This is a genomic window from Tritonibacter horizontis (genome assembly GCF_001518015.1).
Lineage (GTDB): Bacteria > Pseudomonadota > Alphaproteobacteria > Rhodobacterales > Rhodobacteraceae > Epibacterium > Epibacterium horizontis.
The window spans coordinates 1-56,007 of the sequence record NZ_LPUY01000060.1 but is presented as its reverse complement, the minus strand read 5'-3'; the positions used below and the strand labels follow the sequence as shown (position 1 = coordinate 56,007).

General features: G+C 59.4%; 54 protein-coding genes and 7 pseudogenes (1 of these 61 only partly in view). 34 read left to right on the top strand and 27 right to left on the bottom strand.

Features of this window, described 5'->3' with window-relative positions:
• Nucleotides 1-449, bottom strand: partial view of a CaiB/BaiF CoA transferase family protein gene (locus TRIHO_RS10125; RefSeq protein WP_068242736.1) — the beginning only. 718 nt of this gene lie to the left of the window's left edge; 449 of the gene's 1,167 nt are visible here — the first part of the coding sequence; its start codon is at nucleotides 447-449; the stop codon falls past the left edge of the window.
• Nucleotides 446-1,612 carry a CaiB/BaiF CoA transferase family protein gene (locus tag TRIHO_RS10120; protein WP_068242732.1) on the bottom strand — a complete coding sequence of 389 codons (1,167 nt, stop codon included), beginning with the start codon at nucleotides 1,610-1,612 and terminating at the stop codon, nucleotides 446-448. The genes TRIHO_RS10125 and TRIHO_RS10120 overlap by 4 nt, the downstream gene beginning before the upstream one ends.
• A gap of 96 nt (nucleotides 1,613-1,708) precedes the next feature.
• On the opposite strand from TRIHO_RS10120, the gene TRIHO_RS10115 reads away from it, so the two are divergent.
• The 10 genes from TRIHO_RS10115 (at nucleotide 1,709) to TRIHO_RS10070 (ending at nucleotide 10,827) form a co-directional block, all read left to right on the top strand.
• Complete coding sequence (locus TRIHO_RS10115) at nucleotides 1,709-2,092, top strand: Zn-ribbon domain-containing OB-fold protein (RefSeq protein ID WP_047998064.1); 384 nt, start codon at nucleotides 1,709-1,711, stop codon at nucleotides 2,090-2,092.
• A gap of 3 nt (nucleotides 2,093-2,095) precedes the next feature.
• Entirely contained in the window at nucleotides 2,096-3,247 is a 1,152-nt protein-coding gene (locus TRIHO_RS10110; RefSeq protein ID WP_068242729.1) for a thiolase, read from the top strand.
• A 23-nt stretch (nucleotides 3,248-3,270) separates the two neighbouring features.
• The gene (locus TRIHO_RS10105; RefSeq protein WP_207498667.1) at nucleotides 3,271-4,128 is read left to right on the top strand and encodes a MaoC/PaaZ C-terminal domain-containing protein; all 858 of its coding nucleotides are present in this window, start codon (nucleotides 3,271-3,273) and stop codon (nucleotides 4,126-4,128) included.
• Between the two features lie 10 nt (nucleotides 4,129-4,138).
• Complete coding sequence (locus TRIHO_RS10100) at nucleotides 4,139-5,275, top strand: CaiB/BaiF CoA transferase family protein (RefSeq protein WP_068242726.1); 1,137 nt, start codon at nucleotides 4,139-4,141, stop codon at nucleotides 5,273-5,275.
• A gap of 66 nt (nucleotides 5,276-5,341) precedes the next feature.
• Complete coding sequence (locus TRIHO_RS10095; RefSeq protein ID WP_068242723.1) at nucleotides 5,342-6,061, top strand: transglutaminase-like domain-containing protein; 720 nt, start codon at nucleotides 5,342-5,344, stop codon at nucleotides 6,059-6,061.
• Nucleotides 6,058-6,507, top strand: coding sequence for a MaoC family dehydratase (locus tag TRIHO_RS10090; protein ID WP_068242720.1), 450 nt, complete (start codon nucleotides 6,058-6,060; stop codon nucleotides 6,505-6,507). The genes TRIHO_RS10095 and TRIHO_RS10090 overlap by 4 nt, the downstream gene beginning before the upstream one ends.
• Before the next feature lies 1 nt (nucleotide 6,508).
• Nucleotides 6,509-7,618, top strand: a complete 1,110-nt coding sequence (locus TRIHO_RS10085) for an acyl-CoA dehydrogenase family protein (protein ID WP_232367763.1) — start codon at nucleotides 6,509-6,511, stop codon at nucleotides 7,616-7,618.
• Nucleotides 7,615-8,766, top strand: a complete 1,152-nt coding sequence (locus TRIHO_RS10080; RefSeq protein WP_068242714.1) for an acyl-CoA dehydrogenase family protein — start codon at nucleotides 7,615-7,617, stop codon at nucleotides 8,764-8,766. Before TRIHO_RS10085 ends, TRIHO_RS10080 begins: the two co-directional genes overlap by 4 nt.
• 27 nt (nucleotides 8,767-8,793) lie before the next feature.
• Nucleotides 8,794-9,603 (top strand): enoyl-CoA hydratase/isomerase family protein, encoded by an 810-nt coding sequence (locus TRIHO_RS10075; protein WP_068242711.1) that lies wholly within the window; start codon nucleotides 8,794-8,796, stop codon nucleotides 9,601-9,603.
• Nucleotides 9,604-9,630: 27 nt separating this feature from the next.
• A complete protein-coding gene (locus TRIHO_RS10070; protein ID WP_232367762.1) occupies nucleotides 9,631-10,827 on the top strand; it encodes a phenylacetate--CoA ligase family protein in 1,197 nt (398 codons plus the stop codon).
• Nucleotides 10,828-10,886: 59 nt separating this feature from the next.
• On the opposite strand, the gene TRIHO_RS10065 is transcribed toward TRIHO_RS10070, so the two are convergent.
• Complete coding sequence (locus TRIHO_RS10065) at nucleotides 10,887-11,498, bottom strand: recombinase family protein (RefSeq protein WP_068242705.1); 612 nt, start codon at nucleotides 11,496-11,498, stop codon at nucleotides 10,887-10,889.
• Nucleotides 11,499-11,618: 120 nt separating this feature from the next.
• On the opposite strand from TRIHO_RS10065, the pseudogene TRIHO_RS10060 reads away from it, so the two are divergent.
• The 4 genes and pseudogenes from TRIHO_RS10060 to TRIHO_RS23260 all read left to right on the top strand — a co-directional run.
• A pseudogene (locus tag TRIHO_RS10060) lies at nucleotides 11,619-12,236 on the top strand (DUF4158 domain-containing protein); the annotation flags it as partial.
• A 6-nt stretch (nucleotides 12,237-12,242) separates the two neighbouring features.
• Nucleotides 12,243-12,518, top strand: coding sequence for a Tn3 family transposase (locus tag TRIHO_RS24455; protein WP_232367768.1), 276 nt, complete (start codon nucleotides 12,243-12,245; stop codon nucleotides 12,516-12,518).
• A 120-nt stretch (nucleotides 12,519-12,638) separates the two neighbouring features.
• Nucleotides 12,639-12,857: pseudogene (locus tag TRIHO_RS10055) on the top strand (transposase); the annotation flags it as partial.
• A gap of 82 nt (nucleotides 12,858-12,939) precedes the next feature.
• A protein-coding gene (locus tag TRIHO_RS23260) for an IS630 family transposase (protein ID WP_106406180.1) occupies nucleotides 12,940-13,898 on the top strand; the annotation gives its coding sequence in 2 pieces (ribosomal slippage) (nucleotides 12,940-13,281 and nucleotides 13,284-13,898; 957 coding nt in all).
• Here the strand turns inward: TRIHO_RS23260 and TRIHO_RS24180 are convergent.
• The 19 genes and pseudogenes from TRIHO_RS24180 to TRIHO_RS23250 form a co-directional block, all read right to left on the bottom strand.
• Complete coding sequence (locus TRIHO_RS24180; RefSeq protein WP_232367761.1) at nucleotides 13,895-14,353, bottom strand: transposase; 459 nt, start codon at nucleotides 14,351-14,353, stop codon at nucleotides 13,895-13,897. The genes TRIHO_RS23260 and TRIHO_RS24180 overlap by 4 nt on opposite strands.
• A gap of 88 nt (nucleotides 14,354-14,441) precedes the next feature.
• Nucleotides 14,442-15,992, bottom strand: coding sequence for an IS66 family transposase (tnpC, locus tag TRIHO_RS10040; RefSeq protein ID WP_068242690.1), 1,551 nt, complete (start codon nucleotides 15,990-15,992; stop codon nucleotides 14,442-14,444).
• A gap of 54 nt (nucleotides 15,993-16,046) precedes the next feature.
• Entirely contained in the window at nucleotides 16,047-16,400 is a 354-nt protein-coding gene (gene tnpB / locus TRIHO_RS10035; RefSeq protein ID WP_068242687.1) for an IS66 family insertion sequence element accessory protein TnpB, read from the bottom strand.
• The gene (locus TRIHO_RS10030; protein WP_082705099.1) at nucleotides 16,394-16,651 is read right to left on the bottom strand and encodes a transposase; all 258 of its coding nucleotides are present in this window, start codon (nucleotides 16,649-16,651) and stop codon (nucleotides 16,394-16,396) included. The genes tnpB and TRIHO_RS10030 overlap by 7 nt, the downstream gene beginning before the upstream one ends.
• 328 nt (nucleotides 16,652-16,979) lie before the next feature.
• Nucleotides 16,980-17,906 carry an electron transfer flavoprotein subunit alpha/FixB family protein gene (locus TRIHO_RS10025; RefSeq protein ID WP_068242685.1) on the bottom strand — a complete coding sequence of 309 codons (927 nt, stop codon included), beginning with the start codon at nucleotides 17,904-17,906 and terminating at the stop codon, nucleotides 16,980-16,982.
• The gene (locus TRIHO_RS10020) at nucleotides 17,906-18,664 is read right to left on the bottom strand and encodes an electron transfer flavoprotein subunit beta/FixA family protein (RefSeq protein ID WP_068242682.1); all 759 of its coding nucleotides are present in this window, start codon (nucleotides 18,662-18,664) and stop codon (nucleotides 17,906-17,908) included. Before TRIHO_RS10020 ends, TRIHO_RS10025 begins: the two co-directional genes overlap by 1 nt.
• Before the next feature lie 40 nt (nucleotides 18,665-18,704).
• A complete protein-coding gene (locus tag TRIHO_RS10015) occupies nucleotides 18,705-19,487 on the bottom strand; it encodes an enoyl-CoA hydratase/isomerase family protein (protein WP_068242680.1) in 783 nt (260 codons plus the stop codon).
• Nucleotides 19,488-19,498: 11 nt separating this feature from the next.
• Nucleotides 19,499-20,275 carry an enoyl-CoA hydratase/isomerase family protein gene (locus tag TRIHO_RS10010; RefSeq protein WP_068242677.1) on the bottom strand — a complete coding sequence of 259 codons (777 nt, stop codon included), beginning with the start codon at nucleotides 20,273-20,275 and terminating at the stop codon, nucleotides 19,499-19,501.
• A gap of 90 nt (nucleotides 20,276-20,365) precedes the next feature.
• A complete protein-coding gene (locus TRIHO_RS10005) occupies nucleotides 20,366-21,757 on the bottom strand; it encodes an ABC transporter substrate-binding protein (protein ID WP_232367760.1) in 1,392 nt (463 codons plus the stop codon).
• Nucleotides 21,715-22,953: an ABC transporter substrate-binding protein gene (locus TRIHO_RS10000; RefSeq protein ID WP_332307216.1), complete on the bottom strand. Its 1,239-nt coding sequence runs from the start codon at nucleotides 22,951-22,953 to the stop codon at nucleotides 21,715-21,717. Before TRIHO_RS10000 ends, TRIHO_RS10005 begins: the two co-directional genes overlap by 43 nt.
• Nucleotides 22,954-22,986: 33 nt before the next feature.
• Nucleotides 22,987-23,799, bottom strand: coding sequence for an ABC transporter ATP-binding protein (locus tag TRIHO_RS09995; RefSeq protein WP_068242674.1), 813 nt, complete (start codon nucleotides 23,797-23,799; stop codon nucleotides 22,987-22,989).
• Nucleotides 23,800-23,810: 11 nt separating this feature from the next.
• The gene (locus TRIHO_RS09990; protein WP_068242671.1) at nucleotides 23,811-24,884 is read right to left on the bottom strand and encodes a branched-chain amino acid ABC transporter permease; all 1,074 of its coding nucleotides are present in this window, start codon (nucleotides 24,882-24,884) and stop codon (nucleotides 23,811-23,813) included.
• A 3-nt stretch (nucleotides 24,885-24,887) separates the two neighbouring features.
• A complete protein-coding gene (locus tag TRIHO_RS09985) occupies nucleotides 24,888-25,775 on the bottom strand; it encodes a branched-chain amino acid ABC transporter permease (protein WP_068242668.1) in 888 nt (295 codons plus the stop codon).
• On the bottom strand, nucleotides 25,776-27,674 hold the full coding sequence (locus tag TRIHO_RS09980) for an AMP-dependent synthetase/ligase (protein ID WP_232367759.1): 1,899 nt from the start codon (nucleotides 27,672-27,674) through the stop codon (nucleotides 25,776-25,778).
• 13 nt (nucleotides 27,675-27,687) lie between these two features.
• Nucleotides 27,688-28,494 carry an ABC transporter ATP-binding protein gene (locus tag TRIHO_RS09975; protein ID WP_068242663.1) on the bottom strand — a complete coding sequence of 269 codons (807 nt, stop codon included), beginning with the start codon at nucleotides 28,492-28,494 and terminating at the stop codon, nucleotides 27,688-27,690.
• A gap of 38 nt (nucleotides 28,495-28,532) precedes the next feature.
• A complete protein-coding gene (locus TRIHO_RS09970) occupies nucleotides 28,533-29,387 on the bottom strand; it encodes an SDR family oxidoreductase (RefSeq protein WP_068242658.1) in 855 nt (284 codons plus the stop codon).
• Between the two features lie 106 nt (nucleotides 29,388-29,493).
• Nucleotides 29,494-30,660 (bottom strand): acyl-CoA dehydrogenase family protein, encoded by a 1,167-nt coding sequence (locus tag TRIHO_RS09965; protein ID WP_068242655.1) that lies wholly within the window; start codon nucleotides 30,658-30,660, stop codon nucleotides 29,494-29,496.
• On the bottom strand, nucleotides 30,660-31,868 hold the full coding sequence (locus tag TRIHO_RS09960; protein WP_068242652.1) for a CaiB/BaiF CoA transferase family protein: 1,209 nt from the start codon (nucleotides 31,866-31,868) through the stop codon (nucleotides 30,660-30,662). The genes TRIHO_RS09965 and TRIHO_RS09960 overlap by 1 nt, the downstream gene beginning before the upstream one ends.
• Nucleotides 31,869-32,006: 138 nt before the next feature.
• Nucleotides 32,007-32,264: pseudogene (locus tag TRIHO_RS23250) on the bottom strand (ISKra4 family transposase); the annotation flags it as partial.
• A 232-nt stretch (nucleotides 32,265-32,496) separates the two neighbouring features.
• Between TRIHO_RS23250 and TRIHO_RS09955 the strand changes: the two are divergent.
• The 3 pseudogenes from TRIHO_RS09955 to TRIHO_RS23245 form a co-directional block, all read left to right on the top strand.
• Nucleotides 32,497-33,350: pseudogene (locus TRIHO_RS09955) on the top strand (IS256 family transposase); the annotation flags it as partial.
• Nucleotides 33,351-33,503: 153 nt separating this feature from the next.
• Nucleotides 33,504-33,800, top strand: a pseudogene (locus TRIHO_RS09950) (transposase domain-containing protein); the annotation flags it as partial.
• Between the two features lie 90 nt (nucleotides 33,801-33,890).
• A pseudogene (locus tag TRIHO_RS23245) lies at nucleotides 33,891-34,190 on the top strand (IS256 family transposase); the annotation flags it as partial.
• Nucleotides 34,191-34,234: 44 nt separating this feature from the next.
• On the opposite strand, the gene TRIHO_RS09940 reads toward TRIHO_RS23245, so the two are convergent.
• Nucleotides 34,235-34,918, bottom strand: coding sequence for an IS6 family transposase (locus TRIHO_RS09940; RefSeq protein ID WP_068242643.1), 684 nt, complete (start codon nucleotides 34,916-34,918; stop codon nucleotides 34,235-34,237).
• A gap of 73 nt (nucleotides 34,919-34,991) precedes the next feature.
• Nucleotides 34,992-35,360: pseudogene (locus tag TRIHO_RS09935) on the bottom strand (DUF1403 family protein); the annotation flags it as partial.
• Nucleotides 35,361-35,485: 125 nt separating this feature from the next.
• Here TRIHO_RS09935 and TRIHO_RS09930 point away from each other — a divergent pair.
• Nucleotides 35,486-36,583, top strand: a complete 1,098-nt coding sequence (locus TRIHO_RS09930; protein WP_106406179.1) for a tyrosine-type recombinase/integrase — start codon at nucleotides 35,486-35,488, stop codon at nucleotides 36,581-36,583.
• Here TRIHO_RS09930 and TRIHO_RS09925 read toward each other — a convergent pair.
• Entirely contained in the window at nucleotides 36,578-36,913 is a 336-nt protein-coding gene (locus TRIHO_RS09925) for a type II toxin-antitoxin system RelE/ParE family toxin (protein WP_068242637.1), read from the bottom strand. The two genes, TRIHO_RS09930 and TRIHO_RS09925, sit on opposite strands and share 6 nt — an antisense overlap.
• Entirely contained in the window at nucleotides 36,910-37,167 is a 258-nt protein-coding gene (locus TRIHO_RS09920; protein ID WP_068242634.1) for a type II toxin-antitoxin system ParD family antitoxin, read from the bottom strand. Before TRIHO_RS09920 ends, TRIHO_RS09925 begins: the two co-directional genes overlap by 4 nt.
• 159 nt (nucleotides 37,168-37,326) lie before the next feature.
• On the opposite strand from TRIHO_RS09920, the gene TRIHO_RS09915 reads away from it, so the two are divergent.
• The 8 genes from TRIHO_RS09915 (at nucleotide 37,327) to TRIHO_RS09885 (ending at nucleotide 49,187) form a co-directional block, all read left to right on the top strand.
• Nucleotides 37,327-38,208, top strand: a complete 882-nt coding sequence (locus tag TRIHO_RS09915) for a recombinase family protein (protein ID WP_068242631.1) — start codon at nucleotides 37,327-37,329, stop codon at nucleotides 38,206-38,208.
• 282 nt (nucleotides 38,209-38,490) lie between these two features.
• A complete protein-coding gene (gene repA, locus TRIHO_RS09910; protein WP_068242629.1) occupies nucleotides 38,491-39,678 on the top strand; it encodes a plasmid partitioning protein RepA in 1,188 nt (395 codons plus the stop codon).
• On the top strand, nucleotides 39,678-40,748 hold the full coding sequence (repB, locus tag TRIHO_RS09905; RefSeq protein ID WP_068242626.1) for a plasmid partitioning protein RepB: 1,071 nt from the start codon (nucleotides 39,678-39,680) through the stop codon (nucleotides 40,746-40,748). The genes repA and repB overlap by 1 nt, the downstream gene beginning before the upstream one ends.
• Nucleotides 40,749-40,903: 155 nt before the next feature.
• Nucleotides 40,904-41,953, top strand: a complete 1,050-nt coding sequence (locus TRIHO_RS09900) for a helix-turn-helix domain-containing protein (protein ID WP_068242624.1) — start codon at nucleotides 40,904-40,906, stop codon at nucleotides 41,951-41,953.
• 178 nt (nucleotides 41,954-42,131) lie between these two features.
• Nucleotides 42,132-44,315 carry a ParB/RepB/Spo0J family partition protein gene (locus TRIHO_RS09895; protein ID WP_068242622.1) on the top strand — a complete coding sequence of 728 codons (2,184 nt, stop codon included), beginning with the start codon at nucleotides 42,132-42,134 and terminating at the stop codon, nucleotides 44,313-44,315.
• A 100-nt stretch (nucleotides 44,316-44,415) separates the two neighbouring features.
• Nucleotides 44,416-44,889 (top strand): hypothetical protein, encoded by a 474-nt coding sequence (locus tag TRIHO_RS09890; protein WP_068242620.1) that lies wholly within the window; start codon nucleotides 44,416-44,418, stop codon nucleotides 44,887-44,889.
• A 386-nt stretch (nucleotides 44,890-45,275) separates the two neighbouring features.
• Nucleotides 45,276-45,440, top strand: a complete 165-nt coding sequence (locus TRIHO_RS23870; RefSeq protein WP_165595903.1) for a hypothetical protein — start codon at nucleotides 45,276-45,278, stop codon at nucleotides 45,438-45,440.
• Nucleotides 45,441-45,836: 396 nt separating this feature from the next.
• A complete protein-coding gene (locus TRIHO_RS09885; protein WP_068242617.1) occupies nucleotides 45,837-49,187 on the top strand; it encodes a DEAD/DEAH box helicase in 3,351 nt (1,116 codons plus the stop codon).
• A 215-nt stretch (nucleotides 49,188-49,402) separates the two neighbouring features.
• Here TRIHO_RS09885 and TRIHO_RS09880 read toward each other — a convergent pair whose 3' ends face one another.
• The gene (locus TRIHO_RS09880; RefSeq protein WP_068242615.1) at nucleotides 49,403-49,723 is read right to left on the bottom strand and encodes an H-NS histone family protein; all 321 of its coding nucleotides are present in this window, start codon (nucleotides 49,721-49,723) and stop codon (nucleotides 49,403-49,405) included.
• 424 nt (nucleotides 49,724-50,147) lie between these two features.
• Here TRIHO_RS09880 and TRIHO_RS09875 point away from each other — a divergent pair, with 424 nt between their 5' ends.
• The 8 genes from TRIHO_RS09875 to TRIHO_RS24420 all read left to right on the top strand — a co-directional run.
• Nucleotides 50,148-50,552 (top strand): single-stranded DNA-binding protein, encoded by a 405-nt coding sequence (locus TRIHO_RS09875; protein WP_068242612.1) that lies wholly within the window; start codon nucleotides 50,148-50,150, stop codon nucleotides 50,550-50,552.
• A gap of 240 nt (nucleotides 50,553-50,792) precedes the next feature.
• Nucleotides 50,793-51,548 (top strand): DUF5131 family protein, encoded by a 756-nt coding sequence (locus TRIHO_RS09870; protein ID WP_068242608.1) that lies wholly within the window; start codon nucleotides 50,793-50,795, stop codon nucleotides 51,546-51,548.
• 12 nt (nucleotides 51,549-51,560) lie between these two features.
• Nucleotides 51,561-52,700, top strand: a complete 1,140-nt coding sequence (tcmP, locus tag TRIHO_RS09865) for a three-Cys-motif partner protein TcmP (protein ID WP_068242605.1) — start codon at nucleotides 51,561-51,563, stop codon at nucleotides 52,698-52,700.
• A gap of 173 nt (nucleotides 52,701-52,873) precedes the next feature.
• Nucleotides 52,874-54,073: a hypothetical protein gene (locus TRIHO_RS09860; protein ID WP_068242602.1), complete on the top strand. Its 1,200-nt coding sequence runs from the start codon at nucleotides 52,874-52,876 to the stop codon at nucleotides 54,071-54,073.
• A gap of 125 nt (nucleotides 54,074-54,198) precedes the next feature.
• Nucleotides 54,199-54,639 (top strand): JAB domain-containing protein, encoded by a 441-nt coding sequence (locus TRIHO_RS09855; protein WP_068242599.1) that lies wholly within the window; start codon nucleotides 54,199-54,201, stop codon nucleotides 54,637-54,639.
• A gap of 109 nt (nucleotides 54,640-54,748) precedes the next feature.
• On the top strand, nucleotides 54,749-55,267 hold the full coding sequence (locus tag TRIHO_RS09850; protein ID WP_068242596.1) for a DNA repair protein RadC: 519 nt from the start codon (nucleotides 54,749-54,751) through the stop codon (nucleotides 55,265-55,267).
• 102 nt (nucleotides 55,268-55,369) lie between these two features.
• Entirely contained in the window at nucleotides 55,370-55,861 is a 492-nt protein-coding gene (locus TRIHO_RS09845) for a DUF6878 family protein (protein WP_068242594.1), read from the top strand.
• Between the two features lie 10 nt (nucleotides 55,862-55,871).
• Nucleotides 55,872-56,007, top strand: a 136-nt coding sequence (locus TRIHO_RS24420; protein ID WP_408646185.1) for a DUF6915 family protein, incomplete at its 3' end; no start/stop codon positions are given.

Below are 56,007 nucleotides of genomic sequence, written 5' to 3'. Positions count from 1 at the left end.
ACCGACTGGACGGAATCGTCAAACGCGGGCTTGGCGGCATAGGGCCCGTCCTGCCCGAACCCAGTGACAGATACCGTGATCAGGTTTGGGTTTTCGTGGCGCAGGGTTTGGGGATCAAGCGACAGGCGCGCAAGCGCCGCGGGCCGGATGCTTGAAATCATTACATCGGCATCGGAGAGCAGTTTGCGCAGCCGGTCGCGGCCGGATTGCGTTTTCAGGTCGAGCACAACGCTGCGCTTGTTGCGGTTGGTCGCCAGAAAGGCGGCCCCCATCAGCTTGTTGCGGGACGGCTGGACCTGGCGCAAAAGATCTCCCTCGGGGCCTTCCACCTTGATCACATCGGCCCCCAGATCGCCCAGCATTTGCGTGGCCAAAGGACCGAAAACCACAGAAGTAAGATCGACAATCTTCACGCCATCAAGGATCGCGGGTTTCTGCGCAGCGGTCATTTATGCGTGTATCCTGTTCTATGACGAGGGTCGAACTCGGCGCGGATGGCTTTGCCGTCCGCGTCAAAAGCAGGGCAAGGGCCAAGTGTCGTCTCTCCGGCGCTGCGCCGGATCGGGGGCGCAGGGACGTTGATTTCGCCAGAGGGCGTGCTGATGACGGACCGGTCGAGCTGGGGGTGGTCGGACAGGGAGGCCACGTCGTTGACTGCCGCGAATGCAATGCCCGCAGCATCGAGCCTCTTCAGCATCTCGACGCGGTCATGCGAGGCGAACACGGTCTTGATGAGCGCTTCGAGCGCGGGCTTGTTGTCAATTCGCGCCGTGTTGTCATGAAACCGGGGGTCGGCTGCCAGAGTTGCATCGCCCAGTATGTGTTCACAGAACCGTTGCCATTCGCCGCTGTGCTGCACGGTAATGACGACAAGCTGACCGTCCTTGCACTCATAGGCGCCGTAGGGGCAGATCACCGTGTGGTTCAGACCGACGCGGGGCGTCGGTTTGCCAAGATAGTCGTGATAGAGCAGCGGAACCGACATCCAGTCGGCCATCACGTCGAACATGGCCACCGAAACGCCGCTACCTTTGCCGGTGCGCTCACGCCCGATCAGCGCTTCGCAGATCCCGGCATGGGCTGTCATGCCCGTGGCGATGTCGCAGACCGACACGCCAACCCGCCCCGGCCCGTCCGGCGTGCCGGTCACCGATGCCAGGCCGCTTTCGCATTGCACCAGAAGGTCATAGGCCTTGGCGTTGCGCATCGGGCCGTCTTCGCCGTATCCGGTGATGTCGCAAGTCACGAGACGCGGGAACCTCTCTCGCAGACTCGCGGAATCCAGACCCAGCTTTGCCAGGGCGCCCGGCAAAAGATTTTGAATGAACACATCCGCGTTTTCCAGCATTTTCAGCAGGATATCGCGATCTTCTGCTGCTTTGATATCCAGTGCGACCGATTCCTTGCCCCGGTTTAGCCATGTAAAATAGGCGCCTTCGCCGTTGGCGGCAGTATCATAGGCGCGCGCGAAATCGCCCACGCCCTTGCGTTCGACCTTGATCACCCGCGCACCGGCATCGGCAAGCCGCGAAGAGCAAAAGGGCGCCGCCACCGCCTGTTCGAGCGCGATGACGAGCTTGCCGGAAAGGGGGGCTGAACTTGAATCTGACATGGCGTTCTCTCAAGTGAACCTATGGGATTGACAAAATCTAACAGCTGTTAGAAATATTATCAATACGATTAACCAGGAATGGACCATTTGAGGAGAATGCCGGTGCCGGACGCCACAGGACCAGACCAGATATTCCAACGCGCGCTGACAAACGGGGAGATCATGCTGCCCAGGTGCGATGATTGCGGAGCCTATCATTTCTTTCCAAGGGTCCTGTGTCCGCACTGCCATGGGACCGCGATCTCTTGGCATCCCGCCAGCGGCAAGGGCCGGGTCCACACCACCACTGTCGTGCGTCAGAAGCCCGAGCGCGGCGGCGACTATAACGTGTGCGTGGTGGAACTGGAGGAAGGCGTTCGTATGATGAGCCGGGTCGAGGGCATTGCCCCCGGTGACATTGTCATCGACATGGCCGTGACCGCCTTCGTGGGCGGGGCCGAGGGCCAACCGGCCGTGTTGTTCAAACCGGCGGAGGTATAGGCCATGACCACCAAACTTCGGGGAAAATCCGCCATTGTGGGAACCGGGCACGCGGGTTTCGGCGAGGCGCATGGGCTGACGGCCTATGATGTCATGGCGCAATCCGCGCTTGCGGCACTTGGCGATGCGGGGCTGAAGCTGTCCGATGTGGACGGTCTGCTCTGCACCATGATGGAAGACAGCATGCCTGCCCTTATGGCGGCCGAATATCTGGGCATTCAGCCCAGGTTCATCGACGGCACCATGACGGGCGGGTCGTCCTTCGTGAATTACCTGACCTCCGCCACAATGGCGCTGGAGGCTGGCCTGTGTGATGTGGCGCTGATTGTTTATGGCTCCAACCAGCGCACCGCGTCGGGCAGGCTGGTGACGGCCTCGCGCCCGCCCGCCTATGAGGCGCCCTATAATCCGCGATATCCGATTTCCGCCTATGCGATGGCGGCGGCACGGCACATGCATGAATTTGGCACCACCCGCGAACAGCTGGCCGATGTGGCCGTGGCCGCGCGGGCCTGGGCGCAGCACAACCCCGAGGCATTCGAGCGCGGCCCGCTCAGCCGCGCGGATGTTTTGGGCGCGCGTATGGTGGGCGATCCGTTGACTGTGCGCGATTGTTGTCTTGTCACCGATGGCGGCGGGGCGATCGTGATGGTTCGCGCCGACCGTGCCAGGGACTTCCCTAAGGCCCCGGTTTACGTTTTGGGCAGCGCGGCGGAAAGCTCGCACCGGCAAATATCGCAGATGAAGGATTTCACCGTGACCGCCGCCCGCGAGTCGGGCGCACGCGCCTTTGCCGCGGCGGGCGTGTCGCCTTCGGACATTCAGGCGGTCGAGCTTTACGATGCGTTCACTATCAATACGATCCTATTTCTGGAAGATCTCGGCTTTTGTGCCAAGGGCGAGGGCGGTGCCTTTGTCGAGGGCGGGCGCATCGCGCCGGGCGGGGTCTTGCCGGTGAATACCAATGGCGGGGGTTTGTCCTGTGTGCATCCCGGCATGTATGGCATTTTCACCGTGATCGAGGCGGCGCGGCAGATCCGTGGTGATGCTCCCGGCATTCAGTTGAAGGATGTCGACCTGGCGCTGGCGCATGGGAACGGCGGTGTGCTGTCCAGTCAGGTCACGGCAATCTTGGGTTCGCAAAACACGCTCTGACAGCGATCGACGGAGGAAAGATCATGCCATTGGATTTGGACGCGCTATCAAACTGGGACTTCGAAGAGATCGAGCAGACGCTGACCGAGCGGGATACGATCCTTTATGCGCTCGGCCTCGGGTTCGGCGAGGATCCGACCGACAGGAAAGAGTTGGCCTTCGTCTATGAAGATGGGCTGAGGGCCGTTCCTTCGATGGCGGTCACGATGGGGTATCCGGGCTTCTGGCTGCGCAACCCCAAGACCGGCGTGAACTGGCAGAAGGTGCTGCATGGTGAACAATGGCTAGACATCTACAAGCCGCTGCCGGTGAAGGGCAACATCATCGGCCGCAGCCGGATCGACTTTATTTCCGACAAGGGCGAGGGCAAGGGTGCCGTCATCTACCAGAGTCGCGAAATCATTGACGCGGAAACCGGCGACAAGCTGGCTCGCGTGGCGATGTCGGCCTTCTGCCGCGGCGATGGCGGGTTCGGTGGCGAAAACAGGCCCGGCCCGGCCCCGACGGCTTTGCCCGACCGCGCGCCCGATCATGTCTGCGATATCGAAACACTGCCGCGCCAGGCGCTGGTTTACCGCCTGAGCGGTGACATGAACCCGCTTCATGCCGACCCGGATGTGGCGCGTTCGGTCGGGTTCGACCGCCCGATCCTGCACGGCCTTGCGACCTATGGTCTGGCGGCGCGGGCGATCCTCAAATCGCTGCTCGATTATGACGCCGCCCGGCTTGTCGGGCTGGACGTGCGGTTTTCCGCCCCGGTCTATCCCGGCGAGACCGTGCGGTTTGAGATCTGGGAAGAGGGTGGCGAGGCCCGGTTCCGCGCTTCGATCCCGGCCCGCGACGTGGTGGTTCTAAACAACGGGGCTGCGCGTTTCGCGTGAGGGAGGGACGATGACACAGCCGCTCAAGGACATCCTGGTGCTGGATTTCAGTACCCTTCTTCCCGGCCCGATGGCCACGCTCATGTTATCCGAAGCCGGGGCCGAGGTTATCAAGTTCGAGCGTCCGGGCACGGGTGAGGACGCACGCCTGACCGCGCCGAAAATAGACGGGGAGAGCATTGGCTTCGCTGTTTTGAATCACGGCAAGCGGTCGGTGGCAATCGACCTCAAGTCAAAGGGCGCAATGAATGTTCTGCGCCCTTTGCTTGAAAAGGCCGATGTTCTGGTAGAGCAATTTCGCCCCGGAGTGATGGACCGGCTCGGTCTGGGATACGAGGCCGTGCGCGAGATCAATCCCGGTCTCATCTATTGTTCGATCACCGGCTATGGACAGACCGGCCCGAAGGCTTCGACTGCCGGGCATGATCTCAATTATGTGGGCGATTCGGGGATTCTGTCACTGAGCCGTGGTCCGGATGCCCAGCCAACCATACCCTTCGGGCTGGTCGCTGATATCGGGGGCGGAACCTATCCGGCGGTGGTGAATATCCTGCTGGCCCTGATTGCGCGGCAGGCAAGTGGTCAGGGGACGCATCTGGATATCGCCATGTCCGAGGGGGCGTTTGCCTTTGCCTACTGGGCCCATGCCGAAGCTGTGATCGCCGGGCAGAACATCGAGAGCGGCCACAGCCGCCTGACAGGCGGTCTGGCCCGGTATCGGCTGTATACGGCTGCGGATGGACGTCAGATTGCCGTTGGCGCGTTGGAAGAAAAGTTCTGGCAGTCGTTCTGCGATGTCATCGGCCTGCCGCAGGAGCTTCGTGATGACTGGTCCGACCCCAATGCCAGTGTTGCGGAAGTGACGCGCCGTCTGGGCGACCAGCCCTCGACCCATTGGGAGTCTTTGCTGGCCGCGGCGGACTGTTGTTGTTCCGTCGTGAAAACGCCCGCCGAAGCTGCGGCCGATCCGCATTTCATCGCACGCGGCGTATTCGAGCGAAAGCTGAACATTTCCGGTCGGGAGGTACCGGCGCTGCCGCTGCCAATTGCTCCGGAATTCCGATCTGCGGCAGGTTCGGCCGGACGTGCTGCGGCCTTGGGGGAAGATAATACCCGCTTTGCCCAGAACTTGCGAAAGACAGAATAAATCTCATTGACCCGCAGGTTTCCGGATTGTAATCTAACACTTGTTAGAAAAAGATGGAGAGGTCCATTGGCCCAACCCCACGACGACCTGCCGGCGGAGGCCGAGCGCTATGTCATGCCGTCGCACTTTGTTGAAAGCGACAGCCTCGAAGTGCAGGGCTTCGTCACATCGGCTTTGCGCAATCTTCCTGTGGGCGCGACCAAACGAGACAAGGCGATCCGCTTGTTCGAGGCGGTTCGCGACGACATCCGTTACGACCCGTATTGTTTTGCGCTGGATGAAGATTCCTATCGTGCCAGCCGGATCGCCGGGGTGAAGGCAGCGTACTGCGTCCCCAAGGCAATCCTGCTTGCGGCCTGTCTGCGCGCCGTCGGTATCCCCGCCGCTTTGGGGTTCGCAGATGTGCGCAACCACCTGAATACACCCAAGCTGCAGGAGCTGATGGGGACCGATCTCTTTATCTATCACGGCTACGTTCAACTGTGGCTGGGTGGTGAACCTTACAAGGTAACACCCGCTTTCAACACAGAGATGTGTGAAAGATTCGGGGTCAAGCCTCTGGTCTTTGACGGCTATCATGACGCTCTTTTCCACGAGTTCGACGAACAGGACCAGCGCCACATGGAGTATGTGAACGACCGGGGTCTTTATGTCGATGCGCCGATAGGTGAGTTCCTGAAGGCCTTCACGGAAACTTATCCGAAACTGGAGGAGTTCAACCGCGTTCGGATTTCCAGAGATTCGAGCGGGTATGATTCCGCTTTTGCAGCGGAGCCGGCGACGTGAAGTATTTGGAAGATTTCGCACCTGGCCAGGTGTTTCACTTTCGCAGCGCCCCGATGAGCGCACAGTCCATAAAGGCGTTTGCCCAGGAGTGGGACCCGCAACGGCTGCACACCGACGAAGACTATGCGACCGCGATACATGGCAGCCTGATCGCCTCGGGATTTCAGACCGTGCTTGAGGTGTTCAAACCTGTCGTGACGGATTTGATGACCGGCATGGCGAACATAGGCGGTATGGGCTTTGACAATCTGCGCTGGCTGCTGCCTGTCCGCCCGGATGAACCCCTCGATATCGAAATGACGATCAACTCGGTCACGCCGTCCAAAAGCAAGCCCGACCGAGGTGTTTTGCACTATACGCTCAGCGCCAGGAACCCCAAGGGCGAGGTCGTTCTTTCGGCTGACGTCCCATTGATGATGAAGCGAAAACGAAATGACACAGACTGATATGCTTTCCAGCGACCAGGAAGACCTTCGCCTGCTGCGCGAGAGCGCACGCACCCTGTTTGAACGGGCTGGCGGAAGTGGAAGGGCCAGAAAACTGCGTGACGCCAGTGGCGGCTGGGATTCGGACATGATCGGTGAACTGGCTGGGGCCGGCGTTTTCGGCGTGACGGTGCCCGAAGCAAATGGCGGGCTTGGAATGGGCCTGGCCGCCGGTGGCGTCATCGCCGAGGAAGTCGGCCGCGTGATTGCCCCAGAACCGGTGGTGTTGACGATCGGGCTGAGCCTCGGCCTTCTGCGTCGCCTTCGCCCGGATCATCCGAAGATGGAGCAGCTCATCAACGGCGAAACCACCTTGGCGGTGGCCTGGCAGGAACGCGGCCCGGGCGGAGCGCCCGCTGATGCGACATGCCGCTACGCAGACGGAAAACTGACCGGCAGCAAGGCTTGGGTTGTAGGCGCGGCCGGGTCGCATGGATTCCTTGTTGTAGCCGGGGGGCAAAATGGTCCGGTTCTCGTCCTGACCGAGGCCACCGCAGACGGACTTTCCGTCGACAAGCGCGTGCAGGCCGACGGCAGTTCGCTGGGCGAGCTTTCGTTTTCCGGAACTCCGGCAGAGCAACTGGCTGAGGGTTCCGCGGTCCAGGATGCGCTCGCCGAGGCGATCAGCGATGTAACGGCCCTGGCCGCGGCCGAGCTTGTCGGCCTGAGTGATCGCGCATTTGAGATTACTCTGGACTACATCAAAACCCGCGAGCAATTCGACAAGCCCATCGGGTCGTTCCAGGTCATTCAGCACCGCGCCGTGGATCTGAATGTCATGCTTGAGGTTGCACAAGCGTGCGTTCGCGAAGTTCTGGCCCAGATGGATTGCGAAACGGTTCCGAAGATCCGCGCGCGGCTGGCAAGCCGTGCCAAGGCGCGCGCTGTCACGGCCGCAAAGAAGATCACGCGCGACGCGATTCAGCTGCACGGGGCGGTCGGCTATACTGACGAGTTTGACATCGGGCTTTATCTGAACCGGGCGCTGGTGCTGTCGGCCTGGTTGGGCGACGACGTATATCACAGGCGGATTTGGCTCGACGCGCGCGAAGAAGAGGGAGTCGCACAATGACCGACTGGAACGCTATGAGCGATGCAGAGTTCCGAAAAGAGGTGCACCAGTTCTTCGAGACGGAATACCCCGAAGAACTGCGCCATCTGCCACACCGCCCGAAATTCGCCGAGATCGAACATTGGCATCGCAAGCTGCACACCAAGGGATGGGTTGCGCCGGCCTGGCCCGCGGAATACGGCGGCATGGGGCTGAACGCCGCCAAGCTGCTGATCTTCTACGAAGAGCAGCAGCGCGGGGGTGTCAACCGTGGCCGAGACATGGGTGTGCAGATGGTCGGCCCCCTGATCATCAAGTTTGGCACTCAGAAACAAAAAGACTATTGGCTGCCACGTATTTTGAGCTGCGAAGACATCTGGTGCCAGGGCTACTCCGAGCCCGGCGCCGGGTCCGATCTGGCCAACCTGCGCACGCGTGCCGAGATTGACGGCGACGATTTCGTCATCAATGGCCAGAAGATCTGGACCACGATGGCGCATGATGCCTCGCACATCTTCATGCTGGTTCGGACCGATCCGAACGCGCCGAAGAAGCAGCAGGGCATCAGCTTCCTGCTCGCTCCGATGGATCAGCCCGGTGTCGACGTGCGCACGATCACAACCCTGTCGGGTGAGACGGAGTTTTGCGAAGTCTTCTTCGACAATGCCCGTACCCCCCGCGAGAACCTCGTGGGCGAGTTGAACAAGGGTTGGAGCATGGCCAAGGCGCTCCTGAGCTTCGAGCGCATCTTCATCGGCTCGCCAAGCCTGGCCCAGAACGCGTTGGGGCAGCTTGAAAGTTTCGCCCGAGGCCGTGGCGCGTACGACGATCCGGTTTTTCGCGACCGTTTTGCCCAGGCCGCGCTCGATGTCGAAGATCACGCGGCGCTTTATGCCCGTTTTGCGGACCAACTGAAGCGTGGCGAGACGCTGGGCGCCGATGTCTCGATGCTCAAGATCTGGGTGACCGAGTGCTTTCAGCGCATCACCGAACTGATGATCGAGGCCGCCGGCCCCGATGGCGGCACCGTCGGCCCGCTTCAGGTCGGCAATGTAAGTGTCGATGTCCTTGCGAGCTTCTACAAGGCCAGACCGACGACGATTTACGGCGGATCGAACGAAATCCAACGAAACATCCTGTCCAAGGCCGTCCTCGGATTGCCTGACTGAACCCATACCCTGAGGAGGAAAAGAACCATGTCTGACCGTTACGCAAAATATCACAAGATGAAATTCGACTACCCGGCTGATCGCGTCCTGCGCATCACGTTCGACCGCCCTGAGTCCTTCAATTCCGTAGATGCGGAAACCCACACCCAGATGACCGACATGTGGCTCGACATCGACCGCGACCCCGACATCAGTGTGGTCATCGTGACCGGCGCGGGCAAGGCGTTTTCTGCTGGCGGCGATTTCAGCCTGATCGAAAGCATGATCGGCAATTCGTACGAGATCATGAAGACTTGGAAAGAGGCCAAAGACCTCGTTTACAACATCATCAACTGCAACAAGCCGATCATTTCCGCCATCAACGGTCCTGCCGCCGGTGCCGGACTTGTGGTGGCCCTCCTGGCCGACATCTCGATCGCCGGGAAGAAGGCCAAGATCGTTGACGGTCACCCGCGTCTGGGCGTTGCCGCTGGCGATGTCGCGGCAATCATCTGGCCATTGCTGACCTCGATGGCCAAGGCGAAGTACTATCTGATGACCTGCAAGCCGGTGTCCGGCGAAGAGGCCGAGCGCATCGGGCTGGTGTCCATGTGCGTCGAAGATGACGTGTTGCAGCAGACCGCTTTGGACACGGCCGTCGAACTGGCCAACGGCTCGCAAAGCGCGATCCGCTGGACCAAATATTCGCTGAACAACTGGCTGCGCCAGGCTGGCCCGATCTTCGATGCCTCGACTGCGCTTGAAATGCTCGGGTTCATGGGCGAAGACGTCAAGGAAGGGGTGCTGTCGCATCGCGAGAAGCGCGCGCCGAACTTCCGCAAGGACTGCCCGCTTTAAACCACGACTGCACAGGGAGGCATCGTCATGTCTGAAGACATCTACAAGGACATAGCTCAGGCCTATGCCGCCGCAGCCGAAAGGGCCCCTGGGCTGAAATCACGATTTGCGGCTGCCGGATTCGATCCGGCGGCCGTCAGGTCTCTGGCAGATCTGTCACGGCTGCCGGTGATGAAGAAGGAAGAACTTCTCAAGCTCCAGCGCGCCAACCCACCCTTCGGCGGGTTTCTCGCTGCCGATCTAAGGGATGTCGGCCGGATCTACGTGTCGCCCGGCCCGATCTTCGAGCCGTCGCTTTCGGGCGGCGGTGGACACGGCTTGGACCTGCTGTTCAGATCGGCCGACGTGGGCGCGGGCGACATCATCCTGAACACCTGGATGTATCACCTCGTGCCGGCGGGGCTTTTGTTCGACGAAGCGGCACAGGCCGCCGGGGCCACCGTAATTCCCGGCGGCGTCGGCAATACCGAGCTTCAGGCGCAGATCATCGTCGAAACCGGCGTCACTTCGATCTGCGCATCCACCGCGTTTTTCCTGACGCTGGCGGACAAGGTGATCGAAACCTATGGCCGCGACGCCTGGAAGGTGAAAACGGCCTTCCTCGGCGGTGAGATGGGCGACTGGATGGCCAAGCGCCGCCGGATCGAGGCGGACTATGGCGTGTCGACCTGGGCTGCCTATGCCACTGCGGATCTGGGCCTTGTCGGCTATGAGGATGGCGGCGACGGCTATGTGGTTCATCCCGACCGCGTGGTGCAAATCTGCGATCCGGTCAGTGGTGAACAGGTCGCTCACGGGGAACCGGGTGAGGTTGTTGTGACCGCGCGCGATGCCACCTGGCCGATGATTCGGTTTGGCACCGGAGACAGCGCCTTTGCGCTGGAGAGCAACGCGGATGGCACCGTCAGCCGGATTTCCGCACTGCAGGGCCGAGTCGGCGCAGCGGTCAAAGTGCGTGAGATTTTCGTTTATCCGCGCGTGATCGAAGAAGTTGTCATCGGTACGCCGGGCGCAAAGGCCGCGCAGGCCGTGGTAACGCGCGAGAACGATCGCGACATGATCCGCCTCTCGCTTGTTCTGGAAGACGGTGCCGATGCTTCTGCAGCGGAAACAGCCGCAGCAGAGACCTTCAAACTGCATGCACGAATCCGCGCCGACGACGTGAGCATTGTTTCGGAACTGCCTGAGAATTCAGAACTGATCATCAACCAAAAGGACGGCTGAAATCGCTTTCCGATCGTCTGCGACAAGGGGTCTGATGCCGGAGAGTGCAGAATCCTACGCTAAGCGGTGAGAACCCGTTTCCCATAATCGCGCAGATTGCCGTTCGGGTCGACATATCGGTAGAGTGTGACCGGTTTGACCCCCAATTCCTTACAAAGTTCTGAAACCGATGTATCGCGGCTGGCCATAGCGGCCTGCGCCATTCGCACCTGCGCTTTTGTCAGAGCAAATTTCCTTCCACCTTTCCGGCCGCGGGCGCGGGCGGCTTGTAACCCCGCCATTGTGCGTTCGCGTATCAACTCGCTTTCAAATTCGGCGAGAGCGGCAAAGATGCCGAATGAAAGCCGTCCTGCCGCAGTTGTTGTGTCAATCTGCGCCCCTTGCCCGGTTAGAACCTTGAGGCCGACGCCACGCTCGGACAGCATGCTGACGGTTTTGACAAGGTGGTGGAGGCTGCGCCCCAAGCGGTCGAGCTTCCACACGACCAGCACATCCCCCTCACGCAATGCCTTGAGGCAGGCCTCCAGACCGGATCGGTCATCCTTCTTGCCCGACGCCAGATCTGAGTAAATCTGTTCTTCTTCCACGCTCGCTGTGATCAAGGCATCCCGCTGCAGGTCTAGGGACTGGCTTCCGTCGGCTTTTGAGACGCGGGCATACCCGATCAGCATGTTTCACAAACGTTCGTTTGAGGTGTTCTGGAAAACAGCATGCTTTCAGCCATCAAAATAATTCCTTATTCAGTATCTTAATCATCAATAAACAAACCATTATAAGAAAGCAAAAGATACATGGCGCATCGTACCGTCCTGACCGAGCGGCAGCGCTCAGCACTTTTTGACCTTCCGACTGATCGAACCGTGATGCTGCGCCATTACACTTTGGCGGACGACGACTTGGAAATCATCCGCGCCCGTCGCCGCCCACACAATCGTTTCGGCTTTGCTCTCCAGCTTTGTGCGTTGCGCTACCCCGGTCGCTTGCTAACTCCGGGTGAGGTCATTCCACTGGAAGTCACGCGTTTTCTGGCGGCGCAACTTGGGCTGAAAGCGGACGATCTGGCGGGATATGCAAGCCGGGAAGAAACGCGCCACGAACACCTGGCTGCCCTGCGGGATCTTTATGACTACAAGATGTTCACTGGCCGAGGGTCGCGCGACCTGAAGGTCTGGACTGAGAACGAAGCCGAAACCGCCCGGTCGAACGAGGATTTGGCGCGGCGGTTCGTAGAGCAATGCCGGGCGACCCAGACCATCCTACCTGGGATCACGGTTATCGAACGACTCTGCGCGGACGCACTTGTTGCTGCCGAGCGACGGATCGATGCGCGAATTGCTGACCGGCTGGATGATAAGACACGCAGCCGACTTGATGCCCTGCTGACGGAAACCGCAGACAGCTCCGTCACCGCCCTTCTGGGCTTTCAGTTCATCCCCCGCATCCGGGATCTGCCTTCCAAGCGCCTCTACCTCTTCGATCCGGCAGCCTGCCCAAAAGAACTGAAGGGCTTGATCGGCGGCAAGGTCAGGGAACCTGTCATCAGCTCCAACTGGCCAGATATCCTGCGCAGCGCGGCCACAATGGTGGCGGGCGCAATGGCACCCAAGCCAACTCTTGCGGAAGTTTGCATCCTGAAGTGGTCCTGCTTTTCTGAACAGGTTTGCGGCTCAGCTAAGATGGATCATGGTTAGGTTTCATGCCGCTTGGTTCATCTGTGTTTCCTCAAAGTATGCGTCGTCTGGTAATCCCCCCCGAAAGTAAGGGGCTGCGGAAGTAGAATTTTCTCGGCAAGATGAACGAGGAGAATTTGAATGAAGATGACGGGATATAGCGAACCCCAGATCCTTGCGATCCTGCGCCAAGCCGAAGGCGGCGTACCTATGGCCGAGCTTTGCCGTGAACATGAGTTGAGCAATGCGTCGTTCTATAAGTGGCGGGCGAAGTATGGCGGCACGGATGCGTCCATGGTCAGCCAGATGAAGGCCATGGAGGAAGAGAACTGGAGGCTGAAGCGGATGTATGCAGATCTTAAAGCGTTTCGGCTTGAACTTGAATCGCGAGGGATTCCCTTGAGGCATCAGATGTGATTCATCCTGTTTGGGAGGATGGATCATGTCAGCACCTTTGCCATTGGCACTTCGGACGCGATTTCAGAGATATATTGAAGAAGGGTTGAGCGGACGGGCGGCAGCGTTGCGTTTGAAAGTGTCACCTGCCACGGGTGCAAGGTGGGCGCGGCAAGTGAGGGTCAGAGGCCATGCAGAACCTGCCCCTAAGGGACCTCCGCGCGGCAGGGGAAAGCTGGTCCCGCATCAGGCTTTCCTTGAAGAATTGATCGCCCAAGACCCCGACATCACGCTCTTCGAGCTGCGCGATGCGCTGGCCGATGCCGAGGGCGTGATGGTGCATCACTCCTCCATCGCCAACCTGCTATCCCGGCTCGGCTTCACGTACAAAAAAAGTCGCTGGTGGCGACCGAGCGCCGCCGCGCCAAGGTAAGACAGCAGCGCGCGGATTGGTTCAGGCATCGGCTGCCTGCCATTGCGGCCTTGCCCGAGCGCGTTGTCTTTATTGACGAAACGGCCGTGAAGACCAATCTGACCCGCCTGCGCGGCAGGGCGCCGCAGGGTGAACGCCTGACAATGGACGCACCCTTTGGCAGTTGGGGCACCCAGACGCTGATCGCAGGTCTGACCCAGGACGCGCTGATCGCGCCGTGGGTCATCAAGGGCGCAATGGATGGCTCCGCTTTTGCCGCCTACATCCGCGAAGTGCTGGTCCCCGAAATCGCCCCCGGCACCGTCGTCATCCTCGATAACCTTGCCACGCATCGGAACGCGGAGGCCGCGCAGGCCTTGCGAGACCACGGATGCTGGTTCCTCTTCTTGCCGCCGTACTCGCCCGATCTGAACCCCATCGAACAAGCCTTCTCAAAGCTGAAAGCCCACCTGCGACGGATCGGTGCCAGAACATTCACCGACGTCTTCGAAGCCATCGGATCAATCTGCGACCTATACGACCCAGCAGAGTGCTGGAACTACTTCAGGGCTGCTGGATATGTCTCAGGTTAATGTCGAATTGCTTTAAGCGGTTGAAATGTGTTTCGGCGTGCAACTTTGACACCCCTGTTTATCTGGCAGACAGTTCGTTGCGAGGCAGCGGACGGAGTTGGAATTGAAGCGGGTGGATACGATCGCGCGGGTCCGGCGGGCCTTTCACATTCATGGCTGGTCAGGTTGTCGACAACTGGCGCCGCCAGTGGGGGCCGCGCCTCTGCTACGATCTCCACTGGCAGAAACCGTGCCTCCGCCGACGAGGACGCAAACAACGCTGGGTCCGGCGCATAGCGCCCGTCACGCAACCAAGTGAAGATCAGATTGGCATTCACCGCATAGCGCTGCGCAACCTGAGCAACCGAAACACCCGGTGCCGTCGTCTGGAAACAGATCGAACGCTTCTCTTCATCCGTCCAAAGCCGCTTCGTCCGCCGCGCCACGCCATCACCAAAGTGCCCACTATCGATCATGGACACTATCCCACACTCTCAACCCGCGGCAGTGCGGTCAGACCGGACGCTTACCTCACCGTAAGCGCTGTCTCCGCCCCATGGGAGATCAGGTTGACTTGCTGAAGTTCCAGGGAAGGAGCTCATCGATCCTGGTGTTCGGGTGGCCAGCTGCGATCGCCTCGAGGGTCGCTTTCAGATAAGCGAATGGCTCCACGCCGTTGATCTTCGCGGTGGCGATCAGGGAGGCGATGCGGGCCGAGGTGCGGCCGCCCTCGTCGTGGCCAGCGAAGAGCGCATTCTTTCGCGTCAGTGCAATCGGACGGATCAAGTTCTCGATGGAATTGGAGTCCATCTCGACGCGGCCGTCGTGGAGGAAGGTCTGCAGCCCGCCCCACTGGCGGTGGATGTAGGTCAGCTTCTCTCCGAGGCGCGACTTGGCTGAGACGCGCAGGCGCTGTGCCTGCAGCCAGTCGCCGAACTCTACGACGAGGGGCGCGCTGCGGGTCTGACGGGCGGACAGACGTTGGCCGGGGCCCATGCCGCGGATCTCAGCCTCGATACGATAGAGTTCGGCGATGCGGCGCAGGCCATCAGCGGCGATTTCCGAGCCGTCGTGGTCGAAGATTTCTTTCAGCTTGCGGCGAGCGTGTGCCCAGCAGTTGGCAACCGTGATCGGTGCGCCACCCTTGCGGGATGGGCGCGTCAGGCGATCGTAACCAGTGTAGCCGTCGAGCTGGAGGATGCCGTCGAAGCCCAGCAGGATCTGCTCGGCATGGGCGCCTGCGCGACTGGGCTGGTAGGTGAAGACGACCCCGGGCGGGTCTTCTCCGCCCCATCCGCGGTCATCTCGGGCAAGCGCCCAGAAGTATCCCGTCTTGGTTCGCCCTCGGCCTGGGTCGAGGACCGGGGCGGTCGTTTCATCCATGAAGAGATTGGTCGATCCCTTCAGGTGCTCGGTCAGTCGATCGACCACGGGGCCGAGGTGGAAGGCCGCAGTGCCCGCCCAGTCCGCCAGGGTGCTGCGATCGACCTGGATGCCGGAGCGCGCCAGGATCTGGCTCTGCCGATAAAAAGGCAGGTGGTCCGCGAACTTGGACACCAACACGTGCGCGATGGCACCCTCGGTCGGCAGACCGCCCTCGATCAGCCAGGGTGCGGCGGGCGCCTGGGTGACCCCGTCCGAGCAGACACGGCAGGCATACTTCGGCCGGATGTCGACCAGCACCCGGAGTTGCGCCGGAACGATGTCGAGGCGCTCGGTGCGGTCCTCACCAATCCGGTGCATGCGGCCACAGCCACACGGGCAGTCGAGGCTCGCAGGTTCAACGACGCGTTCGACGCGCGGCAGATCCGCGGGCAAATGGCCGAGGTTGCGCTGACGCGTCCGGCGCTGCGTCGTGGTGGATGGCGCGGCCTGCTCCTTGCGGGTCTCGACCTCGGCGATGGCCGTTTCCAGGTCTTCGAAGGCCAGCTGCCGATCATCGTCGCTCAGCTTCTCGGACCGCTTGCCATGCACGACATGGTTCAGCTCGGCCACGAGATGCTCGAGCCGCCGGTTGGCGTCCTTCAGCGCGTCGTTCTCCTGCAACAGAGCCAGCACAGAGGCGCGCTGGCTCTCGGGGATCGCGGACAGGTCGATAGGCGGGGCGCTGGACATGGGCGGATTATACCGCGCCCGGGGTGCCGATGTCCGGCTATTCAGCGCGGTGAGTCACTCTGCCACAGCCGGCCGGCGGACCTCCAATGACCGCACCCGGCGCCAGTCCAGGCCGGCGAACAGGGCCTCGAACTGTGCCCTATTCAACGTCATCGCCCCGTCGCGGACCGCCGGCCAGGTGAAGCTGCTTTCCTCCAACCGCTTGTAAGCCATGACCAAACCGCTGCCGTCCCAGAACAAAATCTTCAACCTGTCGGCGCGCTTCGAGCGGAACACGAAGACCGTTCCGGTGAATGGATCCTCGGCCAATGTCGACTGGACCAGGGCTGCGAGACCGTCATGGCCTTTCCGGAAGTCCACCGGCTTCGTCGCCACCAGGATCCGAACGCCCTGCGAGGGCATCAACATGGATGGGCCTCGAGCGCGTGGACGATCTCGGCGATCCGGGACACAGGCGCATCCTGCGCGAGCTCGATGACGACCGAACCCCATACAATCCTGATCGGTGCCTCGGCGCAGGGCAGTTCGGGCTCAGAGGCAGCCGCGATCTCATCGCGGAGGACAAGAGGCGCGAAAACCGGCTCGTCGATCTCGACCGCAGGCAACACGAGCTTGCCTTCCTTTGCGAGCCGTCGCCACGCCGTCAACTGGCTCGGCATGATCTCATAGCGCGCAGCGACACCCGAAACCGATCGCCCCAGGCTCCAGCGTCTCGGCTACCGCCTGCGCCTTCACGTGTTCCGGCCAGCGCCTCTGACCGGAGTCGAAGAATTCAACACCAAGCGCTGTGAGAAACGAATTCTTTGCGAACATTGCGAAACGCACTCCTTTTCTTCGGATGCGTATGAACTCGCAACGATGCCTATCGTCGGCAATGTGGGGCGCAGACAGCGCTTACACCTCACCGCAGGCCTACTTAGGAACAAGATGTACATACAAAGAAAGCCCGCCGGATGACGGGCTTTCTCGCATTCGATGTGCCGCGATTTACAGCGCGTCAATCAGGGCCGGGACGGCCACGAACAGGTCGGCGACCAGGCCGAAGTCAGCAACTTGGAAGATCGGTGCTTCTTCGTCCTTGTTGATCGCGACGATGATCTTGCTGTCCTTCATGCCAGCTAGGTGTTGGATGGCACCCGAGATGCCAATGGCGATGTACAGATCCGGGGCGACGACCTTGCCAGTCTGGCCCACCTGCCAATCGTTCGGCGCAAAGCCCGAGTCCACAGCCGCGCGGGATGCGCCGACGGCGGCGCCCAGCTTGTCGGCCAGTTTCTCGATCAGGGCGAAGTCGGTTTCCGAACCAACGCCGCGCCCGCCCGACACGACCACGCCTGCGCTGGTCAGTTCGGGGCGGTCAGAGGCGGCCACCTTATCTTCGACCCATTCGGACAGGCCGGGGTCGTCGCCGGTGGCGATAACTTCGACCGGGGCCGAACCACCCGTGGGCGCAAGGTCAAAGGTCGAGGTCCGGATGGTCATGACCTTGACGCTGTCGGTGGATTTCACCGTTTGGATCGCGTTGCCCGCATAGATCGGACGTTCGAACGTGTCGGCATCGATCACGCCAACCACGTCGGATAGAATCATCACATCCAGCAAGGCCGCTACGCGCGGCATGATGTTTTTCGCATCGGTCGTGGACGGTGCCACGATATGTGAATAGCCCGAGGCGAGGCTGACGATCAGGGCGGCCACGGGTTCGGCAAGGCGGTGGCCGTAAAGCGCATCCTCGGCGACCAGCACCTTCGACACGCCCCCGATCTTGGCGGCCTCATCCGCCGCCGCTTTGGCCGAAGCGCCGGTGCAGAGCACGATCACATCGCCCAGTTGTTTGGCCGCGGTCACTGCCTTGGCGGTGGCGTCCAGCGCCAGCGCGCCATCGGTCACTTCAGCAATCAGAAGAACAGCCATTACACAGCCCCCGCTTCTTTGAGTTTTGCTACAAGCTCGTCCACCGAGGCCACCTTGATGCCTGTTGCGCGCGCTGCGGGTTCAGTGGTCTTGACCACAGTCAGACGCGGGGTGACATCGACGCCGTAATCGGCGGCAGTCTTTTCCTCGAGCGGCTTTTTCTTTGCCTTCATGATGTTGGGCAAGGACGCATAGCGCGGCTCGTTCAGGCGCAGGTCGGCGGTGACGATGGTGGGAAGTTTCACCTTGATCGTCTGCAGACCGCCGTCCACCTCGCGGGTGACGAGCGCATGATCGCCTTCGATCTCCAGCTTGGAGGCAAAAGCCGCCTGAGACCAACCCAGCAGCGCGGAAAGCATCTGGCCGGTGGCGTTCATGTCGTTGTCGATGGCCTGTTTGCCCGCGATCACCAGACCGGGGTTCTCCTCGGCGATGACGGCCTTGAGAATCTTGGCGACGGCCAGCGGTTCGATGTCGGTGTGGACGTCATCAGCGGCGTTAACCAGAATGGCACGGTCGGCGCCCATGGCCAAGGCGGTGCGCAGGGTTTCCTGCGCCTGCTTGACGCCGATCGACACGACGACGACTTCTTCGACCTTGCCGGCCTCTTTGAGGCGGATCGCCTCTTCGACCGCGATTTCGTCGAAAGGGTTCATCGACATTTTGACATTGGCGAGATCGACACCGCTTCCATCCGCCTTGACGCGGACCTTCACGTTGTAGTCGATCACGCGTTTGACAGGCACAAGCACCTTCATCTACGGTCTCCTTGGGTTCTTCGATATGATTTCGACCGGCTTATCGGTCCGTGAATTGGGGTTTGCGTTTCTCCGAAAACGCCTTCATGGCCTCGGGAAAGTCATGCGCGCAAAGCAGAACACTTTGGCAATCACGCTCGATATCCAGAGCCTCAATATAACTGCATTCCGCCGTGGCGCGCATCACACGCTTGGCGGTTTGAAGGCCGAACATCGGATGCTGTGCAATCTCGCGCGCGATCTCAAGCGCGCGTGCCTCGACCTGTCTGGCTGGCACACATTCCTCGACGACGCGCAGTTCCTTGGCGGTGCGCCCGTCTATTTCACGACCTGTGAGAACAAGCATCCGCGCCACGCCGGCGCCGGCACGTTGCTGAAGAAGCCAGCTCGACCCGGTGTCGGGGCAGCCGCCGATGCGGGCAAAAACCTCGCACAGCCGGGCATCTTCGGCCGCTACGACGATATCCGCCGACAGCGCCAGGCTGAGGCCGGCACCAAATGCTACTCCGCATACAGCAGAAATCAGAGGCTTGCGAAAAAGATAGGCCGCGCGCCCGCCATCATGGACGCGGTCGATCATTTCGGATGTCGCCCTGGCTCCTTTGGCGATCTCAGCCTGAAACCCGACGAGATCGCCGCCGCTGCTGAAATGATCGCCGCCGGTCATGACGACGACGCGGATTGCATCATCCTGGTCGGCCTCGCGCAAGAGCGTCACCAGTTGCTCGACGAATGCCAAGCTGTAGGGGTTGCGCTTTGTTGGCTGGAGAAAACGCAGGATGCCGACAGGCCCTTCCCGGTCAAGATGAATAAGGTCAGTCATTCCAATCTCCATCATGTACCCGTCCAGACCGGCGCTCGTTTTTCGGCGAATGCCCTGGGGCCCTCAATCGCGTCGTTGCTGGCATATACAACCTGGTGCAGGCGCTTGCCTTCTTCGAGGCCACCCGCACAGCCCAGGTCCATGGTCGCGCGAACGCCGCCCTTGGCGGCGATCACCGAAAGCGGGGCCCCGCTGGCTATGCGTTTGGCAAGGTCGAATGCCCGTGCGCGAACGGCATCGGGGGTGTCCTCGATATAGTTGGTGAACCCGTATTCGTGGAGCCGCTCGATCGGCATCAGGTCTCCGGTCAGCAGGATTTCCATAAGGATGGGCTGCGGCAGCATGGTCAGTGCCGGCGAAGCCCAAGGCGATCCGCGACCGATCTTCACCTCGGTAATGCCAACCTTGGTTCCCTTGAGTCCGACCCGCAAATCGCAATTCAGCGTCAGCATCATGCCGCCCGCCATCAGCGACCCCGTCATCGCCGCGATGATCGGCTTCTTGCAGGCGCGCATGGTTTCGTGAAACGGATCGCGCATCTTGGTCAGGATATCGACCCCTTCATCGCGCGCAATCTGCGTGGCTTCCTTCAAATCCAGCCCGGCACAGAAGACACCGCAATCGGCCGAAGTCAGAATTGTCACACGAACGCTTTCATCCGTCTCGATCTGTTCCCAGGCATCGGTCAGCCCGTTTGTCGCGGCCACGGAAAGCGCATTCTTTCGCTCGGGCCGGTTGATTGAGACGGTCGCAATGCCGTCTTCGATTTTCACATCAATGGGGCTCATGATACCTGCTTCGTTCTCATTGGATAGTTCTGGGGCGAAGCTTCCCCACGACAGGTTTGCCGCGGGGAAGTTCATGCTTGTTAGACCGACTTATTCGACGGTGAACGTCGCGGAGCTGTGCTTGATGACCTCCCAGACAACGTCAAGATAGTCGGCGCTCCAGTCGGTCAACGGAACCCAGTTTGACCCGTCCCATTGTTCGACGCGCGTCTTGCCGCCGCCGCCGTGGTCGTTCGCAGTGACAGTGACGGGTGCCATGACGCCATTGCCATCGAAGTTCTCAATCGATTCATAAGCCGCCTTCATGCTTTCCGGCGTAATGGGCCAACCTTTCTCGGCAATCGCGATACGCGCTGCCTCGAAACCGACCGAGTAAATTGCCATCCCAGTGTTGTAATACACGTCGCGAACCAAGCTCTCGGGACCGCTACCTTTGCCATTGGCATAGTAGGTTTCCAGCATCGTCTTGACGATCGGCACTTCCTGGCCGCCGGCGACGTTTGTCCCGCGAAGGATGCCCTTCGCGACTTCCGCGCCGATGTTCTTGATATCGACCTCGTTCATCCAGTTCACCGACAGGTAACGGTCAATCGGGAACCCGTTGCGGCGCATTTCCTTGGCCGCGACAACATGCCCACCGGCCAGCAGCCAGCTGATCACATAGTCCGGCTTGTCGCGGCGAACCTTACTCCACACACTAGCCTGATCGCTGCCCGGCAGCGGCACAGGGTAGAGTTGGAGCTCGAAACCTTCCTTCTCGGCCAGGGTTTTCAGAATCTCGATCGGTTCCTGGCCAAACGGATAATCAAGATAGGCAAAGCCGATCTTTGCCTTGGACAGATCGCCACCCATCTGGCCTTTGATGAAGGCGACATCGTTGGCGGCCTGCTGCCAATAAGTCGGACCAACCGGGAACACCCAGTCGAACACTTCACCGTCAACCGCGTCGCCGCGGCCAACGAAGGACTGCATCAGAACGTTTCCGTCCTTCATGGCCCGCGGCAGGACCGCGTTCGTGACGGGCGTGGACAGGAAGTTGAAAAGGAAAACACCGTCACGCTTGAGCTGCTCATAGCATTCCACGCCACGTTGCGGTTCGTTGCCATGATCACGAACGATGATCTCGACCGGATGCCCCTCGATGCCACCGTTGTCGTTGGTATACATCGCAAGGTCCTGCGCGGCCTGGGCCACTTGAGGAGAGATGAAAGTGTAAGATTTGCTGAGGTCGAAACAGAGTCCGAACCGGATCGGATCTTTGTCTTGCGCGGACGCGACTGTCCCGCCTGCCGCCAAAGCTGCGGAGAGCGCCACAGTCTTGAGTTGTTTCGTAAGTTTCACGGTGTATTCCTCCCATGGTTGATAGTCGAACAGCTTGATCAGTCTTTCGGGTGAGCCGCAGCCGTAAACGGTTTTTTTCCCCAACTCTTGGTCGTTTCTTACTGTTGGTATGTCGAAGAGCTTTTCTTCACCACTTCCCATACGACATCAGTATATTCTGATATCCAGTCTGTTTGCGGCACCCAGGCCTTACCGTCCCACATCTCGATGCGTGTCTTGCCACCGCCGCCATGATCCTTGGCAGTCACGGTAACAGGTGCCATCAATCCGTTCGCGTCGTAGCCTTCAAGCGACTCCAGTCCCGCCTTGTAGGACTTTGCGGTGATCGGAAGACCTTCGTTTTCAACCGCTTTGCGCGCGGCCTCAAACACGATGGAGTACATGGCCAGTCCGGTGTTATAGAAAACGTCCTGGGTCTTCTCTAGCGGGCCGGAACCTTGCCCCTTGTCGTAGAGCTCGGTCATGATTTCTTGGCGCAAGGCAACATCTTGTCCACCCACGACATTGGTGCCGCGCTTGATACCGATAGCTGCTTCGTTGCCGATATTGGCAATATCCACTTCGTTCAGCCAGTTGACCGAAATGTACTTCTCCATCGGGATGCCATTTCGCTTCATCTCTTTCGAGGCGACGACATGCGCGCCTCCGAGCATCCAGACGATCACATGGTCGGGGTTTTCACGGCGTACCTTGGACCACACACTAGCCTGATCGCTGCCCGGCAGCGGCACAGGGTAGAGTTGGAGCTCGAAACCCTCTTTCTCGGCCAAGGTTTTCAGAATCTCGATCGGCTCCTGCCCGAACGGGTAATCGAAATAGACAAAGCCCACCTTCACATCCGACATGTCGCCGTCATGCAATTGCTTGATATAGGCGACGTCGTTGGCTGCCTGTCCCCAATAAGTCGGCCCGATCGGATAGACCCAGTCAAAGACCGTGCCGTCTACGGCATCGCCGCGACCGACAAGTGACTGCATCAGAATGTTCTCATCTTCCATGGCCCTTGGCAGGACTGCCAGAGACACAGGCGTGGAAAGCGTGTCAAAGACGAAGACGCCTTCGCGGCTCAGCTTTGAATAACACTCAATGCCGCGCTGCGGCTCGTTTCCGTGGTCGCGAACGATAACTTCGACCGGCTCGCCACCGATCCCGCCCTGCATGTTGATCAGCTTCGCCAAATCCAACGCCGCCTGCGACACCTGCGGCGTGGCGAAGGTATAGGCCTTGCTGAGATCATAGCAAACCCCGACCTTGAATGGCTCCGCCAGAGCCTGGGTTCCGGCCATCCAACTCCCCAACATGGAAAATACGGCCAGTGCCTTGGTAGTTTTCTTCATCTCGTCCTCCCTGAACAATCTGCGTCTAGAGACTTAACTCAGCCAGCGCTTGCGGCGGCTGTAATGCTTGACATTGTGAAAGTTGGTACCTTCACCGCCGCCCAGATAGAATTCCTGAATGTCGGAGTTGGATTTGAGCGCCTCGGCAGTCCCGTGCATGACAACGCGGCCGTTCTCGATAAGGTACCCTTGCGAAACAATCTCCAGAGCGGCCAGTGCGTTCTGCTCCACCAGCAGGACCGACATGCCCTCTTCCCGATTGATCTTTTGCAGGATGCCGAAGATCTCCTCGACGAGGAACGGGGCAAGCCCAAGACTCGGCTCGTCGAGCATCAGCAGACTCGGCTGGGTCACAAGAGCTCGGCCAATGGCAAGCATTTGCTGTTCGCCGCCCGACAGATACCCCGCCTGCGAATTACGGCGTTCTGCAAGCCGCGGGAAATAGTTGTAGATCTTTTCTTTTTCTGCATTCAGCGCCGATCGGGACATTCCGCGCGGCGCAGCGGCGGTCAGGTTTTCGTCGGGGGTCAAGTGTTCGAAAACGCGCCGTCCTTCGATGACGTGACAGATACCCATCCCGACGCGGTTTTGCGCAAGCACTTCGGTTATGTCTGTTCCCTGGAACGCTATTTCACCTCGGCTGATGCGTCCGCGCTCTGCCTTCAAAAGACCGCTGATCGCTTTTAGCGTTGTGCTTTTTCCCGCTCCGTTCGAGCCCAGGAGCGCGATCATCTCGCCCGTCGGCACCTGGATCGAAACACCTTTGATCGCCAGCATTATATTGTCGTAAAGCACCTCGACACTGTTCATTGACAGAATGGGCGCGGCTTCAGCTTTTTCTTGCATCGGCATTTCCCTTATTTCTTAAACTGATCGAAGGGCCAGACCATCAGGTAGTCTCTGATGTTGCCGTAGAGTTTTCCCAATCCAAGCGGTTCGATCAGAAGGATAATGACGATCAGCGCGCCATAGACCGCATTTGGAATGTGAGCGAGAGTTTCCACGTTGACCTGCGTGCCAAGCCCGTTGCTCATCGCGACGACGAGACCGTTCACCAGACCGGGAACAAGAAGGATCATGGCAACACCGAAATAGGATCCGATAATACTGCCAAGACCGCCAACGATCACCATAGCAAGAACCTGGATTGAAACGGAGACTGAGAACTGCTCTGGCGCTGCAAGAAAGTAGAAGGTGGCGACAAGCAAGGCACCACTGACACCCGCAATGAAAGACGAGGTCGCGAAGGCCAGGATCTTGTAATAGAAACTGTTCACACCCAAGATCGCTGCGGCAAAGTCTTTTTCCCGCACGGCGACCAAGGCACGGCCAAGCGCGGTGCGTTTGAGGTTGAGCATGAAAATCGTCACCAGCACACACCATCCGAAGACAACATAGTAATACCCGGTATCAGAAGTAATCTCCTGCCCGAGCAGCGCCAGCGTGGGCGCTTGAAGCGATGCGTGCGAGCCACCTGAAATCATCGGCGAGTGGGTCAGAACCCAGTCCATCACGAATTGCATCGCAAGAGTCGTGAGTGCGAGATAGAGACCCTTGACCCGCAATGCGGCAAAGGCGAACAGGCTGCCGATCACAGATGACGTCAACCCGCCTATTATCAGGGCGAATTCCCATGGCACCCCGAAGCGCGCCGCGTGAATCGCCGAATACGCTCCGACCGCCATTACGGCAGCATAGCCCAGGTGAAGCTGGCCAGCCCAACCTGTCACCAGGTTCAGCCCAAGCGCGGCGGCCGTCCAGATCAGCCAAGGCAACATGTAACTGTTCAGGTAGAGCGACGGTATGATGAACGGCGCAGCAAGACCCAACAGAAAAATAAATGCGGTCAGGTTACGGTCAGCAGGTACCTTGAAGATACGGCTATCCGAAACATAGTTCGCATGATGAACCCCGGAAAGTCTATAAAACATCCCTTACACCCTTTCGATGTCGTGACGGCCAAACAGTCCATGCGGACGGATCATGACCGTCAGAATGAGCACGGCGGCGACGATGAGTTCGCGGCTGCCGCCTCCGACAAGCGGATCAAGAAATTCCGCGCCGACATTTTCGATCACGCCCAGAATGATGCCAGCAACGATCGCGCCCAGAATGCTGTCGAGACCGCCCAGAACTGCGACAGTCAGACCTTTGAGAAGCAGAAGCGACAGTGCCTGATCGACACCCTGAATCTCGCCCCAGATGACACCTGTCGCCACGGCCACCACAGACGCAAGGGCCCAGGACAGCCCGACACCGTGTTCGACCGAGATTCCGACCGACCATGATGCCATGTAATCATCCGCGATCGCCCGCAATTTGATCCCGGTCCGGGTTCGAAAGAACAACATGAAAGCGACAAAGAGGGCAACCGCAACGCCGGCTCCGACCAGATGGATGCGGCTGATGAAGAGGTCACCCAGGAACAACGGTTCATAGCTGACACCCAGTTCAATCGAACGCGATGTCCCACCCCAGATCGCAAGCGTTGTGCCCCGCAGAAAGATGTCGAGGCCAAGTGTCAACATCAGGATCATGATGACCGGTCGGCCGGCGAGACGCCGAAGCGCCACCCGCTCGATGCCAAAACCCAAGCCGAACATGATAACTGCGGCAAGCGGAATGGCCAGCCACAATGGCAAACCCGCATCGTGCGACAAGGCAAGAACCACATAGGCTCCCACCATCGTCAGCCCGCCCTGCGCCAGATTGGGCACAGAGGACGCCTTGTAGATCAGCACGAGGCCGATGGCGAACAGCGAATACAACAGACCCGTCAGGGCTCCGTTGATCGCAAGTTCGGATAGAAAGACCCAATCCATTTATACCTCCCTAACGGGAAGGCTTCTTTCGACCTTCCCTACTTCCCCGGTCTCGTAAGTCACCTGCGCGCTTACATGGACCTCTTTTGTACCATCGTAGAGCGCCGCGATTACGTCGGCATAGCGCTCCTGCACGACCTTGCGTCGCAGTTTTCGGGTCCGCGTTATCTCACCATCGTCCGGGTCGAATTCCTTTGGAAGGCAGACAAAGCGCTTCAGGCGAAGCGGCTCGGTGACGACCTTGTTTACCCTTTCGAAAGCAGGGCGCAGCAGCGCGGCGACCTCGTCGCGTTGAGACAGATCGGAATAGGACACATAAGGAACTCCGTTCACTTCGGCCCAGTGTCCCACTGCCTCGAAATCCATGCAGACCATGGCCGTCAATTCGTCCAGACCAGCGCCGATAACAGCCGCATCCTTGATATACGGGCTGAACTTCAACCGGTTCTCGATGTAGTTTGGCACATAGCGCTCGCCTCCGGCCGTATGCATGACCTCGGAGACACGTCCCAGAACAACCAGTTGGCCGTCTTTCTCCAAGTAACCGGCATCGCCAGTATGCAGCCACCCGTCCGTCAGGGCTTCGGCGGTCGCTTCGGGTTTATTGAAGTACCCTTCAAACACGCTTTCCGCGCGCAAGAGGATTTCACCGCTCTCGTCAATCTTCGCCTCGACACCCGGCGCGGGCTTGCCGACGGTATGCAGGCGCACTTCGTTGGGGGCCTGCATCGCGGTGATCGCGCTGTTCTCGGTCTGGCCGTAAAACTGGCGCAGCTTGATCCCGAGGGCGCGGTAGAACACGAAGGTATCTTCGCCAATCGCCTCACCACCGGTAAACGCACTTCTCAGGCGGCTCATGCCAAATTGATCCTTGATCGGACCAAAAACCATCACTTCACCCAAAAGTCGGCCAAAAGGCTCTAGTAGACCGCCGCTTTTGCCATTCAGCTTGCGTGTCTCGGCGGCGATCGCCCGGTCCATGAAGAAATGGTAAAGCCATTTCTTGACCGGGGTCGAGTTCTCCATGCCCACCTGGATAGTCGTCAGCATTTGATCCCAGCTTCTCGGTGCCGCCAGATAGAATGTCGGAGCGATTTCGCGCATGTCGCGAACAACGGTTTCCTGACGTTCAGGCACGTTCACGGTGAACCGACAGAGCAGCGCCGCCGCGACGGTGATGGCAAAGTCGCCCACCCAGGCCATCGGCAGATAGGCGAGGATTTCTTCGTTTTCCTCGAATACACCCGCTGCATGCCCGTTCCTGGCCGCAGCAAGAACGTTCTTTTGACTCAGAACGATACCTTTCGGCTTTCCAGTGGTCCCTGACGAATGCATGAAAATGGCCGGATCGCCGGGCTTTGCCCGACCAAAGAGATCTTCGCGCAAGCCCGGGGTTTCATTAAGAACGTGCTGCCCGACTTCGATCAGGTGATCCCAGGACATCAGCCCGTCAACCTCATAGAATCCGAGGCCTCGCGCTTCATCATAAATGATGTGGCTGATACCCTCAGCGCCCGCGCCCTTCAGTTCCAGGATCTTGTCGACCTGCTCCTGATCTTCGGCGATGGCCGCGACGATTTCGACTTCGCCAAGAAAGTGCCGAAGTTCTTCGAGTGTCGCGCCGGGATAAGCCGGCATTGCATATGCACCGAGCAACGAAACAGCCAGCATGCCGCCATATAGCCGTGCACGGTTGTCGCCCAGGATAAGTACAGCCTTGCCCGGCCCTACGCCGATCTTTTCAAGTCCGGCCGCGCAGGCAAGCACCTCTTCGGCGTATTCCGCCCAAGTGGTTTCTTCCCAGATCCCGCGTTTCTTTTCGCGAAGCGCGATATCCTTTCCGTGGCGCGACGCGTTCCGCGCCAGAAGTGCACCAATCGTTTCGCCGCCCGAAGACATTTTCTCCGTCAAATCAGTCATGCGACCCTCCGATATATGCCTTGACGACCCGCGGGTCTTTTACAACGTCCTTCGGAATGCCGCTGGCGATCATTTCGCCATAATTCAACGCCAGCATCCGATCACAAATGCCAGTTATGACATCCATATGGTGCTCGATCAGGAGAACGCTGACGCCACGTTCGGCACGGGCATCCAGAATGAAGCGGGACATATACCCCTTCTCTTCCTGATTCATGCCCGCCATCGGCTCATCAAGGATCAACATCTGCGGCTCTGCCACAAGTGCCCGTGCAAGCTCGACCCGCTTTTTCAGCCCGATCGGAAGACCGTCGACCAATTCATGCCGAATGCCTTCAAGCTGCAGAAACTCGATCACCTCCTCGACGATCTTGCGGTTCTCGATTTCTTCATGTCGTGCGGCCCACCAATAGAGCGCCGTGCGCAGGACGCCCGGTTTCAGGTGGATGTGCCGCCCGAGCAAGATGTTGTCGAGAACACTCATCCCGTTGAACAGGGCAAGGTTCTGGAACGTTCTGGCAACCCCGAGCTTGGCCACCTTGTGAGGAGCCATGCCCGTGATGTCGCGCCCGGCCAGCCGTACAGCCCCCACATTTGGCGGGTAAAACCCGGTGATAGCGTTCGTCAGTGTTGTCTTGCCACTCCCATTCGGACCGACAAGCCCAAAGATTTCTCCCCGTTGAATAACGAGATCCACCCCCGTAACAGCGACGATGCCGCCAAACCGGCGTTCGATCCCGCTGCACTCGAGTATCGACCCGTCATCGGCGCCAGCTGAAATTTTGTTTTTCGTCGTCATGTAGATCCTATTGTCCCCACTAAGGTTCATGGCTTTCATCAGGAAATCCGGAAGTAGTCCGGTCGCCCCGTTGGCCATGGATCTCCCCACAATTGTTGCCCACCGTCGATGTTCAGAACTTCGCCGGTTACAAATTTACCGGAATTGGCTGCCATATAGACAACGCCTTCAGCGACATCCCATTCGTCCCCGGCGTGCCGCATCGGATTGGAGTCCTGAAAGGTTGCGGCACCCTCTGCAGGATAATTCCCGAAACCGTTGCTTTCACAGCAACCCGGTGCCACGCAGTTCACGCGAATCCCATGCGGCGCCCACTCTACCGCGACCGATTTGGACAAGTATATCACCCCTGCCCGCGCGGCACAGGTATGCGCGATGCCGGGCATGCCGCGCCAGATATCGGCCACGATGTTCACGATGGAACCCGGTTTCTTGCTCGCAACCCAGTGGCGCGCGGTGGACTGCATCATCCACCAGGTTCCGTTGAGGTTGGTGTCTATAACGGCGTTCCAACCTTTCGAGGAAAAATCCAGCGCGGCCTGCGGAAACTGGCCCCCTGCATTGTTCACCAAAACGTCTATGGAACCGAATTCCTGATTTGTCTTGGCGACAAAATCCTCGACCTGTTCAGGGTCACGGATGGTCATGGGCTTGGCGAAAACCCTGCCGCCAAAGCTCTCGAGGTACTCTTTGGCCGAGGCCAGCTTTTCCTCGTTGCGTCCATTGATCGCCAGATTGGCGCCCAGCTTGGCGAACAGAACCGCAATTGCCAGCCCCAATCCGCCACCTGCGCCGGTTACAACGACGTTTTTTCCCGCGAACAAATCTTGTGCGTAAACGGTTGTACGTTTTGACAGGTCCTCTCGCGAAGACCCGAACTGCGTCTCACTCATGACGCCTCCTCCCTTGTTCCCCGGTTGGGGCATTTTTCAATATTCTAACGTTCGTTAGAAAAAAAACAAGCAGAGAATGTACACTGTCCCAGAACGTGACTCGCGGTCAGTAAGACTTTGGAAGTCCAAGCGCTTTTTCCGCTATGAACGACAAAAGCATCTGTGGCGTCACCGGTACGATACGGAACAACAGTGCTTCCCGGACCAGCCGCTCCACGTGATATTCCTTGGCGTATCCGAACCCGCCAAAGGTGATCTGTGCGGCCTCGGTTGCCTCGACCGCGGCGTCGGCGGCCAAAAGCTTGGCTGCGTTCGCTTCGATGCCGCAAGGCTCTCCCGCATCGTAAAGGGCAGCGGCGTGCATCACCATGAGATTGGCCGATTCCACCCGCGCCCAAGCCTGAGCCAGCGGATGCTGAACGCCCTGATTCTGACCGATTGGCCGGTCGAAAACCACCCGTTCTTTGGCATATTGCGCTGCGCGTGCCAGAGCATTGCGGGCGATGCCGATACATTCGCCTGCCACCAGGATGCGTTCCGGGTTCAGCCCATGCAGGATTTGCCGGAAACCCTTGCCCTCTTCTCCGATCAAGTCTTCAGCCGGTATAGGCAGCCCGTCTATGAAAACCTCGTTCGAATCGACCGCCTTGCGCCCCATCTTTTCGATCTCTCGCACATCAACGAAATCGCGGTTGAGATCGGTATAGAACAGGCTCAGCCCTTCGGTCGGGTTGATCACATCCTCAAGCCGCGTTGTTCTGGCCAAAAGTAACATTTTGTCCGCCACCTGCGCGGTCGAGATCCAGACCTTCTGCCCGTGCACGACATACCTATCTCCCTGTCGCACCGCCATGGTTTTCAGCTTGGTCGTATCCAGCCCGGTCGTCGGCTCGGTTACAGCGAAACAAGCTTTTTGATCGCCGGCGATCAGGGGGGGCAGCATGCGCGCGCGCTGTTCATCGGTTCCGAACTTGACCACCGGGTTGAGCCCGAAAATGTTCATGTGGATGGCCGAGGCCCCGCTGGCGCCAGCCCCCGATTCGGCAATCGCCTGCATCATGATGGTCGCTTCGGTGATCCCTAGACCAGAACCGCCGACGTCTTCCGGCATGGCAATACCAAGCCAGCCACCATCTGCCATCGCCCTGTGCAATTCATGCGGGAAACCACCGTTCCGATCCCGGTCCAGCCAGAAGTCGTCATCGAACTGCGCACATATACGCAGGATCTGATCTCGAATTTCCTTTTGATCACCCGTCATCCGAAATGTCATTATGTCTCGCTCCCATCCACACCTACAAACCCTGCCTCACACAGGGCAGAGATCCGGTCGTCGTCATATCCAAGATTGCGCAGAATGCTTCGGCTGTCCGCGCCCGGCGGCCGCCCTAGCCAGCGCAACTCACCGGGGGTGGCGCTGAGATGCGGAATAGGTCCGATCACCTGCGTTTGCTCGCCCTCAACCGATACGATGTCGCCGCGATGACGTATCTGCTCATTCGTCACGATCTCCTCGACGCTCAGCACACGAGAGGCAACCGCATCATGGCGGGCAAACTCCGCCTCGACTTCCGCAAGCGTGTGTTGCGTGACGAAATCGTTTATGGCGTCGAAGACCACGGCCATATGCTGCGACATCTCGCCGAGAGTAGCGAACCGCGGATCATCGGCCAGCGCGTCTCCGCCGACCGCCCGCAACAGGCGTTGCGCTGTTTCTGCACTGCCAGCCGAAACGGTCACCCACACCCCATCAGAGGTTCGGAACATGCCCCCCGGCGCAAAATCCATCGGCTGGCGCAGCCCGTTGCGCCGCGGCGAGAGGTTCGCGCCCGTCAATGCGGGCACGGGATAGTCCATCAGTCGAAGCAGCGCCTCGAACACCGCAAGATCGACGACCTGACCACGCGCAATCCCTTTTTCCCGGGCAAACAGCGCGATCATGATCCCCAAAGCACCCATCAACCCTGTCGTGCTGTCGGCCGCTGGAAATCCGGGGTGCATCGGTGGCCCGTCCGCAAAACCAGTCAGATGGGCGAGACCACTCATCGCCTCTGCCGCGCGCCCGAAAGCGGGCACGTCCCGCATCGGGCCGCCCTGACCGTAACCCGAAACGCGCAGAATAACCAGATCCGGGTTCCACTCATGCAGAGTTTCGGGCCCGATACCCGCACGTTCAAGCACGCCTGGCCGGAAATTTTCAACAAGTACGTCGGCGCTTTCAACCAGTCTGCGCAGGATGTCCCGTCCTTCGCCCGACTTCCAGTCGAGGCTCAGAATCTTCTTGTTGCGGCCCAGCGTCTTCCACCAGACGCCGACCCCGTCCCCGGCCTTGGGCCCGAGGTCGCGCATCATGTCCGTTCGGTTGGGCGCCTCGATCTTGATGACGTCTGCCCCAAAATCAGAAAGCAGCGAGGTCGAGAGTGGTCCAGCAATAACATGACCGAGCTCGATGATTTTCAGCTGATGAAGTGGGGAGGTCATATGATCCCTTCGCTAATAATCTAACATTTGTTAGAATATTAGCGAAGATGCGGACCAAGTTCAAGCCGTGAGTGCGATTCAAATGGCTCGGGAAAGGGTCAATAATTGCTGTCTTTGGGAGTGGGCAAAAGCTGGAGGTCAAGCGGCCCGCTTTGAGACGCCTAGCCTTCCGTCAAGCACGGCGCCCCGAGTGACGGCAACCCGACGCGCGCCCCGCGGTGACCATCTCATGCGCCGTCGCTTGCCCGTGCGGGTGTTGCCGATGTCATCAACACAGCCTTCTGCCCGGGACGACGAAACTGCGAGGCCATTCCGGTGTCGATGGCCGTAGTCGACGAGCGCGTCGAAGTTGTTCGCAAGGTAGGAATAGATTTCCTGGCACCGAGCTCTGACGCGCTTGGGTCTGGGTGGTCGCGTTGAAGTCTTTTGACATGGAATTCCGGCATCGAACACGACGAGGCGTGCCTTTTTGGTCATGATATGTTCTCGTATTTTGCCCATGGGTTACCAAACGCGATAGCCCTGGGGTGACGGGGCTATGCGTGAATCTGGGTGATGGGATTTGAGGAGGCGGCGTATCGTGGCAGGTGTCTAGGCCAGCCAGAACCTCCAGAGGAGCGATACGCCTATGACAGATGATACCACGATCATCCCCTTCCGCCAGCCTGGTTCAATCATTGATCCGCTGACCGAGATCGCCCGCGACGGGGCGCGCCGCATGCTGATGGCGGCTTTAAAAGCGGAAGCCGACAGTTTTGTCGCGCAGTTTTCCGAGGACCGGCTTGTCGATGGCCGCCAACGCATCGTTCGGCACGGTGCCGGGCCGGAACGGGTGATCCAGACCGGGATCGGGCCGTTGAGGTCCGGCGGCAGAAGGTGCGCGATCGGGCGACGGGCCTCCCCGTCGAGGCGAAGATCAGTTTCACCTCCAACATCCTGCCCAAATGGGCGCGGCGGTCCGAAAGTCTCGATGCCCTGCTTCCGGCGCTTTACCTGCGCGGCATCTCCACCGGCGACTTTCAAGAGGCGCTGTCTGCCATCCTTGGGGCAGACGCGCCAAACCTGACGCCGGGCGTGATTTCGCGTCTCACGGCGGGCTGGCAAGAAGAATATGATCGCTGGCAGCACCGGGATCTCTGGGCCCGCCGCTACGTCTACATCTGGGCGGATGGGGATTACCTGCAGGCGCGGATGGAACCCGAGGCCGAGTGCATCCTAGTGATCATCGGGGCGACGCCTGAGGGCAGGAAAGAGTTGCTCGGCTTCCATGTGGGTATCCGCGAGAGCGCGCAGAGTTGGCGGGAATTGCTCATTGATATCAAGGCCCGTGGACTGGCTATCGCGCCCGAGGTGGCAGTCGGGGACGGTGCTCTTGGGTTCTGGAAGGCCGTTGATGCAGTCTTCCCAGGCACCCGTCACCAGCGCTGCTGGCTCCATAAAATCTCGAATGTTCTGAACAAGTTCCCGAAGTCCATGGCCCCGGGGTAATCCCCCCATTCTTAGCGGGGTGCATCCGTAGAATTCACGCGGCCATTTTCAGTTTCTGGGCGGGTGTGATGCCGCCGATGCCCATGTTCGGGCGGTCGTTGTTGTAAGTCCATAGCCATTGCGTTGCGAAGCCCTGGGCTACACCACGCGGTGGTGGTGGCCGAAAAAGAGGCCTTCATCACCGAGTTGAAGGCTCTGATCGAGAAGCTGGAAGGCCAGGTTCAGGAATATCGACGCACCAAGTTCGGGCCGAAATCCGAGAAGCTGGACCCTGCGCAGCTGGAGCTGGCGCTGGAAGATCTGGAAACCGCCATCGCCGAGACGCAGGCGCAAATCGCCGCCGTCGAGGACAGGATTGCGGCCAGCGAACCAGACCCTTCGATGCGCAAGCCGCGCGCGCGCCGCAAGGCCTGGTCATTGCCCGAAAGCTTGCCGCGCGGAGAAACGCGCGAAAGTTGGTGATGCCCTGAGGGGCGGCATATCATGGCGGTGTTCAGACGCCGTCAATTCTCAGCCGAGAAAGGGATATGCCACATGCCAGAGACTACCATCACTGAACTGCCCGATCCATCAGGATTTGGCTCCGACCCGTTCACCGACATTCTGCGCGATGGAGCGCGCAAGCTGATCGAACAGGCGATCCACGCCGAGCTGGCCGCGCTCATGAACGCCTTCTCCGGGGACAAGCTCGAGGACGGGCGGGCACGCCTGGTCCGACACGGTCATCTGCCCGAACGCGAGGTGATGACCGGCATTGGTCCGGTGCCCGTGAAGGTGCCACGCGTGCGGGATCGGGGTGCTGGCGAAGACAAGGTCACTTTCACGGGTTCCGTCGCAAACTTTGTCGAGTGTTGGCATAGCCTAATTTGCGGACAGAATTATGCTACTAGCGCTGCGAAGGTCTGGAAGGCAGTGGTCCCATTGGCGGGGATCTGCCCCTTGCGGATCATGTGGGCAGTCTCGATCCCGGCGAGGGTAGCAGAGGCCGATTCGAAGGACTTGAAGCCCATCATCCGGCCGGTGATCCGCTTTATAAAACGATGGTCCTGCTCAAGGATATTGTTCAGATATTTGACCTGCCGGATCTCGACTGTGCGGCCACCGCCGGTAAATTTCAGGATTGCGTTCACCGCCTGCAAACCGGCCAGGTTGGCGCCACTCTTGTCGATGACGACCCGGTCGGGCACGCCGTTCGAACCAATCGCTCGCTTGAAGAAGCGCCGGGCGGCGGCCAAGTCCCGGCGCTCGGACAGCATGAAATCCAGTGTTTGTCCGTCGCGATCGACGGCCCGGTAAAGGTACGTCCAGCGGCCCTTCACCTTGATGTACGTCTCGTCCATCCGCCAGGAGTTCGCAGTGGGTCGCTTTCGGGACTGCGCCCTGGCGGCGATGAGCGGCGCGAACTTCACCACCCAGCGGTTCAGGGTGGCGTGGTCAACTGTGACGCCGCGCTCGACTAGAATTTCTTCAAGATCACGGTAGGACACGGCGTAGCGGAGATAGAAGAATACTGCATGCAGGATCACAGACTTCGGATAGTGCACGCCCTTAAACTCGATCACGTCAACTGCCTTTCACCAACTCACTGACAGTGCTGACATATTCGGGGCCACCACGGAACCGGAAACTTTGCGACACTACCCGGCCGAGAGCCTTGACCGACACCGGCCGCTCCACCGCGCGCCGCCAGGCCAGGCAGGTTTCCCCCGCCGGTCCGGGTAGGTCGCCGGAACGCAGCAGGAGCACGGCATCGCGCAGCTCCCCTGCCCTCTCCGTCCGCCCGGAAAACGCGACACAGGCCTCGGCTGCGCGGAGCGCCAGCCGGTCCCGCAACAAGGCTTGGGGCACCCTCTCACACCCCAACACAAGATGCAGGTGGTTCAGCGCAGCACCCGACAAAAACGCAACATCTTCCGGGATTTCGGCTTGCGCAGAAGTGACCCAGGTCGGCATCCGGTCTAGTGTCTCTGGGTCGCTTCTGTGATCGGGCCGTGCAAATGTCATGCCCAGAGCCTACACTCGCGCGGCGCTTTCCGCCAGAAAATAGCGATCTAACCGCCCCGCTTTGACGGTCTCCAATATGTCCAATAAGTTTGCATTATCGGGCATAAATGAATACGCTCAGGGTCATGTCGGAAAACAACGAGAAATCTAGGTCAGTGCCGCCAATCGGGTCTTCGTACAACGAAGACACCGAGAGAGATCGCCCTGACGGCGAAGCCTTGAGCCTGCCTTCCTTTGTGGCGGGCTCCGGTGCGCTTGACCGGCTAATCGACACCGCCCGCGACTATGCCCGTGCCGCGGCGTCGGAGAACACGCTAAGAGCATACGCTAAGGATTGGGCGCATTTTGCGCGCTGGTGTCGTATGAAGGGTGCGGAACCGCTGCCTCCATCACCGGAGATGATCGGGCTTTACATTGCCGATCTGGCCAGCGGTTCGGGCCCCTCCCCTGCTCTATCGGTGTCGACAATTGAGCGTCGACTTTCCGGCCTCGCCTGGAACTATGCGCAGCGCGGCTTTGCCCTCGATCGCAAAAACCGCCACATCGCCACAGTGCTGGCCGGGATCAAACGCAAGCACGCGCGCCCGCCGGTGCAGAAAGAAGCGATCCTGGCCGAAGACATTCTCGCGATGGTGGCGACCCTACCCTTTGACCTGCGCGGGCTGCGGGATCGGGCAATCCTGTTGCTCGGTTATGCAGGGGGCCTCCGCCGCTCCGAAATTATCAGCCTAGACGTTCACAAGGACGATACGCCGGACTCTGGCGGTTGGATCGAAATATTGAAGGAAGGCGCCCTTCTCACCCTGAACGCAAAGACCGGCTGGCGCGAGGTCGAAATTGGCCGCGGCTCGAAGCAGCAGACCTGCCCTGTGCATGCCTTGGAACAATGGTTGCACTTTGCCAAGATCGACTTTGGTCCGGTCTTTGTCGGCACCTCGCGCGATGGCAAGCGGGCATCTGAAACCAGGTTAAACGACAAGCATGTCGCGCGCCTGATCAAGCGCACGGTTCTGAACGCCGGCATCCGGTCGGACCTGCCTGATAAAGACCGCCTGGCGCTGTTCTCCGGCCATTCGTTGCGCGCCGGTCTCGCCAGCTCCGCCGAAGTCGACGAGCGCTACGTCCAGAAGCAGCTTGGCCACGCCTCGGCCGAGATGACCCGCCGCTATCAGCGACGGCGCGACCGGTTCCGGGTGAACCTGACCAAAGCCGCAGGGCTATAGGTCGACATTTCTGAGGGCTGCCAACGCTGCGACATGACGCGGAAGATCACTGCGGGAATGCAGGATATCCACGATGATGACCTCGTCAGGCTGATCTAGGAACACCAGGAAATGTTCCCCTGACCTTATGAACCGCAGGTCTTCGACATCATCAACGAGAACTGCGCAACTCCGGCTATGGGCCTGGCCGTTCAGAATACTTTCACAGCAGTTGAGCAATTCCGCCTCGTAGAGCTCTGCTTGGCGCAGCCCAAAATTTTCGATCGTCCACCTGGCGATTTCGGTGAGGCTGGCTTCCGCACGACGGGTCAGCCGGAAGGATCGACTCATGAACGCGTGCGCGCAGACGCAAAGGCCCTCCGGATCGCATCTTTGCCGCTGCCCTCCGCAAGATCACCCGCCTTGGCCTGCGTCAGACCTTCTAGGAGACCCTTCCGGATCCCGGCCAGCTGTGCTTCTTCCTGCTCGAGCAGCCTCAGGCCAGCGCGCATGGCTTCACTCACATTCTGGTAGCGCCCGGACGCCACCAGTGCTTGAACCAGACGGTCTTGGGTTTCGGTGAGGACTACGTTGCGTGTCACCATGGTTCAGGTCTCCTTCATTGGCAATATATGCCAATGTTCAGCTTTGGTCAATGGAAGCTGATCGTGGGCGATGATCAGCCATCATGCGACCTTTCTCCTCTCGTCGCTATCAATCGGTCGTTTAGTAACGGTATATGAAATTGCAAACGGCCGATTTTCATGCCCCTGATAGGCTATGCGCGCGTATCCACAGAGGATCAGACCCCCCTGCCCCAGTCTGAGGCCCTGCAAACTGCGGGATGCGTCGAGATCTTCGAAGAGCACGCCTCAGGCGGCAATCGTGCCCGGCCGGTGCTTGCCCGCTTGCTGGAGCGCATTAGCAAGGGCGACACGCTGGTTGTCGTACGGATCGACCGCCTCGCGCGGTCCCTGTCACATCTGCTGGAGGTGATCGAGCGGCTGGAGGCCAAGGGTGCTTTCTTTCGTTCCATTCAAGACCCCATCGACACCGGATCCCCGCAGGGCAAGTTCACTTTGCAAGTGCTGGGGGCTGCGGCCGAGTTTGAGCGCGCCCTTATCCGGGAACGAACCAAGGCCGGCCTCGCCAGCGCGCGCACAAAGGGCCGCGTGGGCGGGAACCCTGGGCTGCGGGCCAAAGACCCAACCGCTCTTCGCAAGGTGCGGCTGGCGCGACAGGACGGCTACATGGAGCGTCTGAACGAGACGGCACAAGATTGGGTGCCCCATGTGCGCCGGTTACGCCCCGACTTGGCTTGGGAAGACGTGGTGCGCATCGTCAACGGCCCCTTGCCCGAGGCGCGTCGCTGGACCCAAAGCCGCCTGCTGCGCGCTGTGAAGGCCTATGTCCGCGACGGCTTCCTGCCTGCCGAGGTGCTGGCCCGCGCCGGGCGCCGCGAAACCGACGACCGCCTGCCCGCAATTATTGCTGGCATCAAGGGCGCAGATCCCGACATCACGCTTCAAGCGATCTGTGAACGGCTGGAATCTATGCGCGAACGCACACCACGTGGCCGAACGAGATGGCAGCCCTCATCGGTCAAGATGCTGCTGGAACGGGCTGAGAGACTGGGAATGATTTAAGAGACTCAGATTCGTTCTTTGGAAGCAAAACCGCCTATGTGAATCGGGTACATCTTGCGTTTAAGTGATGGCAGCGACACAAGCACTTGACGCGCTGGATCCGAGAAATAAGATAAGTCATTGTAAATAAATGATTTCACCGGATACCGGCCCACCATCTGAAAAAATCCTTGCCTGTCAAACGCTTTCCTGACATTTTTGCGGAAGAACGCTAACCATCAGTTTCCGGCGGTTTTGCGTTCCTTCTCAAGATAGACCCGGAAGACGGGCGGCGGGACGGGCATGAACGAGCAGCGGATCAGAATGGATCAAAAGATCCAGACGATGGCGACACGTCTAAGCAAATCGCTTGATGTGAATATGCGCAAGTCGTTTCTACCTGATGAACGAAAGGCTCTCAGACGCTTCTCATCCACGGAAGTTGCCCAGATCCTCGGTGTAAGCCAAGATTTTTTGCGGAAGATGTTTTTCGAGGACAAGCTCGATCTCGGTGATATCGAGACAGACGCCCGCGGCCGCAGGTTCTACACTGCAGAGCAAATCGATATAGCGCGCCACGAAATAGCCCGGTCAAGCACCAAGTTCCAGCATATCGTTCCTCGTCGTCGGGATGGGGAGCATATCCAGATCATTTCGATCGCCAACTTCAAAGGGGGCGCTGGGAAGACGACAACGGCGATCCATCTGGCCCAAAAGCTTGCCCTTGATGGTTATCGAGTTCTGGCAATCGATCTCGACCCACAAGCCTCAATGACCACCATGTTCGGTTTCCGGCCGGAAATCGACTTCCCTGAGGCCGGAACGGTGTACGATGCCCTTCGGTACGAGGACCCTATCCCATTTAGAGACGTTGTGCGCAAAACGTATTTCCACAACCTCGATCTAGCCGCGGCCGGCTTGTTGCTCTCTGAGTTCGAGACCGAAACCGCACACGCCCTTCGAAACAATATCAGGCCGCCGTTCTATCAGCGGCTTGCCCTTTGCATTAATGAAGTTGAGCCAGACTACGATATTGTCGTCATCGACTGCCCACCGCAACTCGGGTTTACCACACTATCGGCTTTGGTGGCGTCGACATCCCTAGTCGTCACTGTCATTCCAAGCATGCTTGACGTCGCCTCGATGGCCCAATTCCTGCAGCTCACATCCAGCCTCATGGCAACAATTGCTGATGTGGGCGCATCGCCCGACTGGGACTTCATGAGATTTCTAATCACTCGTTTCGAGCCCAATGACGGCCCTCAAACCCAGATGGCGGCATTCCTGCGGACCATGTTCACGGATGACGTTCTTACTCAGCCTTTCCTGAAATCCTCTGCAGTCTCTGACGCTGGGCTCACGCAACAGACACTGTTCGAGATCGCTAGAACGGATTTTCATCGCCAGACGTACGATCGGGCTATCGAGTCCATCAACGGGGTTGTGGCGGAGGTCGAAGGGCTCATCAAAACGGCATGGGGGCGTAAGTAATGGCCCGCAAAGTCACATTCGACATTCCCGAGGATGAAGAAAAGCAGCAGAGCTCGTCGATTTCTCCGACTCGAACCCAGTCACGAGCCCCTGCCCTTTCGGGAATGGCCCGTTCTCTTCAGGATGCGGCACAATCTTCAATTCAAGAAATCAGTACCGACCTTATTGATGATTCCGAGTTCCAGGATCGTCTGGCCCTGGATGACGAAGATGACATCAGGGAACTGGCTGAAAGCATTGACAAGCAGGGACAGCTTATCCCGATACTTCTGAGTCCCGAAGGGGGCCGGTACAGGATCATCTATGGGCGCAGGCGATTAGCGGCCCTTCGACTTATTGGCAAGCCCGCAAAGGCTCTCATCAGAGGCTTGGATGAGGATCAAGCGATTCTTGCACAAGGCCAAGAGAACAGCTTCCGAAAAGACCTCAGCTGGATCGAGAAAGCCCTGTTTGCACGTTCTCTCATAGAGTCCGGCAAGGATGAGGGACTGGTCTGTGACGCCCTCAACATCGATCAGAAAGCCAGGAAAGCCGGTGACAAGCTCACGGGACTTGCTCGCATGAAACAAGTCACTTCCTGTATTCCGACTGAACTCATCCAAAAGATCGGGGCGGCACCCGGGGTTGGACGGGATCGTTGGTATGCTGCCGCAAAGTCTTATGAGAGCCTTGGCTTCTCTGGAGATGAAGGGTTTCCGGCCGGAAACCGAGAATTCCATGACGCTCTCATGGAATCCAGAGGTTCAGGCAAGACCTCCGACGAACGCTTTGCGATCTTCGAAGGGCTCCTGAAACAGCACAAGCCCCCTGCCCCATCGGCGATCAAGACAAAACTCGGGATGGTGAAGGTCACCAAAAGAAACGTGATCATCACCGTCAAGAACGGAGATGACGGGCTTCATAAGTGGATCTCTGAGAATCCAGAGGCCGCTCTTCTAGCGTTGGCGAACGCGAAGGCCGCTGGTCCAGGGCAGATCATTACCCCAGAGAAAATGGAACCCATAGGTAACCCAGTCTCCGGCAGGGATCAGGATCTTGATGGTCCTGACATAGACGATAACAAAAACTGAGCAGAAAGGAGGACAGGCCAGAAAAGGAAAGACCCCCCGAAAGCAGTGCTTCCGAAGGGCCTCGATTAGCTTAGACACCTGATTGATACCCCGAAGCCGAATCGTTTTCAACACCGTTCGCGGTGAACGGGGAAGCTTTTTCAGCCGAAATCATCATGAGACAGGTATTTTCTCACACACCCGCCTTGGCGGAACGATCGTCTGTACCCGGTACGAACCCGTACAGGGTAATCGAGCCGATCCGAGCGCTTCGCAAAGAACTCGGTCTGACACCAAATGACCTGGTAACACTGCAGGCCTTGATCAGCTTCATGCCGAAGAAGGCCGGACAAACAGCTCCAATGACTATCGTCTTTCCCTCAAACGCATCATTGTCTGAGAGAACGAACGGCCTGAACGAGAGAACGATTCGACGGTGTATCGGACACCTCGTGGATGCCGGGCTGATCCAGCGCAGGGATAGCGCAACCCGCAAACGGTTCCCTCTTCGCTACGGTGGATTGATCAGAGATGCCTTTGGCTTCGATCTGCAGCCAATGTATAATCGGGAAAGAGAGCTCACCGAACACGCAGAACAGCTTGTGGGCGATCAGGAAAAGCTACGGTCACTCAAGGCGGAGGCACTGGCTCTTCGTGTCGAGGCTTTGCGCCAAGCAAAGGATGTTGAGACTGTCTCATTTCTCCAGAACGTACGAAACATCCTACGCCGTGCAACTCTCAAAGCCGACGAAATCATAGAGCTTATCAAGAGGCTGGCAGAGTTGGTCGGAGCGACCATCAGAGAGTTTCCGGCCGGAAACCATGACGCTCAGGAAACAATGCCCGACCAAATGTCCGGCGACGACGGACAAAATGTCCGGCACGTAGAACCCACAAGATTGAATATAAAAAAAGATAGAGCAGATGCACACTGCACATCTGGTTTTCAGGAACGCCGAGATCCAACAATTATGGCATGGACGGACCTGAAAAACGTATCGGACTTCTTCCCGCATGAACCAAGAGATCATCAATCAGTTCTCGAAATATTGGCCGATGTCGGAAGATTGCTAAGAATAGAACAGGGCAGGATCATGAAACACCTTAGAGAACGAGGTCCAGGGCAGCTCCTTATTGCACTCGACGAATTAATTTTGAGAGCCAGCACAGGACAGGTGAAAAACAACAACGCCTACCTCGACGCTATGATGAGGCAAGGGACGTGATGGTCTTATCACGCTCACTCAACCAGTTTGTAATTGAGCGTAGTCTTCGATCCTCCGGCAAATTTTCCCGGATAGTTCCAACCATAAGGTCATCGAGAGGGAAAGGAGTGTTGGTTTGAGGGTGACGGGAAGTGAGATCGGGAGAGTGGCTTCCGGCGCCCGTCGTGGAGAAGATCTGATGACCAAAGCTGTCCAGAAAATCACCCTGTCCCCTTCACGGGATATCCCTTTCGACAAGCTGGTGCTGAGCCAGTCCAATGTGCGGCGCATCAAGGCTGGCGTGTCCGTCGAGGAACTGGCCGAGGACATCGCCCGCCGCGGTCTCTTGCAAAGCCTGAGCGTGCGGCCCGTGTTGGCTGACGATGGGACCGAGACCGGCAACTTCGAGATCCCGGCCGGGGGTCGTCGCTTCCAAGCCTTGTCCCTGCTGGTGAAGCAGAAGCGTTTGGCAAAGACCACGCCCATTCCCTGCATCGTGCGGGATGCTGCGTCCGACATCCTGGCCGAGGACGATTCCTTGGCCGAGAACATGCAGCGCGTCGCCCTGCACCCGCTCGACCAGTTCCGCACATTTGTGGCGCTGCGCGACAAGGGGCAGAGCGATGCAGAGATTGCTGCAGCCTTCTTCGTGACGCCGCAGATCGTGAAGCAGCGCCTCAAACTCGCTTCCGTCGCCCCTGCCCTGCTTGAGATCTATGCCGAGGATGGCATGACGCTGGAGCAGCTCATGGCCTTCACCGTGAACCCTGATCACGCGCGTCAGGTTCAGGTCTGGGATGTGATCCATTCATCCTGGAACAAGGAGCCATTCCAGATCCGACGCATGCTGACCGAGACCTCGGTCCGGGCGTCAGACCGGCGTGCGGTCTTCGTGGGTGTTGATGCCTATGAAGCGGCGGGCGGCACGATGCTGCATGATCTCTTCCAGGGCGATGACGGTGGGTGGCTCGAGGACCCAGCCCTGCTCGATCGGCTGGTGACGGAAAAACTCCAGGCCGAGGCTGAGACAGTTGCGGTTGAGGGCTGGAAGTGGATCGAGGTTGCACTCGACCTGCCCTACGGCTACAGCCATGGCCTGCGATCCCTGTCCGGCGATCCGGCACCTATGACGGATGACGAAGGTGCGGCCCATGCCAAGCTGCTCGCCGAGTACCGGGCGCTCGAGGAGGAATACGCGGGTCAGGATGAAATCCCCGACGAGGTCGACACGCGACTTGGCGTGTTGGAAACGGAGATGGAAAAGATCGAGACCCGGCCGTTGATCTTCCATGCGGAGGAGATCGGGCGAGCCGGGGCGTTCGTCACGCTCGACCGTTACGGCGCTCTGGCAGTCTATCGCGGGTATGTGCGTCCAGAGGATGAGCCCGTTGACGAGACCGCGGTCCAGGACGGTACTGATCCTGCGGTGGCGGGGCAGGGGGATGATCGTGATCCCATCGATAGCTATGACAGTGCCGCTCATGTCGGAACCATCATCATGTCGGGTGGTCAGCCAATTGGTGGCGACCTGCCAGAGGATGAGGATGACGGGGCGTTGAAGCCACTGCCCGAGCGGTTGGTCATTGAGTTGACGGCCCACCGGACGCTGGCGCTGCGTGAAGCGATCGGGCGCTCTCCCGACGTGGCATTGACGCTGCTGCTGCTGAAGCTGGTGACGGACACCTTCCGCACCTCCTCTGCTTCGGGCAGCTGTCTCGAAGCCTCAGTGCGTCACGTCTACATGTCGGCGCAGGCGCCCGATCTCAAGGACAGCGTGGTGGCCAAGCTGGTCGACGAGCGTCACGCGGAATGGGAAGCCGATCTGCCGCTTGGCGATGATGCAGCACTCTGGGACTATCTGACGGTCCTCGACCAGGGCAGTCGGCTGGCCTTGCTGGCGCATTGCCTCAGCTTCGGCGTCAATGCGCTGCATGAGAAGGTGAACCCATACGGGGCAGGCATCTCCGCAGGCGGACTGACCCGTCGTATGGCGCATGCCGATCTCGTGGCGCGCGCGACAGGTCTCGATATGGTGGAGGCGGGATGGGAGCCGACGGTGGACACCTATCTCAACCGCGTGCCCAAGGCCCGCATCCTCGAGGCCGTGCGCGAGGCGAAAGGGGAGGGGACTGCCCAACTCCTCGATCACCTGAAGAAAGGCGAGATGGCCAGTGAGGCCGAGCGCTTGCTGAAGGGCAGCGGCTGGTTGCCCGAGGTCCTGCGCCGGAACGATCTCGTGGCGCTGGACGGTGAGGGCCATGCCGAAGGGCAGGGGGCGGATGTCGATGCCGAAGTGGCCGACAGCGTCAGTGAGGCTGACCTTCCTGCATTCCTGACGGATGACCTGCCTGCTGAAGGCGCGTCGATGCTGGCCGCAGAGTAACGTGTTCCAGCAGGGGGGCGGGCATTCCGCCCCCAATCACCCTATAACATAACAATATCAATAAGATGAGTGCGATTACTCGCATTCGGAATGAGGAATCATGTCTGCAACAACCATCATCGACACCGCGCCCCTTGGGGCGCTCATTCGCTACACCGACGGCAGCCCCAAGCCTCCTGCACGCTTCACCAAGAAGCTCGCGGCTTGGGAGCGCTCGAACGGCGTTGGCCGTCTTGTGAAAAAGGAGCCACCCCGACCTTACCCGACATGGACGGCACCCGCGTCGTTCACGCTGCATGAGGGCAATTTCTCCTCGGACGGGGTGATCCTCGTCACCATCATGCGCAGCCATTCCGCTGACAGCGCCCTCGTCTTCGAGGTGGCCGAGGATCCGAAGCCCGGGCAGGTGCGCGTGCTTCTCGATTTCGCCGGCAACACTGAGCTGCTGTATCTGGCGGAGTCCGTCACTGCGGCCGAGCTTTGGATCGCCAAGGAAGGATACCGCAATGCGCGGCTCGAGATCGTCGGCACTGAGGACGGTGATAGGGCAGGGTGCGCGGACCTGGCCGCCTGAGCCCAACTGAAATCGAGGGGCCCGCCCAAGCGTGGGCCTCTCATCCATCACAACCTTGTCCTTTGAGTTCGCGGGGCACCAAAGGATCCATCCCCAAAGAAGGAGTCTTCAACCAAGAGCGTGGCCGGGAGGCTGGCGGCGTTAGAAGCATCAGCGGGACAATCCGCTCCTGACGTTGGGGGACCATCCCCCGCTCGCCATTCCCTTCCTTGCCCCGAATTCTGTCTTCGAGATCAACCCGCGAGGGGTCGGACTACGGGCAAGCCCGTGCCGCCGGGTGGATTCGGACGAGCCGAACGCACCCGGTGATGTCAGCCAGTATTCGGGCCTTCGAGGTCCTGTCGCGCGGGGGATGGTCCCCCGCCTCCAAGACAGGAGCCAAACAGATGTCCCGCAAAGATGCACACGCCTTCGCAGCCTCCCTCGCCGCCACGCTCATGGTCTCGATCGTCGTCTTCCAGGCAGGGGATGGATCCTTCGGCGCCGTCCCCGCCGATGAAATCGACGGCGACGAGGTTCAGGTGCTGGTTGAGATTGACCCGTGGGCTTAGGCCCACGGTTACCCCGGCAGGCTCACGCGGAGGCGCAGAAGCGTCTTCTGCTGCGTCGTTGCGCTCTCGCACGGTGCCGGTGAAATATTCGGAACAGTGGACCGCCGATGGCGCAGCGCCAGATGGCCTGAAGCTGTAGAGGTGCCAGTTGCAACGCGACTGCCACAACGCCAAGAATATCGACATGTCCGGGCCGGACCGAACATTAATTCTATCTTTCGGTGCTGCATGCAGCGTTCGAAGCGGCCTTTGCAATGTCATATGCTTTGATAGTTGAATGACTTAGAATATTCGTAAGAGCTCTTTCCGCCAAAAAAATAAGTGGTTACGCTTCAACTATAAGGCGAAGTATGCAAGCCGATCGACGTACTGCCATCCGGCCAAGGAAAACAAAAAGTGAATCTAAAAGAACTAATTTCGGATGAGCGGACGTCGATTACGGGACAGGGAATCGATAACAGAGCCTATTCGCGGACCCTCCGGCACCTTCGAAGCTACAACTTCTGGGAGGGTGTCGACGATGCGCCACACCTCTGGGGGCACCAGCAAGCAGCTATCGCCACGGTCGTTGCCTATCTGCACGGGGACAAGCAGATACCGGAGCGGCCCGAGCACACAGAAGCTGCGCTCCTAAAGCTACCCACCGGCACAGGCAAGTCTGGCATCATTGCGATCCTTGCGCGGTGTCTGCCGGAGGTCCGCCGTGTTCTCGTATTGACGCCACGCACTGCGCTGACTGAGCAACTCCTGGCGGACATCCGTTACCGTTTCTGGTCTCACCTTGGGTATGAGGCAAACGGCTCGGCGCTCTTCACCGCGGAGGCCGACGTGTTCGGCACCACGCTTGACAACGTGTATGTCGAACAATTCTTGCCCAAGAATGTCGGCATGGTGGTGCAGCATCTGGGCGATCAGGCCACTGATCGCGCCATTCTGGTCGGCACGCATCAGGCGCTCGGCGACATCCGCAAGACGGCACAAGATCCTGATGATGGCGGTTCGGCAGTTGCAGCAGCTATTTTAGCGCATATCCGGGACGAGTTTGATCTCGTGATCGTCGATGAAGGTCATTACGAGCCTGCTATCTCGTGGTCACGCGGCGTTCGAGAATTCAATCTGCCGACTCTTCTATTGAGCGCAACGCCTTACAGGAACGACTACAAGTCGTTTCGTGTGCGCGGACGTTATCTCTTCAACTTCCCTTACAGGCAGGCAGTTGACGGGCGTATTATCCGTCCCGCCGATATCATCGTGCCAGAAGGCGACGTCGGACCAGTTGTGCGGGAAGCTGCAATCCCACAGTTTGTCGGCATTCTGCACAAGGAATTGCTCGAGCGCCTGCGGGAGGCCGAACGCTGGTTTTTGAACGGCGTAACGCCAAAAGTCATGGTGCGCGGTGATGACCTTGAGACCCTCACGCTCTTACAGACCGAGATTAACCGCGTCTTCGAAACGCAAGCTGTCGTGATCCATGACCGCGCGAAGAAGACGCAGCAGAACCGGGACATGTTCACCAGCGTCGCGTCCGCTCTTCGGTCCCGCCCTGACGCGAAGTTCTGGATTCACCAGAACAAGCTCATGGAGGGGATTGACGATCCGTCATTCGTTGCCGTCGCCATCTTCGATCTCATGGGCAATGCACGACAACTCGTGCAGCAGATTGGACGTGCGACCAGATATTCGCGGGGTGAGGATGGTATACCCCAGGCAGGTTGGATTCTTTCCACTCCTGCCAATGCCGAGCGTATTCGGACTACTTGGGAGAGATACCAAGGCTACGAGGATTATGCGGCGCGGAACACCGCGCATATCGTCACGAACGAGGTTACGCTTCCGGACCGCCTGCTCGAATACATGGCCGAGTATCAATATATTGGCGGTGAATTTCGGGGGCGCTTCGAGTTCGAACAGCCACTCGCCGCAGGCGACATCCAGCTTCCCCGAACCGCCGCTGTTCTGAGAACTGCCGCACCGCTTCCCGACATCCGTGTGTTCGCCACGGTGATCGAAGAAGCAATCATGGACAAGGACCGGTTTAAGATCACGCCGATTGAAGGCATGCCGGATGGTTCGATCGGTTTTTCCTACTATGCGTGGCGAAACTCGCCGTACCTGATCGACCGGTTCTTTTCTGAATGGAAGCTTGGGGTTTTCCTTGCTGTCCAACAGGGTGAACTCGTTTTCATGCACGATACAGAAGGCCTTGTGGTGGATATGGACGGCCTAAGCCTCAAACGAGCGGGCAGGTCGGTCATGGAAAAGGCCTTCCCCGAGAGTGACGACAATCCGTCCCGACTTTCCCGCATGTCCTTCTCCTCTCTCGACATGTCCCAACATGCGATCCGGGCAATGGCTCTGCGGACTCGTTCTTTTGCAGATGCTTTTACCGATTTGCTTGATCCTTCGCTCGTTCCTGCAACTGCCGCCGGTTTTGTAAACGGGACCGCCCGGTATGTTGGCTTTAATCGCTCGCGCCTGCGCGATGCTTCGGAGCGCCATGTTTCGGTTGCAGACTATGTTACATGGACCACAGAAATCGCCGCCGAGCTGGCGGATGCCGATCGGGAACGAAGCCATGTCTTTAATCGATATGCTGCCTTGGTCGAAGATATCGATGACCAAGAAGCCCAGCCGGTTTCGATCCTGCTTGACCCATCGCTTGACGACATGCGCGACGACGAGGCCGGTGGTGCGGCCTGGGTTCTCCTTGAGGACATCGATTACTTTGATCTATGTGCCGAGGTGGATGGCGCAACAGGCGGATTCACGATCCAGATCGGCGACGAGGATGTGCCGTGTAGCGTCGAGTTCGTTTCGGAAACCCGCAAATACAGGGTTACCAGCCCAAGGCTGGATGAGCTTGCTCCCGCGCAGGCAGGAGAGGATAGGCGTCAGGCCTTGACGCTCGTACAGCGGCTTAACAAAGGGCAGGCCTTCCGAATTCTCACACAGCGTGACAGCGTCGTGTATTCGGAGGGCAATTTCTACGAACCGAAGATGCAGTGGGTTCAGGACGGTGGCGTCAAACCGGTTCTCGAATATATCCACGCATCGCCCACGCTCGATGATGTCCTGACCGAGAAGGGCGACGATCAATACGCCGCAAATCGTGCACATTGGTACAGGCAATCCATTTTCGGGCTTTTTTCGGTAACATGCGAAGGCCAGCGCGCTGCCAACGGGATCGCGGATGACAAACTTACCGCCGAAATTGAAGCCATACCGGTCTGGTTGTGTGATGACGATAGCCGTGAAGCCGCGGACTTCATAGGTTTTGATCCTGATAACAGGAAGATCGTGTTTGTTCACGCAAAGGTCGGCGATGTGGGGCGGGGCGGCACCGGATATCATGTCGGCGGACTACAGGATGTCGGTCGGCAAGCACTCGCAAGCCTCGGGTTTATCTCGCGCGGACAGCCATCCACGGTCTGGACGCCCGATCGATGGGAAACCGACGTACAGGCTAATCAAGTCAGGCTACATGGTCGTAGCCGCATCTTTCGGAATCCTAACGGTCTCACATCTGCTCAACTCAACGATCTGCTCCACGCGTCGTGTCGAAATCCGTCCTTTGATCGTGAAATCTGGATTGTCGGAGCGAAGATGGCGCGCAGGCAAGCGCTTGTGGAGGGCCTGAACCAAGAGCGTTGGCCGAACCGCCTGCGGCAGTTCCTGATGCATTGGGATGCCATGCAGACGGCCTGTGCCAGAGCAAGCACGCGGCTGAAGTTCTATTGTTCCAATTAGGTGACTCAGCGAAGCAAGTGTTGGATATTTTTATGAGCCGGCATTGAGACGGTTTGCAGCAAATATCGGCAACTCTGAAAGTTTTTCGATGTGGGCCGCGGCACGACATTGGCGGCCAAAGTGAAGCCGCACCGATCATACGCGGCGCCAGGCCCGAATGACTGGGTCGGGCACCGATCCGCCTCGGACTCTTTAGCCACAGGGTTGGTAATCTTTCAGCGAATTTCCAGATCACCAGCCGTTGTGCCAGCAGCCAGCGCGTCTACGAACCACTGCGGTTTCCGCCCGCGACCAGACGAGGTGACGGCCGGGTTCTCAGGGTGCTGGTATTTTGGTGCGACTGGAGCGCGCTTGGTCTTGCTATCTGTCCCGACGAGTTCGGCCAGTGAATAGCCCAGATCCCGGGCGACAGGTTCTACCTTGGCGCGGGCTTCCGCCTTCTGCCGATCCTCGAATGTGGCAATCGCCTTGGCGACGTCCTTCTGCATTTTCTTCAGCTCGCCGAGCGACAGTGGCTCGAGATCGCAATCAGCCATTTGTGCGGTCCGTGTCCTGAATGTCCCGGTATCGATAGCCCGTCGATGCAGGGCGCCGCAACTCCCGGAAGGCTGGGGCAGGGGTGGCAAAGGCTGGTGACCGTCGTTTTGCCGCCAGGCAGGTGCTGAACTTGGGGTCAGGCGGTCTCGATTGGCCGGGTGACGGGTTCTGGCATGGGCTCCCCGCGCATCTCTGTCTCCCGGGCCATCCCTTCGACTGACAATCCCCTAATCCCGTTCGGGCTCTCGCGCGCAACCCCGCGTCAGTCCGGGCCGAGTTGCCCCTTTGGGGCTGCCCGCTCCACCCCGGTCCTCTGGGGGTTTCCGGCGTCCATGCTGTCCACCGTGCTCGCGTCGCCCGACGGGCTTTTTCCGGGTCTTGTCGAAGGGACGGTCCCGAAGACAGGACACACAGGAGCTTATCATGCAGAACATCGTCATCCTCGCCGGCAACATCGGTCAGACCCCCGAAGTCCGCACCACCCAAGGCGGCACCAACATCACCAACTTCAGCCTCGCCACCTCCCGCCCCCGCCTCTCGGAAGGTCGCGTCCTGCGCGACGAGAACGGCTACCGGGTCATGGACACGGAATGGCACCGCATCACCTGCTTCAACGGTCTCGGCAAGACGGTCGCGGAGCATTGCGAAAAGGGCATGAAGGTCCTCGTCCATGGCCGCATCCACTACAGCAAGTGGATCGACAGCATGGGGAACGACCGCTACGGCTGCGAGATCATCGCCGAGAAGGTCGACTTCCTGAGCCGCCCGAAGTCGGCCGAGAACGAAAACCCCGAGCTGGTTGACCGCGACGACGAGATCCCGTTCTGAGAACGGGGCCTTCCCCTTAGGCCCGGCGGGGAAACCCGCCGGGATTGGCCAATCTTGGCTCAAACCGGTCTGGCGCCTATACAAATTGACCTCTAGCGACCTGCCGCTGACGCAACTTACAACATTTCCAAGATTGAAAGTTTGCATCGCGGGTTTCCGTAGATCGATGTTCAACAAACTTAGGAGTTCCTCATCTGTGTATATGCCATTAGAGTTATCCACAAAAAGAGGTGGAGCAGGATGGCACAGAAATCTGAAATCGAATGGACGGATGCGACATGGAATCCTGTGACGGGATGCACGAAGGTCGGTCCCGGCTGCGACCATTGCTACGCAGAAAGGTTCGCTGAACGCTGGCGCGGTATTCAAGGACATCCATACGAACAAGGTTTCGACTTGCGCCTATGGCCGTCACGCCTTGGGCAGCTCGCACAGTGGAAGAAGCCGCGAATGATCTTCGTCAACTCGATGAGCGACCTGTTCCACAAGGATATTCCGCGTGAGTTCATCGACCACGTGTTCGATGCGATGGAGGCCGCCGACTGGCATGTCTATCAAGTCCTGACCAAGCGCTCATCACTGATGCGCAACTACGTGCGCCGCCGCTACAACGGTGGGCGAGTGCCGTCGCATATCTGGCTTGGCGTGTCCGTCGAGGATGCCGCACACAAAGGGCGGATTGAACACCTTCGGCAGATCAACTCGGATGCGCGCTTCATCTCATTCGAACCGCTGCTAGGCCCGATTGGCGAGGTCGATCTGACAAGTGTTGCTTGGGCGATTGTCGGCGGCGAAAGTGGGCCCGGCGCTCGTCCGATGGAAGCGGCGTGGGCGACCGAATTGCGCGTTGCCTGTGAGCGATACGAAGTTGCTTTCTTCTTCAAACAGTGGGGCGGTGCGCGGCCGAAATCCGGCGGTCGTCTGCTCGAAGGCGAAGAATGGAACGGGTTCCCGTGGCAAATCGTGCCGAAGGCGATCATGGCCGAATTGCAATAGCGAGAAACACGTATGGAAGCAGATTTAGACCTTTACCGCGACCGCGAACAATCATTCATTAAGCACCAGTTCCTGACGAAATACCTCCAAGCAGCGGCATACAAGACGCTGCAAGGCCATTCTCCTACATTCAATTTCGTAGATGCCTTTGCCGGACCTTGGCGCATATCTGATGACGCTAAGTATTCAGATGCGTCGTTCGATCAGGCAATCAACACTTTGGAAGCTGTTCGCGCTGATCTAGAAAAGCGCGGCGTCGGTGGACTGAAAATTCGCTTCTGTTTCTGCGAACAGCGTCCAGAAGCGGTTGCGCGCCTTCGGGAGTACGCTGCTTCGAAAGGGCGGTTCGAGATACACGTTTTCGAAGGTGCATTCGAAGACAACCTCAATGCGATCGCCACCAAAGTGACTGACGGTTTCACGTTCACCTTCATTGACCCGACCGGATGGAACATTCGTAACGAAGAGGTGTTCCGCTTCCTGCGTGAACAGAATGGCGAGTTCATGCTGAATTTCATGTCGGACCACATCAACCGACATGCTGAATATCACGAGGTTGAGGCGTCCTTCGGGCGGTTCCTAGCGGACGCGGCATGGGCTGATGAGTTCGCGCACCTACCCGCCGGCTGGAGCAACGAGCAGAAGATGCTGTACCTGATGAAGGCCGCGATGCGCTCGAACAAAGTGGCATCATATCTACCCGATTTCTCGATCATGGTGCCGAGGCGCGAGCGAGTGAAGATGCGTCTAATACTCGGTACGCAGAGCCCGTCCGGGTTGGAAGTATTCCGCGACGTTCAAGAGAAGGTCGAGAAGCAGGAACTAGTGATGCGTCACAACCTCCGCGAAGGTGACAGCCCGCAAGTCAGCTTGTTCTCTTCTGCCGACATCGCAGCGATCCAGCAGGAACAGAAAGGCGTCGGGTGCAAAGCGAATAGAAAACGGGCTGAGGAGATAATCGTGAGTTTCCTGAAAGGCCGAATGCGGGCATTTCCTGGCCCGATGTTCAATCAGGCGATGGAGGAAGTTCCAATTCGCCGCAAGCATCTGAACAGTGTCCTTTTGGATATGCGGGAGCGGGGCGTCATCAATTTCGAACTTCCGCCGAGAAAGCGAGTTCCCCAGCCGGATACCGCAATCTTCTTGGTCTGAGAGACCTAAAGCCACGAATAGCGGCTCGCGCCAAGCGCAAGCTGGCCTTCGCATGTTCATCAGACGCCCACCCTCTTCCCAAACCGATTTAGAGTGAGAGAAAGGCTGGTTGCTTTCGCGACAGGTTAAAGGCTGGGAGAGTGGCTTCCGGCGCCTGTCACGGAGGAATACCGATGGGTGTTGTGGAAGTTCTGGATCCGGTCGCACCGGCGCGGGCGGGTGGCTGGAAAGTGGATGTGAGCCGGGGTGAGCGGAACGGGCGGGTGTCGTCCGAATGGTTCAACCGGCCGGATGACGAGCGGTATCTGTCACTCGATGATCTCTGGGCCAATGTGAAAGGCCGGTCGGAGCGCAGCCGTAGCCGCGTGGTGCAGACGGCGGATATCCGCGTCGAGGCCGCGCGCGACAACCCCGAGCGGTTGCACCTGATGCTGCCGAAGGCGCAAGAACCGGTCGCGCCCACGCATTGGGCGTTCGGCCAGCTTGCCAGCATCGTCGGCGCCCCGGCCTCCTATCTGCGGCAATTGCCCGCGCCGTTGGCGGGGATCAACCTGCAATATGGTCTGACCAACCACCGCGCCGAACAGGTGAAGACTTTTGAGACCGAAGATGGCCGCAAAGAACTGCGCGCCGTGACCGGCCCCGATTACGGCCGCATCCACGATTTCGAGCTGGTCGAGGCGGTGCAGCGCATCGCGGGCAATGGCACCGGCGACACGCGCTGGAAGGTGCCGGGCGTGCTCGATTGGTCGACCGGGGTCTACAACCCCGATGTCGAGATCAGCCGCGACACGACCACGCTCTATGCCTCGGACCGCGACGTCTTCCTGTTCCTGGTCGACGATCGCAACCCGATCGAAGCGGGCAAGCTACCGGACGGCTCCCCCGATCTCTACTTCCGCGGCTTCTACTGCTGGAACTCCGAAGTTGGTGCCAAGACCCTCGGCATGGCGAGCTTTTACCTGCGGGCGGTGTGTCAAAACAGGAATCTGTGGGGCGTCGAGGATTTCCAGGAGATCCGCATCCGCCATTCGAAATACGCCGCTTCCCGCTTTGCCCATGAGGCGGCACCGGCGCTGACGCGCTTCGCCAATTCCTCGCCGCAGGGCTTCGTGAACGGCATCAAGGCAGCGCGGCAGCAGATCGTAGCGCGCAGCGACGAGGATCGCGCGGATTTCCTGCGCAAGCGGGGCTTCTCGAAGGCGGAGTCCGGGAAGATCATCGAGAAAGTGCTGATGGAAGAGGGCCGCCCGCCCGAGAGTATTTTCGACTTCGTGCAGGGCATCACGCGGCTTGCGCGCGACAAGACCCAGCAGGATGCCCGCCTCGACATGGAGGGGCGCGCCAAGAAGCTCCTCGACCGGGTCGGCTGACGCCGGGCTCGACAACGCGACCGCCTGCATCGGCGGCGGTCGCGCTTTCCCCTTCCAAATGCATGCCACTGGCCCCGCCCGAGAGGGCAGGGGGGCTTCGGCCTGCGCATTTCAGCGAGACCCCCATGACCCCCCAGGAAGAAACCATCGTCCTCGAGGCCCGCGATATCCTCGGCCGTTACCTTAGCCAGAACCCGGTCATCGGGAGCTGGCAGGCGCTGATGGACTATTGCGCTCTGACCGTCCGAGGTCCCATCGAGCGATTCCATGTCCTCTATCTCGACCGCAAGAACCGCATCATCGCCGATGAGCTTTTGTCGACCGGCACAGTCGATCATGTCCCTGTCTATCCGCGCGAGGTGATCAAGCGGGCGCTGATGCTGAACGCCAGCGCCCTGATCCTGATCCACAATCACCCGTCGGGCGATCCGACGCCGTCCGAGGCCGATCTCAGCATGACCAAGGAGATCCAGAAGGGCTGCAAGTATCTCGGCCTGACGCTGCATGACCACATCATCGTCGGTGCCGGAACGGAGCTGAGCCTGCGGGCCCTCGGCAAGCTCTGATCGTGGCACCAGACTTGCTACCGTCGCCCCTTCGAGCAAGAGGGCGGCGGTTTGGTCTTTGACGGATGAGGCGGGGAGAGTGGCTTCCCGCGCCGTTGGAGACATTGCTATGTTTGATCTTCCCCTGCCGATTCAGCCGAGCCCGCGCCCGATGGGCCCCGTCCCAAATGGCCCAGCTGTCGCTCCTGATCCCAGCCTGCCTTTCGCGTTGACGCGGATGCACCGGACGCCTGCAGCCCTGATGTCGGGCACCGCTGCCCCCGTGGTCGTTGAGCGTTTTGCGATCTTGGCCGATGCCATGCAGGGGGCGTTTGAGCTTGCCGAGGACAACGGCTCCGATGCAGCGCCGCAGCTTCTGGCCATCCTTGATTGCGACCAGCGCCTGGTTCTTGCCGGGGCCGCCAGTCATGGCGCTGTGGCTTGGTGCCACCCTGTCGCCAATGCTCTTGAGGCGCGGGCCGTCGTGACCGAGGCTGTTCAACTTCGCGCCCAGGCTGGACGTGCCATTGACTGGCACGAGCCTGAACTGGCGCAGCGACTGCATCACCGTGCCGATCTGCTGGATGCGCGTCTGGTCGACCCGCTCTGGCGCGCCTTTGCCGCCCGGGCGCTGCAGATCGCGGCGTGACGCCCGAGAGACAGAGGAGGGATGGGATGGGTTTGAGCCTTCGGGGGGCAGAGGAGTGCGCCACCCGGGGGTCTGACCTGTCCTCACCGAACGGAGTTATCCATGACCCAGACTGAACCCACTCTGGCCGCCCCGCTGCGGCCTTCCACCGTCGATTTCGGGGCGATCCTTGCCGCGCATGCCGAACGCACCGCCCGGATCCTCGCCCTTCGCCCGGGCAACAAGGACCGCCTGTTCGATGGTCTCATTGCCGCCGGCATCACCCATGTCACCGTAACCTTCGACGGCGCCGGTGACAGCGGCCAGATCGAAAGCATCGGCGCCTGGGCGGGCGAGACGGCTGTCGATTTTCCCGCAACCGAAATCCCCTATGCCGCGCTGACCTGGGATGACCCCGAGGTCGAGATGCGGCAGCTCTCGCTGGAGGATGTTGTCGAGCAGCTCGCCTACGACTTCCTGTCTGACACACATGGCGGTTGGGAAAACAACGACGGCGCCTACGGCGAGTTCTGCTTCGACGCTTCCGCCCGCTGCATCCATCTCGAGCTCAACGAGCGCTTCACCTCGTCTGAACTCTTCACCCATGATTTCTGAGGGGGCGGCGATGGCACATCCCTATCACCACGCGCTCTCCTCGGTGAGGAAATGGGGCGGCACGGTCGATGATTTCATCGCGGTGCATACATGGTTCGATGTTATCCGGACAATCAAGCTGTTTTTGTTCTCCCGACCGGGGTTTG

Excerpts from the sequence above, each read along its gene's own strand:
- TRIHO_RS10120 (WP_068242732.1), bottom strand. The coding sequence starts at position 1,612 with ATGTCAGATTCAAGTTCAGCCCCCCTTTCCGGCAAGCTCGTCATCGCG.
- TRIHO_RS10115 (WP_047998064.1), top strand. The coding sequence starts at position 1,709 with ATGCCGGTGCCGGACGCCACAGGACCAGACCAGATATTCCAACGCGCG.
- TRIHO_RS10110 (WP_068242729.1), top strand. The coding sequence starts at position 2,096 with ATGACCACCAAACTTCGGGGAAAATCCGCCATTGTGGGAACCGGGCAC.
- TRIHO_RS10105 (WP_207498667.1), top strand. The coding sequence starts at position 3,271 with ATGCCATTGGATTTGGACGCGCTATCAAACTGGGACTTCGAAGAGATC.
- TRIHO_RS10100 (WP_068242726.1), top strand. The coding sequence starts at position 4,139 with ATGACACAGCCGCTCAAGGACATCCTGGTGCTGGATTTCAGTACCCTT.
- TRIHO_RS10085 (WP_232367763.1), top strand. The coding sequence starts at position 6,509 with ATGCTTTCCAGCGACCAGGAAGACCTTCGCCTGCTGCGCGAGAGCGCA.
- TRIHO_RS10080 (WP_068242714.1), top strand. The coding sequence starts at position 7,615 with ATGACCGACTGGAACGCTATGAGCGATGCAGAGTTCCGAAAAGAGGTG.
- TRIHO_RS10075 (WP_068242711.1), top strand. The coding sequence starts at position 8,794 with ATGTCTGACCGTTACGCAAAATATCACAAGATGAAATTCGACTACCCG.
- TRIHO_RS10070 (WP_232367762.1), top strand. The coding sequence starts at position 9,631 with ATGTCTGAAGACATCTACAAGGACATAGCTCAGGCCTATGCCGCCGCA.
- TRIHO_RS10065 (WP_068242705.1), bottom strand. The coding sequence starts at position 11,498 with ATGCTGATCGGGTATGCCCGCGTCTCAAAAGCCGACGGAAGCCAGTCC.
- TRIHO_RS24180 (WP_232367761.1), bottom strand. The coding sequence starts at position 14,353 with ATGATCGATAGTGGGCACTTTGGTGATGGCGTGGCGCGGCGGACGAAG.
- tnpC (WP_068242690.1), bottom strand. The coding sequence starts at position 15,992 with ATGTCCAGCGCCCCGCCTATCGACCTGTCCGCGATCCCCGAGAGCCAG.
- tnpB (WP_068242687.1), bottom strand. The coding sequence starts at position 16,400 with ATGTTGATGCCCTCGCAGGGCGTTCGGATCCTGGTGGCGACGAAGCCG.
- TRIHO_RS10030 (WP_082705099.1), bottom strand. The coding sequence starts at position 16,651 with ATGCCGAGCCAGTTGACGGCGTGGCGACGGCTCGCAAAGGAAGGCAAG.
- TRIHO_RS10025 (WP_068242685.1), bottom strand. The coding sequence starts at position 17,906 with ATGGCTGTTCTTCTGATTGCTGAAGTGACCGATGGCGCGCTGGCGCTG.
- TRIHO_RS10020 (WP_068242682.1), bottom strand. The coding sequence starts at position 18,664 with ATGAAGGTGCTTGTGCCTGTCAAACGCGTGATCGACTACAACGTGAAG.
- TRIHO_RS10015 (WP_068242680.1), bottom strand. The coding sequence starts at position 19,487 with ATGACTGACCTTATTCATCTTGACCGGGAAGGGCCTGTCGGCATCCTG.
- TRIHO_RS10010 (WP_068242677.1), bottom strand. The coding sequence starts at position 20,275 with ATGAGCCCCATTGATGTGAAAATCGAAGACGGCATTGCGACCGTCTCA.
- TRIHO_RS10005 (WP_232367760.1), bottom strand. The coding sequence starts at position 21,757 with ATGGGAAGTGGTGAAGAAAAGCTCTTCGACATACCAACAGTAAGAAAC.
- TRIHO_RS10000 (WP_332307216.1), bottom strand. The coding sequence starts at position 22,953 with ATGAAGAAAACTACCAAGGCACTGGCCGTATTTTCCATGTTGGGGAGT.
- TRIHO_RS09995 (WP_068242674.1), bottom strand. The coding sequence starts at position 23,799 with ATGCAAGAAAAAGCTGAAGCCGCGCCCATTCTGTCAATGAACAGTGTC.
- TRIHO_RS09990 (WP_068242671.1), bottom strand. The coding sequence starts at position 24,884 with ATGTTTTATAGACTTTCCGGGGTTCATCATGCGAACTATGTTTCGGAT.
- TRIHO_RS09985 (WP_068242668.1), bottom strand. The coding sequence starts at position 25,775 with ATGGATTGGGTCTTTCTATCCGAACTTGCGATCAACGGAGCCCTGACG.
- TRIHO_RS09980 (WP_232367759.1), bottom strand. The coding sequence starts at position 27,674 with ATGTCTTCGGGCGGCGAAACGATTGGTGCACTTCTGGCGCGGAACGCG.
- TRIHO_RS09975 (WP_068242663.1), bottom strand. The coding sequence starts at position 28,494 with ATGACGACGAAAAACAAAATTTCAGCTGGCGCCGATGACGGGTCGATA.
- TRIHO_RS09970 (WP_068242658.1), bottom strand. The coding sequence starts at position 29,387 with ATGAGTGAGACGCAGTTCGGGTCTTCGCGAGAGGACCTGTCAAAACGT.
- TRIHO_RS09965 (WP_068242655.1), bottom strand. The coding sequence starts at position 30,660 with ATGACATTTCGGATGACGGGTGATCAAAAGGAAATTCGAGATCAGATC.
- TRIHO_RS09960 (WP_068242652.1), bottom strand. The coding sequence starts at position 31,868 with ATGACCTCCCCACTTCATCAGCTGAAAATCATCGAGCTCGGTCATGTT.
- TRIHO_RS09930 (WP_106406179.1), top strand. The coding sequence starts at position 35,486 with ATGTCGGAAAACAACGAGAAATCTAGGTCAGTGCCGCCAATCGGGTCT.
- TRIHO_RS09925 (WP_068242637.1), bottom strand. The coding sequence starts at position 36,913 with ATGAGTCGATCCTTCCGGCTGACCCGTCGTGCGGAAGCCAGCCTCACC.
- TRIHO_RS09920 (WP_068242634.1), bottom strand. The coding sequence starts at position 37,167 with ATGGTGACACGCAACGTAGTCCTCACCGAAACCCAAGACCGTCTGGTT.
- TRIHO_RS09915 (WP_068242631.1), top strand. The coding sequence starts at position 37,327 with ATGCCCCTGATAGGCTATGCGCGCGTATCCACAGAGGATCAGACCCCC.
- repA (WP_068242629.1), top strand. The coding sequence starts at position 38,491 with ATGAACGAGCAGCGGATCAGAATGGATCAAAAGATCCAGACGATGGCG.
- repB (WP_068242626.1), top strand. The coding sequence starts at position 39,678 with ATGGCCCGCAAAGTCACATTCGACATTCCCGAGGATGAAGAAAAGCAG.
- TRIHO_RS09900 (WP_068242624.1), top strand. The coding sequence starts at position 40,904 with ATGAGACAGGTATTTTCTCACACACCCGCCTTGGCGGAACGATCGTCT.
- TRIHO_RS09895 (WP_068242622.1), top strand. The coding sequence starts at position 42,132 with ATGACCAAAGCTGTCCAGAAAATCACCCTGTCCCCTTCACGGGATATC.
- TRIHO_RS09890 (WP_068242620.1), top strand. The coding sequence starts at position 44,416 with ATGTCTGCAACAACCATCATCGACACCGCGCCCCTTGGGGCGCTCATT.
- TRIHO_RS23870 (WP_165595903.1), top strand. The coding sequence starts at position 45,276 with ATGTCCCGCAAAGATGCACACGCCTTCGCAGCCTCCCTCGCCGCCACG.
- TRIHO_RS09880 (WP_068242615.1), bottom strand. The coding sequence starts at position 49,723 with ATGGCTGATTGCGATCTCGAGCCACTGTCGCTCGGCGAGCTGAAGAAA.
- TRIHO_RS09875 (WP_068242612.1), top strand. The coding sequence starts at position 50,148 with ATGCAGAACATCGTCATCCTCGCCGGCAACATCGGTCAGACCCCCGAA.
- TRIHO_RS09870 (WP_068242608.1), top strand. The coding sequence starts at position 50,793 with ATGGCACAGAAATCTGAAATCGAATGGACGGATGCGACATGGAATCCT.
- tcmP (WP_068242605.1), top strand. The coding sequence starts at position 51,561 with ATGGAAGCAGATTTAGACCTTTACCGCGACCGCGAACAATCATTCATT.
- TRIHO_RS09860 (WP_068242602.1), top strand. The coding sequence starts at position 52,874 with ATGGGTGTTGTGGAAGTTCTGGATCCGGTCGCACCGGCGCGGGCGGGT.
- TRIHO_RS09855 (WP_068242599.1), top strand. The coding sequence starts at position 54,199 with ATGACCCCCCAGGAAGAAACCATCGTCCTCGAGGCCCGCGATATCCTC.
- TRIHO_RS09850 (WP_068242596.1), top strand. The coding sequence starts at position 54,749 with ATGTTTGATCTTCCCCTGCCGATTCAGCCGAGCCCGCGCCCGATGGGC.
- TRIHO_RS09845 (WP_068242594.1), top strand. The coding sequence starts at position 55,370 with ATGACCCAGACTGAACCCACTCTGGCCGCCCCGCTGCGGCCTTCCACC.